General features: G+C 65.0%; 51 protein-coding genes (2 of these 51 cut by a window edge). 24 read left to right on the top strand and 27 right to left on the bottom strand.

Annotated elements, in window-relative coordinates; translation table 11 throughout:
- The 7 genes from B4I46_RS20200 to B4I46_RS20230 all read right to left on the bottom strand — a co-directional run.
- Positions 1-1,301 carry the 5' portion of an LLM class flavin-dependent oxidoreductase gene (locus B4I46_RS20200; RefSeq protein WP_054914522.1) on the bottom strand. 43 nt of this gene lie to the left of the window's left edge, so only the first 1,301 of its 1,344 coding nucleotides appear in the window; its start codon is at positions 1,299-1,301; the stop codon falls past the left edge of the window.
- A 25-nt stretch (positions 1,302-1,326) separates the two neighbouring features.
- Positions 1,327-2,562 (bottom strand): acyl-CoA dehydrogenase family protein, encoded by a 1,236-nt coding sequence (locus B4I46_RS20205; protein ID WP_058540179.1) that lies wholly within the window; start codon positions 2,560-2,562, stop codon positions 1,327-1,329.
- Between the two features lie 25 nt (positions 2,563-2,587).
- Positions 2,588-3,520 carry an ABC transporter permease gene (locus B4I46_RS20210; RefSeq protein WP_043862763.1) on the bottom strand — a complete coding sequence of 311 codons (933 nt, stop codon included), beginning with the start codon at positions 3,518-3,520 and terminating at the stop codon, positions 2,588-2,590.
- Positions 3,517-5,232, bottom strand: a complete 1,716-nt coding sequence (locus B4I46_RS20215) for an ABC transporter substrate-binding protein (protein WP_286901531.1) — start codon at positions 5,230-5,232, stop codon at positions 3,517-3,519. The genes B4I46_RS20210 and B4I46_RS20215 overlap by 4 nt, the downstream gene beginning before the upstream one ends.
- A 55-nt stretch (positions 5,233-5,287) precedes the next feature.
- Positions 5,288-7,417, bottom strand: a complete 2,130-nt coding sequence (locus B4I46_RS20220; protein ID WP_229590261.1) for a TonB-dependent receptor family protein — start codon at positions 7,415-7,417, stop codon at positions 5,288-5,290.
- A gap of 297 nt (positions 7,418-7,714) precedes the next feature.
- Positions 7,715-8,854, bottom strand: a complete 1,140-nt coding sequence (locus tag B4I46_RS20225) for a glycerate kinase (RefSeq protein ID WP_286901532.1) — start codon at positions 8,852-8,854, stop codon at positions 7,715-7,717.
- Positions 8,855-8,988: 134 nt separating this feature from the next.
- The gene (locus B4I46_RS20230) at positions 8,989-10,089 is read right to left on the bottom strand and encodes a sugar diacid recognition domain-containing protein (RefSeq protein WP_043862760.1); all 1,101 of its coding nucleotides are present in this window, start codon (positions 10,087-10,089) and stop codon (positions 8,989-8,991) included.
- A gap of 160 nt (positions 10,090-10,249) precedes the next feature.
- Between B4I46_RS20230 and B4I46_RS20235 the strand changes: the two genes are divergently transcribed.
- Positions 10,250-11,554 carry an MFS transporter gene (locus tag B4I46_RS20235; RefSeq protein ID WP_078480999.1) on the top strand — a complete coding sequence of 435 codons (1,305 nt, stop codon included), beginning with the start codon at positions 10,250-10,252 and terminating at the stop codon, positions 11,552-11,554.
- 135 nt (positions 11,555-11,689) lie between these two features.
- Positions 11,690-12,697 (top strand): aldo/keto reductase, encoded by a 1,008-nt coding sequence (locus tag B4I46_RS20240; RefSeq protein ID WP_043862758.1) that lies wholly within the window; start codon positions 11,690-11,692, stop codon positions 12,695-12,697.
- Here the strand turns inward: B4I46_RS20240 and nahK are convergent.
- From nahK to B4I46_RS20255, 3 genes are all read right to left on the bottom strand, one after another.
- Positions 12,675-15,323 carry a hybrid sensor histidine kinase/response regulator NahK/ErcS' gene (gene nahK / locus B4I46_RS20245; protein ID WP_078481000.1) on the bottom strand — a complete coding sequence of 883 codons (2,649 nt, stop codon included), beginning with the start codon at positions 15,321-15,323 and terminating at the stop codon, positions 12,675-12,677. The genes B4I46_RS20240 and nahK overlap by 23 nt on opposite strands.
- Positions 15,253-16,416 carry a nitric oxide-sensing protein NosP gene (gene nosP, locus B4I46_RS20250; RefSeq protein ID WP_058540175.1) on the bottom strand — a complete coding sequence of 388 codons (1,164 nt, stop codon included), beginning with the start codon at positions 16,414-16,416 and terminating at the stop codon, positions 15,253-15,255. Before nosP ends, nahK begins: the two co-directional genes overlap by 71 nt.
- Before the next feature lie 219 nt (positions 16,417-16,635).
- Positions 16,636-17,817 (bottom strand): porin, encoded by a 1,182-nt coding sequence (locus B4I46_RS20255; RefSeq protein ID WP_043860154.1) that lies wholly within the window; start codon positions 17,815-17,817, stop codon positions 16,636-16,638.
- A gap of 337 nt (positions 17,818-18,154) precedes the next feature.
- Here B4I46_RS20255 and B4I46_RS20260 point away from each other — a divergent pair, with 337 nt between their 5' ends.
- Both B4I46_RS20260 and B4I46_RS20265 read left to right on the top strand, forming a co-directional pair.
- Positions 18,155-19,225 carry an enoyl-CoA hydratase/isomerase family protein gene (locus tag B4I46_RS20260; protein ID WP_043860155.1) on the top strand — a complete coding sequence of 357 codons (1,071 nt, stop codon included), beginning with the start codon at positions 18,155-18,157 and terminating at the stop codon, positions 19,223-19,225.
- Between the two features lie 16 nt (positions 19,226-19,241).
- On the top strand, positions 19,242-20,393 hold the full coding sequence (locus B4I46_RS20265) for an acyl-CoA dehydrogenase family protein (RefSeq protein ID WP_043860156.1): 1,152 nt from the start codon (positions 19,242-19,244) through the stop codon (positions 20,391-20,393).
- A 67-nt stretch (positions 20,394-20,460) separates the two neighbouring features.
- Here B4I46_RS20265 and B4I46_RS20270 read toward each other — a convergent pair whose 3' ends face one another.
- From B4I46_RS20270 to pedF, 3 genes are read right to left on the bottom strand one after another with little or no spacing between them, the layout of a single operon-like run.
- On the bottom strand, positions 20,461-21,387 hold the full coding sequence (locus B4I46_RS20270; protein ID WP_104572447.1) for a quinoprotein relay system zinc metallohydrolase 1: 927 nt from the start codon (positions 21,385-21,387) through the stop codon (positions 20,461-20,463).
- 8 nt (positions 21,388-21,395) lie between these two features.
- Positions 21,396-22,151, bottom strand: a complete 756-nt coding sequence (locus B4I46_RS20275) for a quinoprotein dehydrogenase-associated SoxYZ-like carrier (protein WP_054914531.1) — start codon at positions 22,149-22,151, stop codon at positions 21,396-21,398.
- Between the two features lie 3 nt (positions 22,152-22,154).
- Entirely contained in the window at positions 22,155-22,592 is a 438-nt protein-coding gene (pedF, locus tag B4I46_RS20280; RefSeq protein WP_043860159.1) for a cytochrome c-550 PedF, read from the bottom strand.
- 273 nt (positions 22,593-22,865) lie between these two features.
- Here pedF and exaA point away from each other — a divergent pair, with 273 nt between their 5' ends.
- Both exaA and B4I46_RS20290 read left to right on the top strand, forming a co-directional pair.
- Positions 22,866-24,737 carry a quinoprotein ethanol dehydrogenase gene (exaA, locus tag B4I46_RS20285; RefSeq protein ID WP_043860160.1) on the top strand — a complete coding sequence of 624 codons (1,872 nt, stop codon included), beginning with the start codon at positions 22,866-22,868 and terminating at the stop codon, positions 24,735-24,737.
- Between the two features lie 102 nt (positions 24,738-24,839).
- The gene (locus tag B4I46_RS20290) at positions 24,840-25,490 is read left to right on the top strand and encodes a pentapeptide repeat-containing protein (RefSeq protein ID WP_043860161.1); all 651 of its coding nucleotides are present in this window, start codon (positions 24,840-24,842) and stop codon (positions 25,488-25,490) included.
- Positions 25,491-25,507: 17 nt separating this feature from the next.
- Here the strand turns inward: B4I46_RS20290 and B4I46_RS20295 are convergent, their stop codons facing one another.
- Positions 25,508-26,152 carry a response regulator gene (locus tag B4I46_RS20295; protein ID WP_043860162.1) on the bottom strand — a complete coding sequence of 215 codons (645 nt, stop codon included), beginning with the start codon at positions 26,150-26,152 and terminating at the stop codon, positions 25,508-25,510.
- Between the two features lie 156 nt (positions 26,153-26,308).
- Between B4I46_RS20295 and B4I46_RS20300 the strand changes: the two genes are divergently transcribed.
- Both B4I46_RS20300 and B4I46_RS20305 read left to right on the top strand, forming a co-directional pair.
- The gene (locus B4I46_RS20300) at positions 26,309-26,845 is read left to right on the top strand and encodes a PQQ-dependent catabolism-associated CXXCW motif protein (protein WP_043860163.1); all 537 of its coding nucleotides are present in this window, start codon (positions 26,309-26,311) and stop codon (positions 26,843-26,845) included.
- A 45-nt stretch (positions 26,846-26,890) separates the two neighbouring features.
- Positions 26,891-27,556 (top strand): response regulator transcription factor, encoded by a 666-nt coding sequence (locus B4I46_RS20305; RefSeq protein ID WP_043860164.1) that lies wholly within the window; start codon positions 26,891-26,893, stop codon positions 27,554-27,556.
- Here B4I46_RS20305 and B4I46_RS20310 read toward each other — a convergent pair whose 3' ends face one another.
- Positions 27,557-28,360 carry a hypothetical protein gene (locus tag B4I46_RS20310; protein WP_286901542.1) on the bottom strand — a complete coding sequence of 268 codons (804 nt, stop codon included), beginning with the start codon at positions 28,358-28,360 and terminating at the stop codon, positions 27,557-27,559. It abuts the gene before it with no gap.
- Positions 28,361-28,952: 592 nt separating this feature from the next.
- Here B4I46_RS20310 and B4I46_RS20315 point away from each other — a divergent pair.
- Complete coding sequence (locus B4I46_RS20315; protein ID WP_274096324.1) at positions 28,953-30,026, top strand: 3-deoxy-7-phosphoheptulonate synthase; 1,074 nt, start codon at positions 28,953-28,955, stop codon at positions 30,024-30,026.
- 133 nt (positions 30,027-30,159) lie between these two features.
- On the opposite strand, the gene B4I46_RS20320 is transcribed toward B4I46_RS20315, so the two are convergent.
- From B4I46_RS20320 to B4I46_RS20345, 6 genes are all read right to left on the bottom strand, one after another.
- Positions 30,160-31,314: a hypothetical protein gene (locus B4I46_RS20320; RefSeq protein ID WP_153002429.1), complete on the bottom strand. Its 1,155-nt coding sequence runs from the start codon at positions 31,312-31,314 to the stop codon at positions 30,160-30,162.
- Positions 31,315-31,687: 373 nt separating this feature from the next.
- On the bottom strand, positions 31,688-32,968 hold the full coding sequence (locus B4I46_RS20325; protein ID WP_286901547.1) for a hypothetical protein: 1,281 nt from the start codon (positions 32,966-32,968) through the stop codon (positions 31,688-31,690).
- 11 nt (positions 32,969-32,979) lie between these two features.
- On the bottom strand, positions 32,980-34,209 hold the full coding sequence (locus B4I46_RS20330; protein ID WP_286901549.1) for a hypothetical protein: 1,230 nt from the start codon (positions 34,207-34,209) through the stop codon (positions 32,980-32,982).
- Positions 34,210-34,325: 116 nt separating this feature from the next.
- Complete coding sequence (locus B4I46_RS20335; RefSeq protein WP_286901551.1) at positions 34,326-35,336, bottom strand: hypothetical protein; 1,011 nt, start codon at positions 35,334-35,336, stop codon at positions 34,326-34,328.
- Positions 35,337-35,359: 23 nt separating this feature from the next.
- The gene (locus B4I46_RS20340) at positions 35,360-36,379 is read right to left on the bottom strand and encodes a hypothetical protein (protein ID WP_286901552.1); all 1,020 of its coding nucleotides are present in this window, start codon (positions 36,377-36,379) and stop codon (positions 35,360-35,362) included.
- On the bottom strand, positions 36,355-40,491 hold the full coding sequence (locus tag B4I46_RS20345; RefSeq protein WP_286901554.1) for an RCC1 domain-containing protein: 4,137 nt from the start codon (positions 40,489-40,491) through the stop codon (positions 36,355-36,357). Before B4I46_RS20345 ends, B4I46_RS20340 begins: the two co-directional genes overlap by 25 nt.
- A 76-nt stretch (positions 40,492-40,567) precedes the next feature.
- Here B4I46_RS20345 and B4I46_RS20350 point away from each other — a divergent pair, with 76 nt between their 5' ends.
- From B4I46_RS20350 to B4I46_RS20395, 10 genes are all read left to right on the top strand, one after another.
- The gene (locus tag B4I46_RS20350; RefSeq protein ID WP_043860171.1) at positions 40,568-40,849 is read left to right on the top strand and encodes a peptidylprolyl isomerase; all 282 of its coding nucleotides are present in this window, start codon (positions 40,568-40,570) and stop codon (positions 40,847-40,849) included.
- 69 nt (positions 40,850-40,918) lie between these two features.
- Positions 40,919-42,760, top strand: a complete 1,842-nt coding sequence (locus B4I46_RS20355; protein WP_286901616.1) for an extracellular solute-binding protein — start codon at positions 40,919-40,921, stop codon at positions 42,758-42,760.
- On the top strand, positions 42,757-43,815 hold the full coding sequence (gene yejB / locus B4I46_RS20360) for a microcin C ABC transporter permease YejB (RefSeq protein WP_054914540.1): 1,059 nt from the start codon (positions 42,757-42,759) through the stop codon (positions 43,813-43,815). The genes B4I46_RS20355 and yejB overlap by 4 nt, the downstream gene beginning before the upstream one ends.
- The gene (locus tag B4I46_RS20365; protein WP_104572438.1) at positions 43,815-44,837 is read left to right on the top strand and encodes an ABC transporter permease; all 1,023 of its coding nucleotides are present in this window, start codon (positions 43,815-43,817) and stop codon (positions 44,835-44,837) included. The genes yejB and B4I46_RS20365 overlap by 1 nt, the downstream gene beginning before the upstream one ends.
- A 28-nt stretch (positions 44,838-44,865) precedes the next feature.
- Positions 44,866-46,260, top strand: coding sequence for a sigma-54 interaction domain-containing protein (locus tag B4I46_RS20370; RefSeq protein ID WP_286901558.1), 1,395 nt, complete (start codon positions 44,866-44,868; stop codon positions 46,258-46,260).
- A gap of 278 nt (positions 46,261-46,538) precedes the next feature.
- Positions 46,539-47,930, top strand: coding sequence for a GntP family permease (locus B4I46_RS20375; RefSeq protein WP_058540163.1), 1,392 nt, complete (start codon positions 46,539-46,541; stop codon positions 47,928-47,930).
- 10 nt (positions 47,931-47,940) lie between these two features.
- The gene (gene hbdH, locus B4I46_RS20380) at positions 47,941-48,711 is read left to right on the top strand and encodes a 3-hydroxybutyrate dehydrogenase (RefSeq protein WP_043861492.1); all 771 of its coding nucleotides are present in this window, start codon (positions 47,941-47,943) and stop codon (positions 48,709-48,711) included.
- A 68-nt stretch (positions 48,712-48,779) separates the two neighbouring features.
- Complete coding sequence (eco, locus tag B4I46_RS20385) at positions 48,780-49,259, top strand: serine protease inhibitor ecotin (protein WP_286901559.1); 480 nt, start codon at positions 48,780-48,782, stop codon at positions 49,257-49,259.
- A 91-nt stretch (positions 49,260-49,350) separates the two neighbouring features.
- Complete coding sequence (locus B4I46_RS20390) at positions 49,351-49,626, top strand: peptidylprolyl isomerase (RefSeq protein ID WP_038611202.1); 276 nt, start codon at positions 49,351-49,353, stop codon at positions 49,624-49,626.
- Positions 49,627-49,777: 151 nt separating this feature from the next.
- Complete coding sequence (locus B4I46_RS20395; RefSeq protein ID WP_286901565.1) at positions 49,778-52,228, top strand: autotransporter outer membrane beta-barrel domain-containing protein; 2,451 nt, start codon at positions 49,778-49,780, stop codon at positions 52,226-52,228.
- Between the two features lie 3 nt (positions 52,229-52,231).
- Here the strand turns inward: B4I46_RS20395 and B4I46_RS20400 are convergent, their stop codons facing one another.
- Positions 52,232-52,858 carry a LysE family translocator gene (locus B4I46_RS20400; protein WP_043861489.1) on the bottom strand — a complete coding sequence of 209 codons (627 nt, stop codon included), beginning with the start codon at positions 52,856-52,858 and terminating at the stop codon, positions 52,232-52,234.
- 101 nt (positions 52,859-52,959) lie between these two features.
- Here B4I46_RS20400 and B4I46_RS20405 point away from each other — a divergent pair, with 101 nt between their 5' ends.
- Complete coding sequence (locus tag B4I46_RS20405) at positions 52,960-53,292, top strand: hypothetical protein (protein WP_210015441.1); 333 nt, start codon at positions 52,960-52,962, stop codon at positions 53,290-53,292.
- On the opposite strand, the gene B4I46_RS20410 is transcribed toward B4I46_RS20405, so the two are convergent.
- A complete protein-coding gene (locus tag B4I46_RS20410; protein WP_058540159.1) occupies positions 53,285-53,974 on the bottom strand; it encodes a metallophosphoesterase in 690 nt (229 codons plus the stop codon). The two genes, B4I46_RS20405 and B4I46_RS20410, sit on opposite strands and share 8 nt — an antisense overlap.
- A gap of 84 nt (positions 53,975-54,058) precedes the next feature.
- Between B4I46_RS20410 and B4I46_RS20415 the strand changes: the two genes are divergently transcribed.
- The 4 genes from B4I46_RS20415 to B4I46_RS20430 all read left to right on the top strand — a co-directional run bounded on the left by B4I46_RS20415 (position 54,059) and on the right by B4I46_RS20430 (position 55,360).
- Positions 54,059-54,286: a hypothetical protein gene (locus B4I46_RS20415; protein ID WP_043861486.1), complete on the top strand. Its 228-nt coding sequence runs from the start codon at positions 54,059-54,061 to the stop codon at positions 54,284-54,286.
- Positions 54,287-54,348: 62 nt separating this feature from the next.
- Complete coding sequence (locus tag B4I46_RS20420) at positions 54,349-54,573, top strand: hypothetical protein (protein WP_286901570.1); 225 nt, start codon at positions 54,349-54,351, stop codon at positions 54,571-54,573.
- A gap of 119 nt (positions 54,574-54,692) precedes the next feature.
- On the top strand, positions 54,693-54,905 hold the full coding sequence (locus B4I46_RS20425; RefSeq protein ID WP_043861484.1) for a hypothetical protein: 213 nt from the start codon (positions 54,693-54,695) through the stop codon (positions 54,903-54,905).
- A gap of 203 nt (positions 54,906-55,108) precedes the next feature.
- Positions 55,109-55,360: a hypothetical protein gene (locus tag B4I46_RS20430; RefSeq protein WP_043861483.1), complete on the top strand. Its 252-nt coding sequence runs from the start codon at positions 55,109-55,111 to the stop codon at positions 55,358-55,360.
- A 53-nt stretch (positions 55,361-55,413) separates the two neighbouring features.
- Here the strand turns inward: B4I46_RS20430 and B4I46_RS20435 are convergent, their stop codons facing one another.
- The 4 genes from B4I46_RS20435 to B4I46_RS20450 form a co-directional block, all read right to left on the bottom strand.
- Positions 55,414-55,596 (bottom strand): DUF6021 family protein, encoded by a 183-nt coding sequence (locus B4I46_RS20435; RefSeq protein WP_236176302.1) that lies wholly within the window; start codon positions 55,594-55,596, stop codon positions 55,414-55,416.
- 84 nt (positions 55,597-55,680) lie between these two features.
- Entirely contained in the window at positions 55,681-55,860 is a 180-nt protein-coding gene (locus B4I46_RS20440) for a hypothetical protein (RefSeq protein WP_286901573.1), read from the bottom strand.
- A 104-nt stretch (positions 55,861-55,964) separates the two neighbouring features.
- Positions 55,965-56,138 (bottom strand): hypothetical protein, encoded by a 174-nt coding sequence (locus B4I46_RS20445; protein WP_167400190.1) that lies wholly within the window; start codon positions 56,136-56,138, stop codon positions 55,965-55,967.
- Between the two features lie 121 nt (positions 56,139-56,259).
- Positions 56,260-56,810, bottom strand: partial view of an ABC transporter substrate-binding protein gene (locus B4I46_RS20450; RefSeq protein ID WP_054914548.1) — the 3' portion only. Its footprint extends 493 nt past the window's final position; the window shows 551 of its 1,044 coding nt (coding positions 494-1,044); its start codon lies beyond the right edge, outside the window — the gene reads right to left on this strand; its stop codon occupies positions 56,260-56,262.

A 56,810-nucleotide genomic window follows, 5' to 3' on the forward strand; every position in this document is an offset into this window, starting at 1 on the left:
GGCAGGCCCAGGTGGTCGCGCAGGGTGCTGCCGGTGTATTCACGGCGGAACACCCCGCGCTGCTGCAGCAGCGGCACCACCTGGTCGACGAACACCTCGACCCCCGAGGGGAACATGTCGGGCATGATGTTGAAGCCATCGGCGGCGCCGGCGCGGAACCAGTGCTCCAGGGTGTCGGCGACCTGTTCCGGGGTGCCCACCAGCAGGCGGTGGCCCACCAGGATGCGCCGCGACAGTTCGCGGATGGTCAGGTTCTCGCGCCGTGCCAGGTTCAACTGGGCTTCGAGAAAACCGTGCGAGCCGCGCTCGAATTCGCTGACCGGGCCAATACGCTCCCACGGCAGCGGCGCGTCCAGGTCCAGTTCGTCGGGGGGCAGGCCGATGCGAAACGCCAGTTGCTGCACCAGCCCCGCCTCGCCGCTGTAGGCGTTCAGTTCATCGAAGCGCGCACGGGCTTCGGCCTCGGTGCTGGCGATCACGGTGGACAGCCCCGGCATGATCTTCAGGTGATCGGGGTTGCGGCCCCACTGGCGTGCGCGCTGTTTCATCTCCTGATAGAACGCCTGGCCGTCGGGCAAGGTGGTCTGGGTGGTGAAGATCGCGTCGGCATAGCGCGAGCCCAGGGCCTTGCCGCCCTCGGACGAGCCGGCCTGTACCAGCACCGGCCGGCCTTGCGGCGAGCGCGGCAGGTTGAGCGGCCCCTTGACCGAAAAATGCTCGCCCACGAAATCGATGCTGTGCACCTTGTGCGGGTCGGCGAACTGGCCGCTGGCGGCGTTGCCGATGATCGCGTCGTCCTCCCAGCTGTCCCACAGCTTGAGGGTCACGTCGATGAACTCGTCGGCCCGCGCATAGCGGTCCACATGGCGCGGCGCACCGGCCAGGCCGAAGTTCTGCGCGGCGGCGTCGCCGGCGTTGGTCACCACGTTCCAGGCCGCCCGGCCGCCACTGATGTGGTCCAGCGAGCTGAAGCGCCGCGCCAGGTTGAACGGGTCGTTGTAGCTGCTGGACGCGGTGGCGATCACCCCGATGTGCCGGGTGGCCAGGGCCACGGCCGTCAGCAGCACGGTCGGTTCCAGGCGCCCGGCCGGGTGCTGGGCGATGTCGCCCGCCAGCGCCGGGCCGTCGGCGAGGAAGATCGCGTCCAGGCACCCCCGCTCGGAAATGCGCGCGATGTTGCGGTAGTACTCGACGTCGAGGTAGGCGTTGGCCGGTACTTCGGCCTTGCGCCAGGCGCTGGCATGCGCGCCGAAGCCGAGGATGTTCATGCCGATGCTCATCTGTCTTGCGGTCTGGCTCATGGCTGCTGCTCCTGAATGAAGGCGGTTACACCGCGCTGGCTTCGTCGCGCACGGTGGTGCCGTCCTGGGCATGCAGCGCACGCCAGGCAGCACCGGGGCTGACGCCGTTGAGGTAGTAGTTGCCCAGCGCGCGCTCGCGGTAGATCGCCGGGTTGTGCGAGGCCAGGGTGCGCGCATTGCGCCAGTGCCGGTCCAGGCGCCGGGCCTGGCTGGTGGCCGACGCGCCGCCCACCTCGAACAGCAGGGTGGTGACTTCCAGCACCTGCTCCAGCACGATCTGCTGGGCCTGGAAGGTGCGGATATCGGCCTCGACGTAGTCGGCTTCCTGGGCGCTGTCGTTCAGCTCGGCCTGGTGTACCCGCTCGAGTACCTCGGCGGCAGCCAGCACCAGGGTTTCGCTGGCATAGGCCAGGCTCGACAGGCGTCCGATCACCCGCTGCACCAGCGGGTCGTCCTTGGGGCTGGACTGGCCCGGCACGCCGAAGGCGCGGGTGCGGCCCTGGACGAAGGCGGTGGCATCGCGCAGCGCGGCGCGGGCGATGCCGGCCAGGGTGGCGAGGTGGAACAGCTGGTAGAACGCCGAGATGTACGACTCGGCGCGCAGCTCGCCGGGCTTGAAGCGGCGCAGCACATGCTGCTCGGGCACCGCCACCTGCTCGAAGCGTGTGGTGCCGCTGCCGCTCAGGCGCTGGCCGAAACCGTCCCAGTCGTCTTCACGGGTCACGCCGGGGGCGTCCACTGCCACCACCACGCTGACGAAATCCTTGTCGTGCATGGCCACGGCCGCCACCCAGTCGGCGTAGATAGTGCCGGTGCAGTAGTACTTCTCGCCGTTCAGGCGCCAGCCCTCCTCGGCGGCCTCCAGGCTGACCGAGTTGGTGCTGCTGTCGCTGCGCTCGGCCATTGCCGCGCCCCACAGCTGCCCGGCCACCACCTTGGCGAACCAGTAGTCCTGGGACGCCGGTTCGCGGGCCGACAGCCGCCCTTCGACGAAACCGAAGTGCGCGCGCACGATCTGCGGCAGGTTGGAGTCGGCCTCGGCCAGGTCGATCAGCAGGCCAAACAGCACCGGCAGGCTGATGCCGGCCCCCCCATGCGCCTGGGGCACGCGCAGCGCCGTGAAGCCGGCATCGCGCAGCAACGCCACGGCCTCGAAGGCCAGTTCGCGCTGCTGTTCACGCGCCACCGCGCCCTCGCCGATCTGTGCGAACAGCGGCTTGAAGCGCGCCTGCAGCGCAGTGTAGGAATTGGATTGGGTCATGACAGGTCCTTGCTTGGGGGTGGCATCACACGGCCTTGGCACGCGGGTCCACCCAGTGATTGATCAGGTCGACGAGAAAGTTCACGACCACGTAGATCGCCGCCGCCAGCAGGGTGATGCCCAGCAGCAGCGGCACGTCCTTGGATGTTGCGGCGTCGAGCATCAGCCGGCCGATGCCCTGGCGCGAGAACAGCAGCTCGATCACCACCGCACCGCCGAGCAGGCTGGCGAACACGAAGCCGGACAGGGTCACCAGCGACACCAGCGCATGTCGCAGCGCGTGTTTGAGGCGCACGCCGGTTTCGGACATGCCGCGGGCGCGTGCCATGGCGATGAAGGGTTGTTCGAGAATGTCTTCCAGTTCCTGGCGCAGTACCTGGCTGAGCACCGCCGCCACCGGCAAGGCCAGCGCCACGCTCGGCAGTATCAGCGCCTGCCAGCCGCTGGAGCCGGACGGCGGCAGCAGGTGCCAGCCGAATGCGAACACCAGCAGCAGGCCCAGGCCGATCACGAACGAGGGCGCCGACGACAGCACCAGCTCCGTGCCCGACACCAGCGAGCGCAGCCACGGCGCGCGGTTGGCGGTGAGCACCGCGACCAGCACGGCCAGCAGCACCGCCAGTACCGCCGCGGCCAGCGACAGTTGCACGGTGGCGCCCAGTTGCCCGGCGATGATCTGCCCCACCGGGATGCGCAGGCGGTACGACTCGCCCAGGTCGCCCTGGGCCAGGCGCCCCAGGTAATGGCCGTACTGCACGATCAACGGCTGATCCAGGCCGTATTCGGCGCGCACCTGGGCGATCAGCTCGGCACTGGGCATCGCCTCCGGCCCGCCGAGGATGGCCAGTGCCGGGTCGCCGGCGCTCAGGTTCAAGGCCAGGAAGGTCAGGGTCGCCGCGCCCCAGAGCACGCCGATGCCGGCCAGCAGCCGACGGAGTATCAGGCGCAGGTTGTTCATCGGGCCTCCTGGTCGAGCCATACGCTGGTGAAGAACGGGGTGTTGTGCGAGGTATCGAAGATCACGCCCTTGACCGCCTTGCGGTAGGCCACCAGCACATGGCTCTCGTACACCGGTACGGCCGGCACGGTTTCCACCAGGCGTTGCTGCGCGGTGCGGTACAGCGCGGCCAGCTCCACCGGGTCGGTGGAACGGCGCGCCGCCGACAGCGCCGCATCGAGGGCGTCATCGCGAAAGCGCCCGGCGTTCTGGCCGATGAGCTTGGGCGTGCTGATCGCATTGCTGTGGTAGAGGATGTACAGCCCGTCGGGGGTGTTGGTGTGCCAGTAGCCGCCGGCGATTGCCTGAAAGTTGCTGGCATAACGGCGCTCGGTGACCTGGGCCAGGGGCAGCAGATCGATGGCCAGCTCGAAACCAACCTTCTTGAGGTCGGCCTGGATGGCCACTGCCACGCTACCGGGGAAGGCGCCGGTCTCGTACATCAGCAGGCGCGCCGACAGGCGCTGGCCGTCCTTGACCCGGTAGCCCCTGGCGTCACGTTCACCCCAGCCGGCCTGGTCGAGAATGCGGTTGGCCTCGGCCACGTCATAAGCCAGCACATCCTTGAACGCGGGGTCGTAGTAGCGGGTGTTGGCGGCCAGGAAATCGCCCTTGGGCTGGTACTCGCCAAAGCCGGTGATCCAGGCCAGGCCGTCGCGATCGATGGCCTTGGCCACGGCGCGGCGCACCTGCACGTCCTGGAACGGGAACTGCTCGACGTTGAAGGTCAGGCTGCGAAACGGGTTGGCCTTGCGGATGCGGCTGCTCATCTGCAGGTCGGGGTTGCTGCGAATGGCCCTGGCGTTCTGCGCCGGCGCGTCCACGGTAAAGTCCGACTGGCCGGACTCGAGCGCGCTGAAGCGGATCATCGGCTCGGGCACGATGCTCAGTTCCAGGCGGTCCAGGTAGGCCTCGCCGTTGTGCCGGGTCACCGGGGGCGCCCAGTTGTAGCCCTTGCGCCTGACAAAGGTGGCGCCCTGGTCGCGGGTGTAGCTTTCCAGCACGAAGGGCCCCGAACCGATGGCGTGCTCGGCGATGGACTTGGGCGCCTCGAGGATCTGGCGCGGCGAGATCATGCTCAGCCAGGACTGCGCCAGCACGTCCAGGAACGGCGAATAGGGTTCGCGCAGGTGCGCCTCGAAGGTGTACTCGTCGACGATGCGCCCGTCCACGTAGGGCGCGATGTACGCGGCGGCCAGCGGCGACTTGGTGGCCGGGTCGCGCATGTGCTCCAGGTTGATCTGCACGGCGCGGGCGTTGAATTTCTCGCCGTCGCTGAAGGTCACGTCATCGCGCAGGTGGAAGGTGTAGGTCTTGCCGTCCGGCGAAATGTCCCACGACTTGGCCAGCCACGGCGAGATGTTGCCCTGCTCGTCCTGGTACAGCAGGCAGTCGAACAGGATGCGCCCCAGCCACTGCACGTTGCCGTGGGAAATCGAATGCACGTCCAGGGTGGTGGTGTCGGACGCCGTGGAAATGCGCAGCGTGCCGCCCGGCTTGCCTGGCGCGGCTTCGCGGTAGTCCTCGGCGGCGTAGCTCAGGCTGCCGTCGCGCAGCACGCCGTCTGCGCTCGATACGCTGTTGCGCGGCGCTTCGCTGGCCGGCTTGCAGGCGCCCAGCGCCACCACGCTGGCGAGTACGGCCAGGCGTGCGAGCCTTGTGATCAGGGTCATGTGCTTCCTCCGCCAGCACCGCGTGCAGGTGCACGTCGGCGCTGGCCGCGCTGGCTTAGAAGTTGTAGGTCACGCCGGTGAAGGCGCCGAAGCCGTCGCCCGGGTACAGCGACGCGACGTCCCTGCCCTGGGAGTTGTAGGTCGGCAGCACGGCGGTCACGTAGTCCTGGTCGGTGATGTTCTTCAGGTCCAGGTACACCTGCCAGGTCTTGCCCGGGTCGTCGTAACCCAGGCGCGCGCCCCACAGCGTGTAGGACGGCGCGTAGAAGCTGTTGGCGTAGTCCACCGAAGTCTTGGAGGCGGTGCGCACGTTGACCCCGGCGTAGAAACCGCTGGCCCACTGGTACTGCAGCTCGCCCTGATACACGTGCTTGGGCAGGCCCGGCAGTTCGTTCTTCTTGAACAGCGGGTCGTTCTCGTAGTGGAAGTCGTTGAGGGTGTAGGCCTGGCGCCAGGTCAGGCTGTCACCGTTGGCGCCTTCCCACAGGCGGGTGCTCAGGCCGGCCTCGATGCCCTGGTGGATGGTGGGCGTGGCATTGGAGGTGGACACCACCGCGGCAGAGGTGGCGGTGGCCGGCAGCACTTCGACGTTGAGCAGCTCGTTCTTGACCCAGGATTTGTAGAACGCCAGGCTGCCGTCGAAGATCCCCGACTTGCCCTTGATGCCGAACTCCACGGTGTTGGCCGCTTGCGGCACCAGTGGCTTGGCGTAGTTGCTGGTGACCCCGGAGCCGGAGCTGGACCAGGAGCTTGGCGGGTCGATGGTGCGGCTGGCGTTGGCGAACAGCTGCACGTCCGGGGCGATGTAGTAGCGCAGGCCGATACGCGGGGCCAGCTTCCACTCGTCGTACTTGTAGTGGCTGGGCAGGCCGCTGGTGTTGGGGCGGTCGCTGTAGGTGACGTTGATGTCACGCTTGATCTCGATCGCCGACACGCCGGTGGCCAGGTACAGGTTGTCGGTCAGGCCCAGGTCGTTGCCCAGGGTGAACACATGGTCGAACGAGCCGTCGTACTCGACCTGCTTCTGCAGAATGCCCAGGTCCTTGTCGCCCTTGTAGGTGCGTGCGCCGGAACGGATGTGCTGGGTGCTGCTCCAGCCCGCGGTGGTGGTGCTGGGCAGGCCGAACAGCTGGTCGGTGCGGCTGTACTTGAGCGAGTAGTTGATGTCGCGCCAGTCCCAGTAGTTGGGGTTGACGGTGCTCTTGCGGCTGAGGATCTGCGGGTAGTTGTGGTACACCAGCCCGGCTTCGAGGGTGGCATCGTCATCGAAGGTGTAGGTGGTCTTGCTGCCGACCCAGGTCGAGCCGCGCTTGGTGGAGTCGCCACGGGTGGCGTAGGTGGCGGCGTTGGTCTGTTTGGAGTTCTTTTTGAGCTGCGCCAGGGTCAGGGTGCCCGAGTTCTCGTGGTATTCCTCGCGGTAGCGGATGTACAGACGGGTTTCGAGCTTGGGGTTGAAGCGGTAGCCGAAGTTGCTGACCACCCCCTTGGCCTTGGTGAAGGTGAAGTCCTGGTAGCCGTCGCGGCGAGCGTTGTCGACGCTGACGTAGTAGTCGGCATTGCCGGCCACGCCGCCGGTGCTCAGGGTCTGCTTCTGCCAGCCGAAACTGCCGCCTTCGAGCTTGATGCGGTTGCCCGGTGCGGTCAGCCCGGAGTTGGTCACGAAGTTGATCGCGCCCCCCAGTGAAAGTGCGCCGTATTCGAAGGCGTTGGCACCGCGCAGTACTTCGGTGTAGTTCAGGCCCTGGGTATCCAGAAGTTCATAGGGCGTGCCACCGGCGCCGGTCAGTGCAAGGCCGTCGAAGAGAAACTTGGTGCCTTCGCGGAAATAGCCGGGCGAGGTATTGGCGCCGGAGCCGCGAATGGAAATCTTGATGGCGTCGTTGCCACCGGCAGCTTGTGCGTAGACGCCGGGCTGGTACGCCAGGGTGTCTTCCAGGGTGGCCGAGCGGCCCTTTTCGACTTCAGCCTGGGTGACCAGGCTGGTACCGCCGGCGACCTCGTCGAGTTTGCTCTGCGCCGCCTGCACAGGGCTCTGTTTGGCGGCCTGCACGGTGACCGTACCCAGGCGCTTGTCGCCGCTGGTGTCGGTGTCGGCGGCCGAGGCCAACGGGATGAAGGTTAATAGTGCGCTGCTTACAGCGAACAGGGATGAATGTCGCAATACTGCCGAAGTTGCCCAATGCACGCGTTTCAAGGTCTTGCTCCCCACCTGATTAAAATTAGGCGAGTTTCTATTGGTATAGTCAATCTCACAGGGACTATTGCAGCGAGCGTGCCAACTGGCGAAGTGCCTTGTTTAAAGGGGTTCAGTTATAAAGCGGCAAGTAATCGGGTGTTGTATTCGAGGGCTAGTGTCGGGAGGGTGTTGCCAGGCGAACAGTTGCCAGTTGCTGATCTATGTATATAACCGGCAAGGCCGGCGCCTACAGGTTGGCCGCTGTCTGTAGGCGCCGGCCTTGCCGGCGAAGCAGTAGTGGGCTTGTTACAGACCCTGGTGCAAGGCCCACAGCCGCGCGATGTCCCGCGCCCTGTCGCGCAACAGCGGCGCCGCCTGCTCGCACGCCTTCTGCAGGCTCATCGGCCCGCTGGTCAACGCAAATGCCGCATCGATGCCATGCTCATACAGCGCCTGGTAGCCCTCGCCCAGGGTGCCGGCAATCACCACCACCGGCACGCCGTGACGCCTGGCTATGCGCGCCACACCGAACGGGGTCTTGCCGCGCAGGGTCTGCGCATCGAAGCGCCCCTCCCCGGTGATCACCAGGTCGGCACCGCGTACCGCCGCCTCCAGCCCGGCCAGCTCGGCCACCACTTCGACCCCTGCACGAAACTGCGCGCCCATGAAGGCCTTGGCCGCAAAGCCCATGCCGCCCGCTGCGCCACAGCCCGGAAACGCCCGAACGTCTTCCTCCAGCAGGCCGGCGCAATGGTCGGCAAAGTGCCCCAGTGCATGGTCGAGCAAGGCGACCTGGGCGGGGCTCGCCCCCTTTTGCGGGCCGAAGATCGCCGAGGCACCATTGGCCCCGCACAGCGGGTTGTCGACGTCTGCGGCCACTTCCACCTGCACGTCGAGCAGGCGCGGGTCCAGCCCGCTGCTGTCCAGCCGGGCCAGGTGCGCCAGGGCCAGGCCGCCCGGTGCCAGTTCAGCGCCCTGGGCATCGAACAGCCGCAGCCCCAGCGCTCGCAGCATGCCACTGCCGGCATCGTTGGTGGCACTGCCGCCGATGGCCAGGATGATGCGCTGTGCCCCGGCATCCAGCGCCGCGCCGATCAGCTGCCCGGTGCCATAGGTGCTGCTGCGGCATGCATCGCGCTGCGCGAGGCCGAGCAGTTGCAGGCCGCTGGCCTGGGCCATTTCGATGATGGCGGTGTGGCTGTCGGCCAACCAGCCCCAGTGGGCCAGTACCGGTGAGCCGAGCGGGCCCTGCACCTGCAGGCTGCGCTGTTCGCCGCTGCAGGTCGCCACCAGGGCCTGCAGGGTGCCCTCGCCGCCATCGGCCATCGGGCAACTGACCAGCTCGGCCTGTGGCAAGGCATCGGCCAGCCCCCGGGCGATGGCAGCGGCCACGTCTTCGGCGCTCAGGCTGTCCTTGAACGAGTCGGGGGCGATGACGATTTTCATGCGGTGTGCTCCTTATCCAGATGAGCTGCATGCTGACAGTTGCGCCGGCGGCGGGCGTCGGTCGGATGCACAGGCGGGCGCAGGGTTATTTGTTCAGTTGGACAATGCACCGACCAAGCGGCCCGCACAGGCAATCAACTGTTCACGGGCAACAACTGCAACCCCAGGTACAGGCTCAGCATCCCTTCCAGCCGCATCGGGTCCACCCCGCTCAACTCGGCCACCCGTTCCAGTCGGTAACGCAAGCTGTTGCGGTGAATGCCCAGCGCCTCGGCGCACGCCTGGCTCTGCCCGTCGTGGGCGCACCAGGCCCGCAGGGTGGCCAGCAGCTGCCCGTTGCTGTCCTTGGCACGCAGCCGTTGCAGCGGTTGCAGCAGTTCGTCCAGTGCATCGTCGTTGCGATGACGCCACAACAGCGCCGGCAGCCGATAGCGCGCCAGGGTCAGCAGGCGCTGGCGGGGCAGTACCTCGCGCCCGTAGGCAAGCAGGTCGCGCACCCGACGATAACCGCGGCGCAGGTTGTCCAGCCCTTCGGCCGGGCCAGCCACTGCCAGGCGCTGCACGGTCCAGCCCTGGGCCTGCATCTTGTCCAGCAGGCGCTGTTCGTCCAGCGCCACCGTCGCCGGGCGGCACCACAGCAACGACTGACGTGCCGGGCTCACGCACCAGCTGTCGGGGTAGCGCAGCATCAGCCAGGCCGCCAGCGGCTCGGCGGCCGGGCCCTCCTCCAGCTCGAACAGGCACGGTATACGCGTGAGCTGGGGTTTGAGCCCCAGTTGCCGAGCCTCGTCCACCAGCCGGGTGGCGTCGCCGTTGCCGCCCAGCAGCAAGGCCAGCAGGTCGTCGCAGCGCTGCTTGCGCCATTGCTGCTGCACTTGCAGGTGCCGTTGGGCCAGCAGCATCTCGGCGGTCATGCGCACCAGTTCGGCGTAGGTGCGCACCTGCTGCGGGTCGCCGGTGATGCCGAGCACGCCGATCAGGCGCCCGTCCAGCAGCAGCGGCAGGTTCACACCCGGCTGCACGCCCTTGAGGCACCTGGCGGCCTCTTCGTCGAGCTCGACGATGCGCGCGTTGGCCAGCACCAGTTGCGCGCCTTCGTGGCGGGTGTTGATACGCTGCGCCTCGCCACTGCCCAGGATCAGCCCCTGGCTGTCCATGACATTGACGTTGTAGGGCAGAATGGCCATCGCACGGTCGACGATATCCTGTGCCAGGTCGTGGTCGAGCTCGAACATGGGCGGATCCTTGTGGTCGCAATGGTTGGTCGAGGGCACAGCGGTGCAGCGCAAAGGCTGTGCAAAAGCACAAAGACAGCGTCCTCTGGCTCAAACAGACTCGTCATGACAACTGCCTCGACGCAGTTGCGGCGATAAACATAAAAACAGAGAGAGAATCATGTCATACCGCCCTGCCCCTGACCAAGGCCACGACATCGACCGCAACGCGCTGTACCGGCGCATCACCCTGCGGCTGATCCCGTTCATCTTCATCTGCTACCTGTTCAACTACCTGGACCGCGTCAACGTCGGCTTCGCCAAGTTGCAGATGCTCGACGCGCTGAAGTTCAGCGAAACCATCTACGGCCTGGGTGCCGGCATCTTCTTCATCGGCTACGTGCTGTGCGGCCTGCCCAGCAACCTGGCGCTCAACCGCTTCGGGCCACGGCGCTGGATCGCGCTGATGATGATCGCCTGGGGCACGCTGTCGACCTGCCTGCTGTTCGTCACCACCCCCATGGAGTTCTACGTGCTGCGCCTGTTCACCGGCGCCGCCGAAGCGGGGTTCTTCCCGGGTATCGTGCTGTACCTCTCGCGTTGGTTCCCGGCGCAGCGGCGCGGGCGCATCATGGCGCTGTTCATGTCGGCGATCCCGGTGTCGGGGCTGCTGGGCGGGCCGTTCTCGGGGTGGATTCTCAACCACTTCGCCGCCGGCCAGGGCGGCCTGGCCGGCTGGCAATGGATGTTCCTGATCCAGGGCGTGCCTACCGTGGTGCTCGGCTGTCTGGCGATCGTGCTGCTCAGCGATGGCTACGCCAAGGCCGGCTGGCTGACCCCGGCGCAGCGCCAGGCGGTTGAGGCCGACCTGAACGCTGACGCGGCGGCCAAGCCGAAAACCGCCAGCGACAGCCTGCTGTCGGTGCTGGCCAACCCGTTGATCTGGACCTTCGGCTTCATCTACTTCTGCATCCAGAGCGGCGTGTATGCGATCAACTTCTGGCTGCCATCGATCATCAAGAACATGGGTTTCGACGATGCCCTGCTGATCGGCTGGCTGAGCGCCATCCCGTACCTGCTGGCCGGGCTGTTCATGCTGCTGGTGGGGCGTTCGGCAGACCTGCGCAACGAGCGGCGCTGGCACCTTGTGGTGCCGATGCTGATGGGCGCGGTGGGGCTGCTGATGGCGGTCAACTTCGCCCACAGCCCGGTGATCGCGATTCTGGGCCTGAGCATCGCGACCATGGGCGCGCTCACCGGCCTGCCGATGTTCTGGCCGATGCCCACTGCCCTGCTCACCGCGGGCACTGCGGTGGCGGGCCTGGCGATCATCAACTCGGTGGGCCAGATGGCCGGGTTCCTCAGCCCGTACCTGGTGGGCTGGATCAAGGACCAGACCGGCTCGACCGACGTGGCGTTGTATTCGCTGGCGGGGTTGATCGTGGTGGGCAGCCTGGTGGCGCTGCGGGTGTCGCGTTCCAGCTGACGACCGCTTCGCCGGCAAGGCCGGCTCCTACGGGCCTGAGGGCCGTTCACACGATTGTGCGGGAGCCGGCCTTGCCGACGAAGCTTTCAACCCTGTAAAACAGCTCGACCCCCTCCCGCAAAAGGATGCTCGAGCATGATCTACCGTCCCCTGGGCCGCAGTGGCCTGCAGGTTTCCGCCCTCACCCTGGGCAGCATGATGTTCGGCGAGCAGACCAGCACCGAAGACTCGCTGCGTATCATCGACAAGGCCTGGGACCAGGGCATCAATTTCATCGATACCGCCGACGTGTACAACGCCGGCCGCTCCGAAGAAATCGTCGGCGAAGCCATCGCCCGCCACCGTCACGACTGGGTGCTGGCCTCCAAGGTCGGCTTCGGCCCGGTCGACGGCCTGCCCAACCGCAGCGGCCTGAGCCGCAAGCATATCTTCAATGCCATCGACACCAGCCTCACGCGCCTGGGCACCGATTACCTGGACATCTACTACCTGCACCGCGAAGACCACGCCACCCCGCTGGAGGTCAGCGTGGCAGCCATCGGCGACCTGCTGCGCCAGGGCAAGATCCGTCACTGGGGCGTGTCGAACTTTCGCGGCTGGCGCATCGCCGAGGTGTGCAACCTGGCCGAACGCCTGGGTATCCCCAAGCCTGTGATCAGCCAGCCGCTGTACAACATCGTCAACCGCCAGGCCGAAACCGAGCAGTTCACCGCTGCAGCCTTTCACGGCCTGGGCGTGGTGCCCTACAGCCCGCTGGCGCGTGGGGTGCTCAGCGGCAAGTACGCCCCCGACGCCACCCCGGACGCCAACAGCCGCGCCGGGCGCCAGGACAAGCGCATCCTCGAGACCGAATGGCGCAGCGAGTCACTGGCCATCGCGCAGAAGATCCACGCCTATACCCAGGCCAAGGGCGTGGGCATGGTCGAGTTCGCCATTGCCTGGGTGCTCAACAACCAGCACGTCAGCTCCGCCATCGTCGGCCCGCGCACCGAAGCGCAGTGGGACACCTATGGCGGTGCCCTGCAGGTGAAGATCACCGCCGAAGACGAAGCCTTCATCGATTCGCTGGTTACCCCCGGGCATGCCTCCACCCACGGCTACAACGACGCGGCACACTTCGTCAGCGGGCGCCAGCCACGCTGAGTTCGCAACCGATCAGGTGGCTGATGGCGGCCTTGAGCTTCATCGGCCGCACCGGTTTGTGCAGCAGGCTGTGGCCCAGGTCGCGTACCTGCTGCTTGAGCTCCACGCTGTAGTTGGCAGTGATCATCAGGGCCGGCAACGGCGTGTGCCGCTGCGTATTGATCGACCCGACCGCCTCCAGGCCGTTGCGGTCGTTGTCCAGGTGATAGTCGACGATCAGCAGGTCGGCCCACTCGCTGTCCAGTGCCACCTGGCGGGCCAGGTCCTGCTCGCTCAGGGCGGTGACCACCGAGCAGCCCCACTGCTCCAGCAGGCTGCGCATGCCCGCGCAGATCGCCGCATCGTTGTCCACCACCCAGATACGTGCGCCGTCCAGGCGTTCGGTCAGCGGCTCGACCTGTGACGGTTGCGGCTCGCGCCGGGGCGCACGCTTGCTGCGCGGCACCTCGATGGAGAACACCGAGCCCTTGCCCGGTGTGGAGCGCAGGTGCACGCGGTGGCCGAGAATGCCGGCGATCTTGTCGACGATGGCCAGGCCCAGGCCCAGGCCGCGATCCTGGTCGGGACGCTGCAGGTCGCCGCGCTTGAACTCCTGGAACACCTCGGCGCACTTGTCGGGGGCGATGCCGATGCCGGTGTCCCATACCTCGATGAACACCCGCTGCCCACGCCGCCGGCACCCGAGCATCAGGCGCCCCTGCGGGGTGTAGCGGATGGCATTGCTGAGCAGGTTGCGCAGGATGCGTGCCAGCAGCTGGATGTCGCTGCGCACCCGCAGGCTGCTGCGCACGTAGCTCATGCGCAAGCCTTCGCTGGCGGCGGCATGGGCGTACTCGGCGGCCAGGTTGTCGAGCAGGTCGCTGACCGCGAAGGTCGCGACATCGGCCTTGATCACCCCGGCATCGAGCTTGGAGATGTCGACCAGGGTGCCCAGCAGGCTTTCGACGTCATCCAGCGAATTGCTGACGTTGCGCACCAGCGCCGGGCTCGCACAGTTCTGCTCCTGCAGCGCGCTGGTGAACAGGCGCGCGGCGTTGAGCGGTTGCAGCAGGTCGTGGCTGACCGCGGCAAGGAACTTGGTCTTGGACAGGTTGGCCTGGTCGGCCTCCTGCTTGGCTTCGCGCAGGCGCGCTTCGGCGCGGCGCCGCTCTTCGATTTCGCGCAGCAGTTGCTGGTTGAGCTGGGTGAGTTCGGCGGTGCGCTCGCGCACCCGCAACTCCAGGTTCTGGTAGGCCTGGTGCAGGGCTTCGGCGGTACGCCGGCGTTCGGTGATGTCGCGGATCAGCACGAAGATCCCCACCACTTCGCCGCTGGCCAGCTGGTTGGGCACATAGGAGCGCAGCATGTAGCGTTCCTGGCCGTGGGCGTTGGTTTCGGCGAACTCGAACGTCACGCTCTCGCCCGACAGTGCCCGCTCCACGTAACTCTCCAGGCGCTGGTAATGCTCGGCGCTGTGCACCTCGCGCAGGCTCTGGCCGAGCATTACCCCGCGCGGCCAGCAGTACCACTGCTCGTACACCTTGTTGGTGAACTCGTAGACCAGGTCGGCGTTGAGGTAGGCGATCAGCGCCGGCACGTGGTCGGTGATCAGGCGGATCCAGCGCTCGCTCTCGCTCAGCGCCTCGGCATGCTGATAGCGCTCGGTGATGTCGGTGAAGGTGTTGACGAAACCGCCGGCTGGCAGCGGATGGGTACGGATTTCGAGCATGCGCCCGTCGAACAGGCGCTGCTCCAGCTCATGGATGCTGCGCCCGTTGGCATCGGTGCTGGCCGGGGTGAGCAAGGCCAGCTCGCTGTCGGCGATCACCTCGGCAAAGTCGCGATGGGCGGCAATCGGGGCCAGCCCGCTGAGTTCCAGAAAGCGCCGGTTCCACAACTCCAGCACGCCGTCGGCATTGACCATGGCCACGCCCTGGGACAGGTTGTCGACCGCACGCTGCAGCAGGTGCGACTTCTGCGCCACGGCCTGTTCGCGGCGCTGGGTTTCGCTGAGCTTGATCTGGGTGATGTCGGTGAACAGCATCACGCAGCCGCCGCCCTGGGTCGGCCGCTCGCTGACCTGCAGCCAGCGCCCGCCCTGCAGGCGGTACACCATGTGCTCGGCGCTGGGGCCGCGTTGTTCTTCGCAGAACAGCCCGGTGCTCTGCATCAGCCGCTTGATCTCGGCCAGACGCATGCCGCCGATGATGCGGATGCGGCTGTTGGCCCAGAACGCCTTGAAGCGCTGGTTGAACAGCACGATGCGCTGCTGCGGGTCGAACAGCACGAAGGCGTCGGAAATGCTTTCGATGGCGTCCACCAGGTACTGGTGCGCGGTTTCGGCGCGCAGCCGCGCATCGCTGAGCAGGTGGTTGCTGGCCTTGAGTTCGGCCATGGCCTGGTTCAGCGCATCGGTGCGCTCGCGCACCTGCTCGGCCAGCACCACCGAGTGCTGGAACGCCGCATACGAGTCGTCCGGGCGCGCGGCACCCGATTCCTGGCGTTCGATCAGGGCGGCGTTGATACGGCTGAGCTTGCGGTTTTCATGCTGCAAGCGGGCGATCAGCGCGGCCTGGTCAATGTCCACGGCGTGCACGGGGCTGGCCAATGGCGACGCCGGTGAACGTCTGGTTGATGTGCATGCCATTGAACTGTTCTCCATAGGAGTTGAACCCCACCACAGGCTGCTGCTGCAAAAAGGCGCCGACGGCTTCGAACTCTGCGCTGCCTTCCAGCTCCAGGCGGCGCAGGAAGCAGTCGCAGCCGATGGTCAGCAGCAACGGCCCGAGGCGTTCGCGCAAGCCGTCGAACAACGCGCTCAGGTTGGGCAGCAGGGGCCCGGGGCGCATGGCGGTGAGCACGATGCCGTTCTCCACCGCGCAGTAGAAACTCAGGCTGCCGTCGTCGTGCACCTGCTGGATGGCCCGCACGTAGTAGCGCTCGTTGATGCGCACCGCCAGCGGGTGGGCGGCGAAGGTGCGGTGGTCGAGCTGTTCGGGGGGCACGCCGATCAGCGCGGCGTATTCCTGCGCGGCGGGTTCGGCATTGAGCTCGTAGACCCGGCGCAGGGTACTGTCGGCGCGGGTGACCACGAGCTTTTCCTGACGCGGCTGGATGTGGTGGGTGGTGAACACCTCGAAATCCAGGCAGGTATTGACCAGCAGCACCACGGCAGCGCTGCTGTGGAAGGCGCCGTCGAAGTACACATGGGTGTGGTGCAGGTAGTTGTCGTCGCCGGCCGAGCCGCCGAAATGCGGGATGTCGCCCAGGGCGGCACTGAGGGCGGCAAGCACGGTTTCCTCACGGCTGGACAGCCCGTCGAGCAGGGTCAGGGCGAAGCTGTGGCCCTTGATCGGGGCCAGGGTGTTGCTGCGACAGTCGCCGACCAGGCGCTCGACCATCTGCTGCGCGTCGATCAGGCTGAAGTACTGCATGGGGGCGATGAGTTCGGCGGCAATCGAGAACATCCGGTAATCGAAGCCCAGCGCGGTGATGCAGCCGCGGCCGTAGCCTTCGGGGGTGATTTCGCCGGCGCTGGTGCAGCCTGCCAGGCGGATGCCGCCCAGGCTCTGTTGTAGCGAGTGGGCCAGGGCTGGCAGGTCGTATTCGGCGGAGCAGAAGAACAGCACGAAGCCCAGGTGCGGGTGCAGCAGCTGACGGGCCAGGTCCTGTGCGGCCTCTTCGGCGACACTGGCGCGCGAGACGGCACTGACAATGCCCTCGGCGGGGGGTTGGTGCATGACGGCCTCCGGCGGGGGCTTTAACGGATGGGCCCAGTGTACGAAGGGGCTGGAGGGGGTCGAATGCTACTTGGGTAGTGGGTGGGGGTGGCATTGGTTGTAGGTTTGCAAGGGGGGGGCCCTTTCGCTGGAACGCCGGCGCCCACAGGTTTGCCACTGACATGAAGAACAGTGGCATCGCTGTGGGCGCCGGCTTGCCAGCGAAGGGGGCGACGCGGTTTACCAGGTCAGCACGGCACCCAGGGCCAGCGTATCGGTGTCTTCGTTCTGGCTGCTGCCCTCATGCCCGCGGATTTCGAACTGGTTGTATTCGGCTACCAGAGTGAGGTTGGCATTGATGTCGCGGAACAGCGCGATGCCGCGGGTCTCGTAGTCGGCGCCGGTGTTGACCGCGCCGTTGCCGTCGTCCTTGGTCTTGCCGTACGACAACGCCAGGCGGTTCTTGCCGAACTTGTACGAGCCCTGCATCAGGTAGCCCTTGCTGTCGACCTCGCGCAAGGTGGCTTCCCCGGCGTTGTTGGTGAAGAACGGGTTGATGCCCTTGGCGGTGAAGCCGGAACCGGTCAGCGAGAAGGCGCCCATCTTGGCCTGTACGCCATAGCCCAGGCCCTTGGAGGTCACCGAGTCGACGTTGTGGTCGGTGTTGTCCGAGGTCTGGTAGCCACCGTTGATCCAGCTGTAGATCTTGGCGCCCCCCAGGTCGAACTGGTAGGTGATCTCGCTCTCGGTGCGCGGATTCTTCTGGTAGGCCTTGCCCACCGCGCTGTCATCGTTGGTATCGACCGGGTCCATGATGCCCACGGCGATGCGCAGGCCATCCATCACCGGGGTGCGGTAGGTGATCTGCGCAGTGGGGAACGGGTACGGGTAGCCGGTGCCGATGTTGCCGAACGATACGCCGCCACCGTCCACCAGGCCGAGGGTGTCACTGACCTGGCCATAGCCGGCCAGCAACTCGTCGAGCAGGATGTTGGAACGGGCGAACAGGCCGAAGTCCTTGCCGATCAGTACCTCGCCCCACTCCGAATTGGTCACGGTGCCGTAGAACTGACGCACGTCGATGGCCGTGTCGGTGCCGTTGGTTTCACTGTCGTTGATGGTGACCCAGAACGAAGCGCGCCCGCCCAGCTTGAGGTCGTCGATCTGACGGGTCATGTTGAAACCCAGGTAGTTGGGCAGAAAGCCCATCTTGACCCGGGACTGGCGACGGTCGAACTGCTCGCCGTCACGGTCGACCTTGCTGTTGACGTAGAAGGCGTTGATGTAGCCGTCGGTGGAAAAGGTCGTGTCGTCCTTGTCGTACAGCATGATCTCGGCCTGGGCCAGCGGGGTCAGGCCCAGCGCGGCAAGGCTCGCCACCAAGGGCAGGAAACGTGTATGGGCATTCTTATTGTTGTGCATGACGCTCTCCGCAAACGGGTGGACGGTTGTCGGAGGCGATTATCGAAAAGCGGCGCCGCGCGCCCTACGCTGCCTTGGGGGCAAGGCGCTGCTGCTTTGGCGAGGCGCGAGGTGCCAGGCACCGGGGAACTAATCCTGTGTCCGCCAGTGTCACAAGGCTAAAGTGCCAGCACCCGCTCCGGATGGCCGAGACCACCATGCAAAAATGCAGACAGGCACTGCAGTTTTGTCGATTGTAATGGGCAAAATTGCACTGTTACGATCCGACGATCCTTGAATTCATCTCCACGGCGCGACAAATCATGTGGAAAATCAATAACAAAGCAGGGAGACAGCGATGACCGCGCAAGCGCATTCCCCGGTCGATACCAACGTACTGGCTACCGTACGCAACCATGTAGGCCATCTGACCCTCAACCGCCCCGCCGGCCTCAACGCCCTGACCTTGCCGATGGTGCGTCAGCTGCAGCAGCAGCTCGACGCCTGGGCCGTCGACCCGCAGGTTCACGCAGTGGTTCTGCGTGGCGAAGGCCCCAAGGGTTTCTGCGCCGGCGGCGACATCCGTTCGCTGCATGACAGCTTCAAGGCAGGCGACAGCCTGCACCGCGACTTCTTCGTGGAGGAGTACGCGCTGGACCTGTGCATTCATCACTACCGCAAGCCCATCGTTGCCCTGATGGACGGCTTTACCCTGGGCGGCGGCATGGGCCTGGCCCAGGGCGCGGAGCTGCGTGTGGTCACCGAGCGCAGCCGCCTGGCCATGCCCGAAACCGGCATCGGCTACTTTCCGGACGTGGGCGGCAGCTATTTCCTGTCGCGCATCCCCGGTGAACTGGGCACCTACCTGGGGGTGAGCGGCGTGCAGATCCAGGCGGCCGACGCGCTGTACTGCGGGCTGGCCGACTGGCACGTCGACAGCGCCAGGCTGAGCACCCTGGATGAACGCCTGAACACGCTCAAGTGGAGCGAGCACCCGCTCAAGGACCTGCAGGGCGTGCTGGCCAGGCTGGGCACCCAGGCCCTGGACAACCCTCCCCTGGCTGCGCTGCGCCCGGCCATCGACCACTTCTTCGCGTTGCCCGATGTGGCCAGCATCATCGAGCAACTGCGTGCCGTGACCGTCGGCGACAGCCACGAATGGGCACTCAAGACCGCCGACCTGCTGGCCACGCGCTCGCCCCTGGCGATGGCGGTGACCCTGGAGATGCTGCGTCGCGGGCGCCACCTGAGCCTGGAGGACTGCTTTGCGATGGAGCTGCACCTGGACCGGCAATGGTTCGAGCACGGCGACCTGATCGAAGGTGTACGCGCGCTGATCATCGACAAGGACAAGCAGCCTCGCTGGAACCCCGCCACCGTCGCCGAGCTTTCACGCTCGCGGGTGGATCAATTCTTCGAAGGCCTGTGAGGGCCGGAGTACGCACATGCAAGACCTGGAACTGACTGAAGAACAGATCATGATCCGCGACATGGCGCGCGACTTCGCCCGTAACGAGATCGCCCCGCATGCTCAGGCCTGGGAAAAGGCCGGCTGGATCGACGATGGCGTGGTGGCCAGGATGGGTGAGCTGGGCTTGCTGGGCATGGTGGTGCCCGAGCAATGGGGCGGCAGCTACACCGACTACGTGGCCTATGCACTGGCGGTGGAAGAGATTGCCGCCGGCGATGGCGCCACCGGGGCGTTGATGAGCATCCACAACTCGGTTGGCTGCGGCCCCCTGCTCGCCTATGGCAGCGACCTGCAGCAGCAGACCTGGCTGGAGCGTCTGGCCACCGGCCAGGTGATCGGCTGCTTCTGCCTTACCGAACCCCAGGCCGGCTCCGAGGCGCACAACCTGCGCACCCGTGCCGAGCGCGTGGGTGATGAGTGGGTGATCAACGGGTCCAAGCAGTTCGTCAGCAATGCGCGGCGCGCGGGCCTGGCGATCGTGTTTGCGGTGACCGACCCGGAGCTGGGCAAGAAAGGGTTGTCGGCGTTTCTGGTGCCGACCGACAACGAAGGTTTCGTGGTCGATCGCAGCGAACACAAGATGGGCATTCGCGCCTCCGACACCTGTGCGGTGACCTTGAACAACTGCCGTGTGCCGGCAGCCAACCTGCTGGGCGAGCGTGGCAAGGGCCTGGCGATCGCGCTGTCCAACCTTGAGGGCGGGCGTATCGGCATTGCGGCTCAGGCGCTGGGCATTGCGCGTGCGGCGTTCGAGGCGGCGCTGGTGTATTCGCGTGACCGCATCCAGTTCGGCAAGCCGATCAACGAGCACCAGAGTGTGGCCAACCTGCTGGCCGACATGCAGGTGCAACTCAATGCGGCGCGGTTGTTGATACTGCATGCGGCGCGTTTGCGCAGTGCGGGCAAGCCGTGTTTGAGCGAGGCTTCGCAGGCCAAGCTGTTTGCTTCGGAGATGGCCGAACGGGTGTGTTCCAAGGCCATCCAGGTACATGGTGGGTATGGTTACCTGGAAGACTACCCCGTGGAGCGATACTACCGCGATGCGCGGATCACCCAGATCTATGAGGGCTCGAGCGAGATTCAGCGCATGCTGATTGCGCGGGAGTTGAAGCACTATCCGTTGTAAAGGCGCGGTTTGATGTGAGGCCGGGCCACCATGGCCTGTCAGCCTTGTTGGCCCGGCCCCAGACCTTCTAGCGGTCCACCCGCTTGAGCACCTGCCGCTCATACTGCGGGTACAGATGGCTCACGCTGCGAATCAGCTCGTACTGACTCAGCGCTATGCCCGCAAACCGCTGGGGTATCGGCGTGGCAATCACCTCGGTCATGTCCAGCCCCTGCGCCGCACTCTCACGCATCACCTTGTCCAGCCACCCCAGGTAATCAACCATCTGCGCAAACGGCGCACGGTCCGTGGCCAGCGGGCCGTGCCCCGGTACCAGCACCTTCCACGGCAGCGCCTCGAGCCGCTGCAGATCCTGTAGCCACACCGCCAGGCCAGGGGTGTTGGGCGTGGTCAGCGCACGCTGGTAGAACAACAGATCGCCGGCAAACAACACTCCGGTCTTCTCGTCGAACACCGCCAGGTCGGCACCGCTATGACCGGTCAAGGCCAGCAGCCGCAGCCGGTGCGAACCGAATGCACGCTCACCCGCCGCCACCGGCTGGTCGGGCAGGCGTACCTGGGTGCCACGCATCCAGTCACCCACCATGCGGTACATGTTCTCGGCCAGGCCATCACCCTGCTCCTCCAGCAACTGCGTGGTGCCAGGCAGTGCACCGACAGACACACCGGCAAAGGCCTGGCTGCCCAGCGCATGATCGGGGTGGTGATGGGTCAGCAGCACCTGCACCACCGGCTGGTCGGTGACGCTTTCGATGGCTTTGCGCAAGGCCTGCCCATAGCGCAGCGACGGACCGCTGTCGATCACCACCACGCCAGCCTCGGTGACGATGAAACCGGTGTTGACGATGTTGCCGCCGTTGGTACGGGAGAAGTGCTCGGTGCTGCCCTCCAGCACATAGGTGCCGGCCGCGATCTGGCGCGGCGCCAGGCGATAGTCCAGGTCGGCCAGGCTCGGCAGGCTGACACACGCCAGCAACAGCAACAGTACTCGCATCACGGTCCTCACTCGATGGCAGCGTCGAACTGGTTGCCGTTGTTGTCACGCAGCACCAGGCGGGTAGCCCCCTGGTTGAGCAGGTCGAAGCCCAGGCTGGGGTTCTCGCTCACGGCAGGAAACAGTTCGAGGGTGGCCAGCGACTGGCCCTTGGCATCGAACAGCTCGGCGTGTTCGATGAAGAATTCGGGGATGCCGCCAGTCAGGCCGTTATCCATCGGGTGCGACACGTCCAGGCGCACGCGGCTGAAGGCTTCGCGCGGGTAGCGTGCACCCAGTACCTGGCCCAGACGCTCTTCCCAGCCGGGCTGGCTGCGTACCACGCTGGGCGCCGTGCAGCCACCGCCGGCGGCATCGATCAGGCCCGAACCGATGTGCCAGGTACCGTCATCGGTCAACACGGCCGCACGCAGCGGGGTGGCCTGCTCGATGCGTATGCGCACAGCCAGCCACGGCAGAACCTGCGGGCCGGGATGGAAATCGACGACCCGCGGTATCGGGTTGAGTTCGGCCCACACGAGTATGCGCTGCACCTTGCCCGGCAACGCCCGGGCATCGACCTGCAACGGCACCTGTCGGGCGTCCTCGGCGAATGGCGGGGCAATCACCCGCACGCGCTCATCAAAGACGTAGGGCTCATCCTGGAGCCACTGTTTGCGATAGAACTCCCACATCACCGATGGCACCGGATCGGCACCCGGCTGTATTGCACAGGCCGGGCCGGCCAGCAGCAACGCGGCCAACAGCAACGGTACCCGGCGCATGGCCTATTCCTCGATGTGCACGCTGTCAAGGTAGGTACGCACCGCCCACAACGCTTCCTGGCTCAGGTAGTCGGCCATCTTGGGCATGTACACGCGCCCGTCACGCACCGCGCCGTTGCGTACCCGCTCCACGAACCATTCATCGCCCGCCTCGCCCTCGTCCAGCAGGCGCAGGTCGGGGGCGATGCCACCGGACTTGGCTTCCAGGCCGTGGCAGGCCGCGCAGTTCTGGTTGTAGGCCGAGGCGCCGATGGACACTGCCTCGTCATGGTTGGGGCCGTTGCGGTAGGGGTTGGTTTCACGCCACTCGTCACCGAGTTTTTCCAGGGTGCCGGTGTTGACCGCCGACGGGGTCACGTTGCCATGGGCGAACACCGCCCCGGTACTCATCAGGCCGGCCATCAGCACGGCGCTCATCCAGGCGTTTTTCACTGTTGTCATTGTTCTGCCCTCGACTGCTTTGTCTGTACGGTTTGCACGCAGGCACCTCGCGATACCGGGGTGCTGCCGGGCATCTTAGAAAGCGCACTCCAGCGCCCCCATGCTGCTTTGGTGGTCGCGTGCTACTCCCTTGGTAGTAGGGCTTGTGGGGCAGTGCCAAATCATGCGCCGACTGGGACATTTTCCCGCTCAGGGCGGGAGTTTTTCCGTATCTGCGCAGGCGGCGACGATCCAGTCTAGGCAGGCACAAAACCTCCATTGGGAACACCCACTATGACAATAAGATCGTTACCCGCCGCGCTTTCCCCACTGTCCATGGCTGTGCAGGCCGTCCTGCTGGTCTCGAGCCTGGCCCTGGCACCGGCGGCCAACGCCAAGCCGGTGACCTGGGAAGACATCGCCAACGACCACCTCAACACCCAGAACGTGCTGCAGTACGGCATGGGCACCAATGCCCAGCGCTGGAGCCCGCTGGCCATGGTCAACGACAAGAACGTGTTCAAGCTGACCCCGGCCTGGTCGTACTCCTTCGGTGACGAAAAGCAACGCGGCCAGGAATCCCAGGCGATCATCAACGACGGCGTGATCTACGTCACCGGCTCCTATTCGCGGGTGTTCGCCCTGGATGCCAAGACCGGCAAGCGTCTGTGGACCTACAACCATCGCCTGCCGGACAACATTCGTCCGTGCTGTGACGTGGTCAACCGTGGCGCTGCCATCTTCGGCGACAAGATCTACTTCGGCACCCTCGATGCCCGCGTGATCGCGCTGAACAAAGACACCGGCAAGGTGGTATGGAACAAGAAATTCGGCGATCACAGCGCCGGCTACACCATGACCGGCGCCCCGACCCTGATCAAGGATCAGAAGAGCGGCAAGGTGCTGCTGATTCACGGCAGCTCCGGTGACGAATTCGGCGTGGTCGGCCAACTGTATGCCCGCGACCCGGAAACCGGTGAAGAAGTGTGGATGCGTCCGTTCGTCGAAGGCCACATGGGCCGCCTGAACGGCAAGGACAGCACCCCTACCGGCGACGTCAAGGCGCCGTCCTGGCCGGACGATCCGACCACCGAGACCGGCAAGGTCGAATCCTGGAGCCACGGTGGCGGCGCCCCATGGCAAAGCGCAAGCTTCGACCCCGAAACCAACACCATCATCGTCGGCGCCGGCAACCCTGGCCCGTGGAACACCTGGGCACGTACCTCCAAGGACGGCAACCCGCACGACTTCGACAGCCTGTACACCTCGGGCCAGGTCGGCGTCGACCCGACCACCGGTGAGGTCAAGTGGTTCTACCAGCACACCCCGAACGATGCCTGGGACTTCTCGGGCAACAACGAACTGGTGCTGTTCGACTACAAGGACAAGGACGGCAAGCAGTACAAGGCCACCGCGCACGCTGACCGCAACGGCTTCTTCTATGTGGTGGACCGCACCAACGGCAAGCTGAAAAACGCCTTCCCGTTCGTGGACAACATCACCTGGGCCAGCCACATCGATCTCAAGACCGGTCGCCCGGTCGAAAACGAAGGCCAGCGCCCTGCCAAGCCATTGCCAGGCGAAACCAAGGGCAAGCCGGTGGAAGTCTCGCCACCGTTCCTGGGCGGCAAGAACTGGAACCCGATGGCCTACAGCCAGGACACCGGCCTGTTCTACGTACCGGCCAACCATTGGAAAGAGGAATACTGGACCGAAGAGGTCAACTACAAGAAAGGGTCGGCCTACCTGGGCATGGGCTTCCGCATCAAGCGCATGTACGAGGACCACGTAGGTTCGCTGCGTGCGATGGACCCGACCACCGGCAAGGTGGTGTGGGAGCACAACGAGCGCCTGCCGCTGTGGGCCGGCGTGCTGGCCACCAAGGGCAACCTGGTGTTCACCGGTACCGGCGACGGCTACTTCAAGGCCTTCAACGCCAAGACCGGCGAAGAGCTGTGGAAATTCCAGACCGGCAGCGGCATCGTTTCGCCACCGATCACCTGGGAACAGGATGGCGAGCAGTACATCGGCGTGACCGTCGGCTACGGCGGTGCAGTACCGCTGTGGGGTGGCGACATGGCCGAGCTGACCAAGCCGGTGGCACAGGGTGGATCGTTCTGGGTGTTCAAGATCCCGGCCTGGGATACCAAGACCGCCAAGCGTTGATCTGAGCGTTTTCGCGGGTCAAGTTCGCCACCACAAGGGATCACCAAACCTGTGGGAGCGGGCTTGACCCGCGTCTGCTTTCAAACTGCCAAGGAGATTCCCATGAAGTATCTGCCCCTAGTGCTCGCCGTCGCCCTGTCCCCGGCTTTTGCTGCCGACGACGAACTGGAACCACAGCCGCTGAAGATCAACGGCTGCATAATCCAGCCTGAAAGCCAGTGCCCCGGCGCCAACCTGCAGAACGCCGACCTGAACAACCAGGACATGCGCAAGATGAACCTGGCCGGTGCCGACCTGCGTGGCGCCAACCTGCGTCACGCCAAGCTCGACCTGGCCAACCTGGAGAAAGCCAACCTGCAAGGCGCCAACCTCACCCGTGCCAGCCTGCAGCAAACCAACCTGCGCGTGGCCAACTTCACCGATGCCACGCTGATCGCGGTCCAGGCCTGGGGCATGTACGCCCAGGGCGCCAACTTCAATGGTGCCAACCTCAGCGCCGCCTACCTGGAGTTTGCCCGCCTGTCCGGCGCCAAGCTGCACAATACCAACCTGCAAGCCGCCGACCTGGAAATGACCTGGCTGAGCAGGGCCGACCTTGTGGGTGCGAACCTGGCCGATGCCAACCTGCAGGAAGCCAAGTTCGGTGAAAGCAACCTGGAGAAAGCCGACCTGCGCGGCACTCGCCAGCACTACGCCAACTTCCAGGACAGCAACATGGAAGGCTGCCAGGGTTGCCCGAGCACCTGGGACTAGGTGCCTGCGTACACAGCCTACGCCGCTATACGCAGCAGGCCGGCTTCGATTGCCAGGTGCACCAGTTCGGCATGGGAGCTGACCTGCAGCTTGCTCTTGAGCAAGGTCAGGTAGTTGGAGACGGTCTTGGCGCTGATGCACAGCTGCTGGGCTATCAACCGGGTCGGCGTGCCCTTGGCCAGCATCAGGAAGATTTCGATCTCGCGCTGGGTCAGCCCCTGCAGGCGAGCATTGCCGCCACCCTGCCCCGGGTGCGGCTGACAGGCCAGCTGGGTGGCCAGCGGTTGCTCGATGTAGGCATGCCCCGCCAGTACCCGGCGCACGGCTTCAAGCACCACCGCCGGCGCTGCCGCTTTGGACAGAAACCCGCAGGCCCCCGCGTCCAGTGCCTGGCGAACCAGGCCCAGCTCGGTGTGTTCGCTGAAAAACAGCACGCGCAATTGCGGCAGGCGCTGACGCAGGCGCCGGGTGGTTTCCAGGCCGCTGATGCCGGGCAGGTCGAAGTCCATGATTACCAGGCCGGGCAGTTCCTCCTGCACCTGCTGCAGGGCCTCCTCGCCGCTGCCGGCCTCGCGAACTGGCAGGCCATTGAGCCCTTCGCCCAGAAAGTGGGCCAGGCCCAGGCGGATCATCGGGTGGTCGTCGACCAGCAAGATGCCCATCGCGCAGTACTCCTGTAGTGGCTATACCCCATGCTAGAGCCGCTGGCGAGCACGGCCGCTACTACTTTGGTACTGCCCGCGCTGTCGATGGTCGCATTCACAAAGCGCCAGTACTGGCCTGTAATACCAGGCATAACAAAAACGAGACTGCCGACCATGCTGCTGCGTGCCTTGTTCGCTTCTGCCTGCCTGACCCTGGCGGTGCCCGCCAGCGCCGACACGGCGCTGTTCACTGCCGACGGCTACCGCGCCACCCTGTACCGCAGCCCTACCCCCGATAAGGCGCCGCCGGCGCAGACCCTCGATACCGCGCAGCTGCAGGCTCTGCTGCAACAGCAGCCCCCGCCGTTGCTGATCGACGTGTACAAGCGCCCCTGGCTGCATGGCCGGTTCATCGACAGCGAGCCGCATGCCAACCTCCCCCACAGCCACTGGCTGGCCAACACCGGCGATGGCCAGCTGGACAACGCCTGGGCCCGCTATTTCAGCCGCCACCTGCAACGCCTGAGCCATGGCGACAAGCAGCGCGCCATCGTCTTCTACTGTCGCTCCGATTGCTGGCTGAGCTGGAATGCGGTCAAGCGCGCCGATGCACTGGGCTACACGCGGCTGTACTGGTACCGTGATGGCCTGGATGCCTGGGAGAATGCCGGGCTGCCGGTACACCCCGCGACACCCGAAGCGTTCCCCTGACTACTGTCTGCCTAGCGGTCAACCACAACAATAAGGTGCAAAGCCATGTACAAGATTCTGATCGCCGACGACCACCCGCTGTTTCGCGAAGCGATCCACAACGTCATCACTGACGGCTTCCCTGGCAGCGAGGTCATGGAAACCGCCGACCTGGACAGCGCCCTGAGCCTGACCGGCCAGCATGACGACCTGGACCTGATCCTGCTGGACCTGAACATGCCCGGCATGCATGGCCTTGGCGGGCTGATCAACCTGCGCAACGAGGCGCCGACGATCCCGGTGGTGATCGTCTCGGCCGAGCAGGACAAACAGGTGGTGCTGCAGGCAATCACCTATGGCGCGGTGGGGTTCATCACCAAGTCGTCGCCGCGCTCGCAGATGACCGATGCCATCGAGCAGATCCTCAACGGCAACGTGTACCTGCCGCCCGACATCATCCGCACGCAAAAAAGCACCGGCCGGCGCAACCAGAGCGAGCATGCAGGCTTTGCCCCGGAGCTGCTGCAGGCGCTCACCCGCAAGCAGTTGCTGGTGCTCGAGCGCATGACCAAGGGGGAGTCGAACAAGCAGATCGCCTACAACCTGGATATCGCCGAGACCACGGTCAAGGCCCATGTCTCGGCGATTCTGCGCAAGCTCAACGTGCACAACCGGGTGCAGGCGATTCTCAGTGCCGGCGATATCGACTTTACCGCCTATCTGCGGCGCTGATCAGCCGGCGCCGGGCAGCGCGAGGGTCTTGCCGCTGCCCACCGGCCCCATCGTCAACAGGGTTTCGGCCAGGGTCATGGGAACGATCATGTCCTTGGCGTTCTGCGCCTTGTAGTTGATGTCGGCATCGATGTGCTGTTGCACCTGCGCCGCATAGTCAGCCGGATACTGAGCCTTCTCGATTGCCGGCAGGCTGTTGTAGTGAGCCTGCACTTGCTTGAAGAAGTCCGTCATGCGGCCGGTGGTGTTGTATTCCTGCTGCGCCTTGTCGCTGATCTCGCGACGCCACGCCTGCTCCTGGCGGGTGGACTCCTCGAACGCGGCGCGCCGTTCGTTGACCGTGAAGGTGCCGCTGTCATCGTAGGTGATCAGCGCCAGCTGCTCGCGCGACAGGCCGGCGAACGGGTTTTCAACGGTCTTGCTGCCCACGGTCAGCGTCGCGTTCACGAACGCAGTGGCCTGTTCGGCCCGGGCCAGCAGCTCGGGGTCATCGGTGGCCGGTACTTCCTTGTCGTGGGCGGCCTTGTTGGCCGAATACGCAGCGCCGGTAATCTTGTCGAGCAGCGACCTGGCCAACGCACCGAGTGCCGAATGGCTCAGGCCGGTATCGCGCTCGCTGGCACGGGTGGCACTTGCGGCCAGTTGACGGGCCAGGTTGGAGACACTGCTGGTATCCTGCCCGGCGTAGGCATTCAGGGCCCTGGCGCTGCTGCTGTTGCCATGGTTGATGCCAAGGCTGGTAGGGAGGGGGCTTGCACCGGTGGTGCGGGTGGTAATGGCCGATGTGTAGTCGTTCACATGCATCGGGAGACTCCATGTGGTGGTATGCACGTCTGTGCGGCGTGCGCTGACAACGCTCCGGCGCCAGCAATCGGGCGCAAGCCTAACGCCATTTGCCGGTTGCATCCAGTTGCGCGCCTGAAGTAAGCTCGGGCAATCAACTGGAGCACAGCATGTCGTCTATTTCCCTCACTCAAGCACTGCACACAGGTCGCGTATCGCACCTGGCGGCTGTGCCTGCGTGCGCGGCACTGCCTGCCAGCGGCTTTTATTTTGGGTATTGGTTTAGCCACAGGCGCCGCTGATACCCACACCGGCGCCCACTCCCAGGGCCGCCGAACACGAGAATACTCAACCCCCGGTCGGCCCTGCCCACCGGGGGTTTTGTTTTGGGCGCCGTACACCACCGACATCGATGAGGATTGCAGCATGAACCACAGCACCTATTACCGTTACCAAAGCCTTGCCTGGCGATTTAGCCACTGCCGTTCGGGCCAGCCAGCCGCCTCCGACCGGTCGAGTACAGGTGGCACGCAAACACCGACACGAAATCGAACATCTCGCTAGGGCCGAAGGCGCGGGACCGAACCCGCCTTCCGCCCAAGGAAAACCGACCATGCAAGCGTCCACCCAAGCCCTGAACCTGTCCCAACCCCAGGCTGTCGCAGCCAACAGTAGCCTCAACCTGCGCCTGCCCAGCCCGTTTCAGCTCAAGCAGCAACTGCCCTTGTCCAGCGCCCTTGGCGGCCAGGTCGAGCGCCACCGCCAGGCGGTGAAGGCGATTCTCGACGGCGAGGATGATCGCCTGCTGGTGATTGTCGGCCCCTGCTCGCTGCACGACCCCCACGCCGCCCTCGAATACGCCGAACGCCTGGCTGCCCTCTCCCGCCAGGTCGATGACCAGTTGTTGCTGGTGATGCGTGCCTATGTCGAAAAGCCCCGCACCACGGTGGGCTGGAAAGGCCTGGCATACGACCCGCACCTGGATGGCAGCGATGACATGCAGGGTGGCCTTGCACTGTCTCGCCAGCTGATGCTGGGCATGCTCGAACGGGGCCTGCCGGTGGCTACCGAACTGCTGCAGCCGATGGCAGCAGGCTACTTCGATGACCTGCTGAGCTGGGCGGCCATCGGGGCACGCACCACCGAATCGCAGATTCACCGCGAGATGGTCAGCGGCCTGGGGCTGCCGGTCGGATTCAAGAATGGCACCGACGGCGGCGTGGGTATCGCCTGCGACGCCATCCGCAGTGCCGCGCATGCCCACCGCCACTTCGGGCTGGATGCCCAGGGGCATCCAGCGATCGTCGAGACCCTTGGCAATCCTGATACCCACCTGGTGCTGCGCGGCGGCCACCAGGGCCCCAACTACGATGCCGCCAGCCTGGAGCAGGCACGCCAGGGCCTGCACAAGGCCGGCATCCGCCCACGCCTGATGGTGGACTGCAGCCATGCCAACAGCGGCAAGGACCCACTGCGCCAACCTCAAGTGTTCAATCAGGTGCTGCAGCAACGCTTGCAGGGTGACCGCTCGATCATCGGCATGATGCTCGAAAGCCATTTGTTCGAGGGTTGCCAGGCACTGGGCAAGGCCCCCCTGCGCTACGGTGTATCGATCACCGATGGCTGCCTGGGCTGGGGGGCCACAGAAGCCTTGTTGAGCGAAGCGGCCATTAGCCAACGCGGGTAGACACCTGCCGCCCCGACGAGGGCGCTTCGGCCCCCCTCACATAGGCAGAATGTTAAGGGGCAGGCAGGTCAGACGTTCTGGTCCTGCCGGCCCAGCTTGACCAGGGGCAGTGGGTTGGCCGCTGTCGCGTCGATTACCGAAGGGCCTGATCGTTCGGGTCGTAGATGAACAGGCGTCCATCTGTGGGCATCGGGCGCAACTGAAGCAACGGCAAGGTACGGCCCGTATCGGCGAAGTAGTCGGTCTGGAACCGCTTGCCACCTGCCAGGCCATTGCCCGTCACGTAAGAGACCGTGCTGTAGAGCAGCGCCTCAAGCGGCAATCCAAGCGGCGCACCGGCGGGCCAGGCCGCGACCATCAATTCATTCCAGCCATGAAATTCGGTGAGCTGTTGGCGGATCTCGTTGGCCACCCGAAATTCTTGCGCCGTCGGGGAGAACCAACAACTTGTGTACGGGCTGCCACGGTAGCGCGCCAACCATGCCGCTGCCGAATCGACCCCCACTGAGGCGCAGGAAGGCCGGAAGTTGCACATATCGGCCCGCCCGCTAGTGCCACCATCGAAGGGGAACACGCACCGTAGAGACAAGGGTATGGTCGCTGGCGCCGCTTCTTCGCGTATCACCAGCCCCTGCGGCTTGTAGGTACGCAGCACCTTGCTGTCGGCGCGAAAATAACTGAAGGACACGCCATTGCCGCGTACCGAACCGGGGCTCGGATCCCACGCACGGAAGCTGCCGACATCGGTCGTGCGCAGCAGTACACCACGGCAGTAGAAGGCGCCCCGATTGCCCCGGCAGGTGTCGTCGCCATTGCCGGTGTCGAGGTAGCGTGTGTTGAGCCGTGCCGCCACCCGGTAGCCATTGTCCAGTTGGTCTTGCTGACTGAAGCCGAAGACCTGCCCCTGCGGTTCGCCAAGCTGCAAGCGCAGTAGCGGCAGCCATGTACCGGTGGCCTGGAAGTAATCGCGTTGGCTGCTCTGGGCGCGCAACAGACTGCCGGCTTGCCCGGGGTCATAGAACACGCCCTGGATCGCGAGTTGCCCCGGCGCCTGCGCATTCCAGCCGTTCACCACCACCTCGCCCAGGTTGGCCGCTGGCTGGGTGGCCTGGTACGGCTTGCCGTGGGCCAGCGCCGTAAAGCGATCAAACAGCAAGAACCCCGCGCCCGAGCCCAATGTCGTCGGCACATGGTCTTTGCGCACAAAGATGAAGCGCATGTCGGTGCCTTCGGCGGCGTCAGGCACCCAGAACTTCTCGGCCTGGTTGGGCATCAGCGTGCGCAGCACGATGCCGCTGCAGGCAAAGGCAGGTGCGCGCCCCACGCACTGGGACGCGGTACTGGCGTAGCGCGCATTCAGCAGCGCGGCGGTTTGTGCACCCCCAAGGGCATACGCTGCACTCTGTACAAGGCACAAGGTGCAGCCCAGGCACAGTGAACGCATCAGGTTCCTCATCGTCGACTCCTTGGCAGCGTGGCTGCGATCAGTGGATATCAGCTTGGATAGCCTGGTTCGTACTCGCCCGCCCGCCCCGAGAAGGCAGTGCCAGCAGAGGGTTTCAGGTACGATTGCTCACCTCACTCCGTAGCTCGCCGTGCTGCCACGCTTGTCGGTCGCAGTGAAGCCCCCTGGTTAGCTCCATGCCCTATGCCTTGCGTTGTCACAGGTTCTGGTCCAGGGGGTCGAAGGCGAACACCTGGCCGTTGGCCGCCGTCAGATCGACCCGTAGCACAGGAATGACCTTGCCGGCCTGTTGGTAGTAATCGCGCTGGATGTACCGGGCACCGTTCAGCCCGCCACTGCCACGGATAAGGAATGCAGCCTCGAGTGTGAGCTGCGGGCCGATGTTCTGCGGCCAGGGCGCGATGATGATTTCGTTCCAGGCGCCGCCATGGGCACGCACTTCGATGTTCAACTCGAAGGCCTCAGCACTGGGGTCGAAGGCGCAACTGCTGACGGGGCTGGCGCCATAGCGGCTGCGCCAGGCGCTGACACTGTTGATGTTCTGCGAGGCGCAGCTGGCCCGGCAGCTGTTGGGGATGGCGCTGCTACTGGCATTGGCCGGGTAGGCACAGCGCAGTACCAGTGTCTGGCGTGCGGGTGCTGCAAGCTCGCGGTAGATGAGCCCTTCGGTACCGGCCAGGCGCTGCGTGCCGACATCGGCACGTATGTAGGAGAACGACACGCCGTTGCGTGTCACGGAGTTGCTGCTGGGGTTCCATGCGTGAAAACCGGAGGCGCCATTCACTGCGCGGATCAGCACCCCGCGACAGTAGGCGGCTGCCTGCTTGTCGCGGCACCCGCTCAAGGCATCCCGATAGCGGTGCTCAAGGCGCTCGGCCACGCGCCTGCCATTGTAGAGCTGCTCTTGCTGTGCGAAGCCGAACACCTGTGCCTGCGGATCGCCAGGCGCAATCCGCAGGATCGGCAGCCAGAGACCGGTGGCCTGGTAATAGGCCAACTGATTGCGCTGAGCACAGCGCAGGCCCCCGGCCTGCGCGCTGTCATGGAACAGTGCCTGGATGGCAAGCTGCGCCGGCGCCTGTGCCTGCCAGCCAGACACCAGGACCGCCCCGGGCGATACCGGGTCTTGCACAGCCTGAAAAGCCTTGCCGAGCGCTGCTGCGCTCAGACCATCGAACAGCAGGTAGCCGCACCCGAGCGCCAGGCCCGCCATGCTGCGGTCGTTGCGCAGGAAGACAAAGCGCAGGTCGCTGCCGGCAACGTCCTTGAGCGTCCAGAAATCTGCGTTCGCACTCTGCGGTACGCTGCGCACCAGTACGCCGCTGCAGACGAAGGCAGGACTTCTGCCCACGCACTGTTCCGGCGTGTTGGTGAAGCGTGCATTGAGCCACTGCGCCGTGCGGGTGCCTTCCTGCGCGTGCACCGGCGCAAGGCAGGCGCACAGCGCCAGCACACCGCACAGTCTCAAGATGCCCATGTGTGTGCACCTCACTTGAGCTGCTGCACAGCGGGGTCATAGGTGAAGGGCTGCCGATTGGCGGCCTGCACGTCCAGTTTGACCAGCGGTAGCCAGCGGCTGGTCTCCTTGAAGTAGTCCTGCTGGAACGACTGCCCCCCGGCCAGGCCGTTGGTACCCCCCACCTGCCCCAGGTAATGCGCAGTGGCGCTGAAGAAGAACGCTTCGATCGGCAATTGCGCTGCAATGTCCTGCGGCCAGGTAGGGACCATGATTTCATTCCAACCGGTTAGCCCCGGGACTTTCTGGCGAATCTCGACCATCAGTTGCAAGGCCGTGGCGTCGGCGCGGAACGCACAGCTTCTGAACCGATTCCCAGCAGTGGAGGCGGACCAGGTGGCGACGCTGTTCACGGGCGGTTGTTTTTCGTCGCACCAGCCACGAAAGGTGCAGGTGTTGGTTGACACCGCATCGTGCGTGGCGCCGTCGGCGACGTACAGGCATGCGGCAGGCAGAGTGTGTACTACAGGGGCGGCGGTTTCGCGAATCAGATAGCCTTGCGGCCACACCACCACCTTGATGGCCATGTCACTGCGCAGGTAGCTGAAGGACACACCGCCGTTCTTCAGCGCACGGGGGGCCGGATTCCAGGCCTTGAAATTGCCCGTGCCTGTCGAGCGCAACAGCACCCCGTTGCAATCGAACCCGGAGCGGCCGCTGATACAGCCAGGCCGGGTGTCGGCGTAACGCTGGTTGAGGCGCCGGGTGACCCTGTAGCCATTGTCCAGCTGATCCTGCTGGCTGAAACCGAACACCAGACCATTGCCATCGCCCAGGTGCAGGCGCACCACCGGCAACCACTGGGCCGTGGCGTCGAAGTAGGCGCGCTGGCTGCGTTGGGCTGCCGCCAGGGCACCGGCCCGGGTGACGTCGTAGAAGATGGCCTGGATGGGCAATTGCGCGGGCACCTGGGCATTCCAGGTACTGACCACCACGCCACCGGCACTGCTGTCGGCCTGATACGGCCTGCCCAGGCCCACGGCCGTCAGCCGGTCGAACAGCACGAACCCCGAAGGTGCTGCCAGCCCGTCAAGGGCGCGGTCCTTGCGCAGAAAAACCAGTTGCGCGGCATCGTCTTTCTTCCAGAACGTTTCGACGTCGCTGGCTGGCACTGCGCGCAGCAACACGCCGCTGCAGGCAAAGGCCGGTGCGCGTCCTACGCACTGTGCCGGTGTGCTGCTGTAGCGCGCATTCAACTGCATCGCTACCTGCGGGCTCCCGACGGCATGGGCGCTGCCCAGCAAAACGCACAATGCGATGCCACAAATCAGTTTGCTCGCAACGTTCATACAGGTCGCCTCCCATGGCGCGCCGCTGTTCAACGAATGCCGGCCGGGTAGCCCAGCTCATACTCTGTCGTGACTTCGGAACTGACCAGGTTGTCGTAGAGGTCCAGGTACACGGCCGTCTGTGCGCCCAGCCCTTTGCCCCACACCCGGTACGGAGCCAGGTTCAGTGCCTCGGCGAGGCTGTTGGCCGGCGATGGGTAGAGGCGTGCCAGCGCCTCGAAATCCTCGTTGCTCGGCAGGGTGTAGCCCTCGTCGCGGGCCTTGGCCTGCGCTTGTGCCCAGGTGGATCGATACGCCGAGCTGAGCAGGCGCAGCTCACGCACGCCGCGCACACTGAGCACGTAGCGGGAACTGCCCCCTGCCGCGTTCTGCGCAGTGACGGTGATGTCGCCATTGCCCCATACCGAGACCTGTCCATCGGGATCGACCCTGGCAATGTCCGTGTTGTCCACGCTATAGCCGGTGGCCCCTGGCTGTGCACGGGTGTAGCGGGCATAGTCGGGAATGGTCGGTGGCGTCCTGGCCAGGTTGTGCTCGTCGAAGAACACGACATAGCGTCGGCTGGCCAGGTTGAGTGCCTGTGCAGCAGTGAAGCCTTCCTTGATCAGCAGGGTGACCACGCCCGATCTGCGCGGCGCCGAGCGCGGCGCCTGCGCGGTGTAGTAGACCTGCAGGGTCTTGCCGACATTGGCCTCGACATAGCGCTTTTCGATCGGCAAGGTGACGGGTTTGCCGGCATTGCGCGCCGAGATCGGCCAACTGATCGTGGTGATCGCCTGGCCTTGCGCATCGGCAAGGTAGATCGTCAAGGTGGTCTGGAACGCCAGTACTACCGCGTTATCGTTATCAACCCCCTGGACAGTGATGTTCAGCCCCGTGGCCGGTACCTTTTCAGGGTCCAGCTCGGCGCCCTGCAAGGCTGCCACTTCGGGCAGGCGAAGGGTTGGGTCCGAAGGTTGGGTAGTGTATGCATGCGCATTGAACATGCTCGCGCAAACGCATAACACCAGTGCCGCATAGGTACGTCTGATTGCGTCCATCAACGGTTGCTCCTGCCATGGAGTCAGTGGGGCTGGCTGATGCCTATCGCGTAGCCTTTCTGGCTTGGGCTGGCGCTGCTTACCTGCAGCGTTGCCAGGTCCAGGTAGGTGGGCGAGCCGCTCGTATCAGTAACAACACCCAGAAAGCCTTTTTCCGTCATGTCCGGCAGGCCCAGGTTCTGCGCGTTCAGATAGCCCGCGAGGTCGTCTTTTGCCGCCGCGTACACAGCGCTGAAGCGACTGAAGTCGTCGGCTGTCGGCACGTCCAGGCCATAGCTGGTGGCGGCTAGTGCGGCGCCTGGGGCCTGCAGCTCGTGGTCGTAGCTCAACAGGTACAACCCCCTGACCCCTCGGACCGTCAGTGTGTAGCTGCCGATCGAGGCACCGGCAGCGTCCAGTGCGGTAATGGTGACCGGCGGATCCTCTGCATTGCCCAGCAGGCTGACCTTGCCGCTGCTGTCGACACGGGCAACGTCGGTGTTGCTGCTTTTGTAGTTGACGGCCTGTGCGGTGGTGCGGGTGAACTGTGCATAGTCAGGCACTTCTGGCGGCGGGCTGGGTACCTCGGCGGCGGTGCGGAACACGATGTAGTTGCGGCCGCTGAGGTCGACTGTCAGAGGCGCAGCGAAGTTCGCCTTGATGGTGAATGTCAGTACCTGCGACTTCACCCCGTCGACCTCGTAATACACGCGCAGTTGTTGGCCCTCACGGCCAAGCAATATGCTTTTCGCAATATTTTCCCACACCGCCAGTCGGTCGTTGTTCGGGGTGGGCCTTACCTCGTCGTAGAGCACCTTGTTCTGCTCGTCAAGCACAAACAGCCTCAGCACTTTCTGATACCAGCTGGCACTTCTTTGTACCTCTGCACGGGTGAATTCACCCACTGTACCGAGGTCGAGTGCCCCTTCGCTGACATCGTTCATCTTTGGCACGGTGTAGTCGGTCATGTCGTAAACTCCCGCAGGTGGGCAACCGGCGCCAGGTAGCGCCGATTGCAGGGTCATATCGCTCAAAAGCCTCAGGCGCGTGGCGCGCCAGCCCATTCGCCGTCGGCCTCGGCATTGACATCTACCCGGTGGCCGGTGGTCACCTTGTTGCGCAGCGCCGCCTGCACCACCGAACTGTCGCCACCGCCCTGCGGTTGGCCCCACGTCACCACGCGCCCGTCTGACGTCAATGCGGCGAAGCCGTTGGAGTTGGCGTACACCGCACGCACATGCTTCAGTTGGTCGGACACCCGGCTGATATCGCCGCCGGCTTCAGAGCGCCCCCAGACCGCCACGGTACCGTCGCTGCACAGGGCGGCGAACGCCCATGCGCTGCCGGTGACCTGAATGACATTGCGCAGGTCGGCCACAGCCTTTGGCATGTTGCCGCCGTTGTTCGCGTTGCCCCAGGCCACCACCGCACCGTTCCTGCGCCGGGCACAGAAGGCATGCCAGGTGCTGGTGACCTCCACGATGTCAGTCAGCGCTGCAATTTCTTGCGGCACCGAGCCGCCATGGCTGCCAGCCCCCCAGGCCACTACCTGGCCGGTGGCACGCAAGGCGCTGAATGCCTGGGCCGTGGCCCCCTCCAGGGTGACGATATCGGTGTAATCGGCGATTGCAGCCGGTAACGTGCCGCCATATCCGGCATTGCCCCAGGCAACGACACTATTGTTGGTGCGCCGTGCGGCAAAGGCGGCAAAGTTGCCCTTGACGTAGTAGATGTCCTTGAGGTCGGCGATATTCTTGGGCAAGTTGCCGCCGTTGGCGGCACTGCCCCAGGCTACCAGCGAACCGTCGGCACGCTGCGCTGCAAAAGCGCTGCCGGCACCGTAGACAGCGGTGAAATCCGTCAGGTTGAGGATCCCCGGCGGAATGGTCGCACCCTCGGGCCCCACACCCCAGCCAATGAGGCGACCGTCGGCTTTGCGTCCGACAAACGCCCTGGCATTGCTGCGCACTTCGACGAAGTTTCCGGTTTCACCTTGAGGCATGGTACCGCCCTCGAACGCCTGGCCCCAGCACAGCACAGTGCCATCGGTCGTGCGTGCGGCATACGCGCTGCGCGTGCAACTGACTTCAGCGATGTCGCCGCGGCCCACCAATGTCGGCGGAATAGTTGCCCCGTAGGCAATACTGCCCCAGCCGACGATATCGCGCTCCCCTGAGCGTTCGTTGCGCAGGGCGACAAACGCTGCACTGCCATTGACCGCGGCGTCGATTCCGTTGCCGATGATGTTGGCCGGGTTGAGCTGCACCTCATCGGTTTGCGTGCGCACGCGCAGCGCCTTCCAGGGCTGCTTGTCCATCCAGGTAGTGCCTGCGGTCCAGGTGGGCTCGTCCAGGTAACGCCATTCGGCGAGGATCGGCTGCAGGCTTTGCGCATTGAATGCGCTCAGAATTCGCGAGGTACTGGAGGCGCGGTAGGTGCTCGCGCCGTAGCGGGCGCCGAAAATACGCAGGTTGCCGCTGCCTATCACACGGTTGACGAAATAGCTGTTGGACGGCGAACGTTCCTCCGGGCCGCCGCTGCTACGCTGCAGCGTGTACTCGAGCTTGATCGTGGTGCGATTGCTGGCGTTGATCGTGGCATAGGGTACCGACACGTCGAGGGCCTTGCCCTCGTCGCCCGCCGTGACCACGATCGTGCGGTTGAAGTTGCCTGCCGGCAGCTCGCTCTGCACCAGTACGGTCACCCTGTCACCGCGCAGCAATCTGGCCACGGTGTCGATCCGATACGTTGCACCATTGCGCACATCGTCCGGGTTCAGCTGGTTGTTGGCGGTCGCCTGCACGAATATCGGCAGCGGCAACGCCGCACGCTGTACCCGCAGCGTGACGGTGCCGGAAGTCTGCTCGCGGCCATCGAAGCGGTACACCACGTACTTGACCCGTACATTGGCATCGATGTTGGCCAGCACGTACCTTGCTTCGATAGGGGGCATCTGAAGTTTATCGTTTTGATCTGCCAGAATTGGCCTGGTGACGCTCGTCGAGCCTTGCGGGGCATCGCCATCCCAGAACAGTTCCACTTCATCGCCATGTTTGAGCTGGGCCTCGGCTGGGATCGTGACCACTGCATCGCCCACAGGGCGCAGCGTGCCATTGACCGCGCCCTCCACCACCGGGTCGGGCAGCAGTAACTGGCGCTCTTTGCGACGCAACGAAAGCATGGCAGACACGCGAGTCGGCTGGCCGGCTTCGTAGACCTGGTAGTACACATCGGCTGCCACTGTCAGGTAGTTGCTCCACTCGGCGTGCTCGAAGGTGAACATCACTTTCTTGTCAAGATTGTTCTGGGTCACCGTCATCAGATCGTCGAAGAAGGTACCGCCCGCGTCGGACCACACCACCCTGATGGTCTGGTTGAGTTTCATTCCGGTGTACGGCTCGATGATCACATCGACGCTGGCGGGGACATCAGGATCCAGTTCACCGTCTTGTGCCTGCGGGCAACTGGGTGCCGGCAGTTCCAACTGCGCCACGCCCACTTGCAGCGTGAGAGCCTGTGATTCCAGAGGGCGCCCCAGGCCCTGCCGGCTTACGGTGTAGCTGACTTCGAGCGAACCGCCGCTGAGCGGCTGAATGTTCTGCGGCCCGTTCACGGCAAACGAGATGTCTTTTCCTGCGCTGGCGCTGGTGACCGTTTTGGTGTCCTTGTAGAGCAACATGCTGCCATCGGAACCGGTGCCTCGCCAGGTGATCTCGATGAAGTCGTCCTTCTCCAGCTGGGCCGCTGCCGGTACCACCACGGTCGCCGTTGCCAGTGTGGCCTCCAGCACGCCGTCGACCGCTTCGGTCACTTGCGGGCTTGGCAACTTGACGGCAGCGCCGATAAAGCTTGTGCCCACCCGCCGGGAGGTCTGTACTACGTCGCTTTTATCAGGCTTTCTGGTGAACCAGGTCCTGCCAAAACCCCGCGCCAGCATCTGCACGTGGGCATAAGGAATCTTGAATACCAATATCCGGGGGCTGATCAACTTTTGCGGGTAATTCAGGGCAATGATCTGGCCTTGCGCCGTGGTGCCTACCCAGTACAGGGTAATCACATCCCTTGCCTTGAAGCCGAACACCGGCAGCGCCGCCACTTGTACTTCCAGGCCGTCTTGCGCCACCAGCGCCACATCGATCGGGTCGCCCTCCACGGCTTGCGGGTCTGGGTTGACGATGATGGGCGGCAACATTTTGTTGGGGTCGATCGATACCTCGATGTAAGCGCGCAATGACCAGTCGCTTGCGGCATTGAACACTTCGTCCCAGATCCAGTACACAAGTACCAGCTTTTCGCTGTCGCCGGCCTCGTAGATGAGCTCGGCATCCACCTCGATGACGAGGTCGTTGCCCACCTCGTCAGGTTGCACGATGTACTCGACGATCGAGCCGCCCCAGCTCAGGCGAATGGTGTCGTACTGGCGCATGTTCGTGTACTTCGGTACGCTGACTTCCACGCCATACAGCTCGCCATCAAGGAGGTCCTTGATGTCTTCTTCACCCACCACGCCACCGATGGGAGGGCTGGTCAGAAACGGTGGCAGCAGGTTGTAGTGCCCGGGGTAATCGGGTTGAGGGTCGTTTCCGCCGGGGAACTTGAGGCGTACCAGCACCTTGAGCACCAGCGAGGACTCCTTGTTGGTGGAGCCTGCACGCGTGACCACATAGTAGAGGTCGTGCACGCCCTCCAGCACATTTTTGGCCGGGATGGTGGTTTTGATGTTCTTGCCGACGTCCCCCTCGCTGACATTGACCCTTACCGCCGCGATCTTGCTGGTGCCATAGAACACCTCGATCAGATCCCCCGCCAGCATGTTCTGATACGGCTGCACGTATGCCTGCATTCCGAGCACCGAATTGACGACCCCCTTGTTCACGCCAACCTGGGCGCCTTCGGTGTATACCGGGGTGATGTAACCTGGAATGTAGATACGCCGCAGGGCCTGGGTGCCGGCTGCAAATCCTCCGAATGCCGGCGTTTCTCCCACTATGGCATTGAACAGGTCGATGTCCGTTTGCAAGCCCGATGGGGTCCGGGGGGCAGTCAAGTTGTTCGTCATGAAGTTTTCTCCAATCCAGGAAGCCCGAAAGGTATGAACGGGGGAATGGGCTGGAAATGATTCAAAGGCAAAATGTACGAGGCGCACAACTGACACAAATACCAGGTGCCCGGCCAAGGCACGTGCACACCGGGGGAGGAAATCGCGCGCCGATTGCGCTAGGCTGCACCTTTACTCACCAGGAGCATTCTCCATGGCAAAAGCCACCGCCCGTCACATCCTTGTCGCCAGCGAAGACAAGTGCAACGAACTCAAGGCACAGATCGAAGCCGGCGCCGACTTCGCCGAAATCGCCAAGGCCAACTCCACCTGCCCCTCCAGCCGCCAGGGCGGTGACCTGGGCTCGTTCGGCCCCGGCCAGATGGTCAAGGAGTTCGACACCGTGGTGTTCAGCGCACCGGTGAACACTGTTCAAGGCCCGGTGAAGACCCAGTTCGGCTATCACCTGCTGGAAGTGACCAGCCGCCAGGACTGATCGGTCTTGGCCGCATCTGCCGGCCGTGCCGAGGGTCGGCCCGCTCCTGTGAGAGCGGGCTTGACCCGCATTGTGCTGTTGGCCCTTGCCCCGCTGCTGTTTCTGCTGCCTCCCTGGCAAACCCTGATCGCCGCCCCCAGCCACGCCCTCACCGTCTATGGTGAAGCCCCCCGCTACCGCGCCTCGTTCAGCCATTTCGACTACGTCAACCCGCAAGCCCCGAAAGGTGGAAGCCTGCGTCGCTCGGCGCTGGAAATCGGCGGCTTCGACCATGTGCTGCCCTACATCGACAAGGGCACCGGGGTCAGCGAGGTGGACGGCTGGCTGTATGCACCGCTGGCCATTCGGTCACTGGACGAGCCCTATACCGTGTACGGCCTGATCGCGCAAAAGCTCGAGCGCAGCGCCGATGGGCTGTGGCTGCGCTTCTACATCGACCCGCGTGCGCGTTTTGCCGATGGCCGGCCAGTGCGTGCCGAGGATGTGCGCTTCACCTACCAACTGCTGCTGCGTGAAGGCAATCTCAAGTACCGCACGCAGTTTGCCGACGTGGCTGCTGTGGTGGTCGAGACGCCCCTGCAGGTACGCTTCGACTTCAAGAACAATCAGAACCGTACCCTGGCCCTGGACCTGGCGTCGCTGCCGGTATTGCCCGAGCACGCGCTCGACCAGGATGCATTCACCAACGGCGGCGGCTTCCAGGCGCTGGTGGGTAGCGGCCCGTACCGCATCGCACGGGTCGACAACGGGCGCAGCATCACCTTCGAGCGCAACCGCGACTGGTGGGCACGGGACCTGCCGGTCAATCGTGGGCGCTACAACTTCGACCAGCTGAAGATCGAGTATTTCGGCGACACCGACGTGGCACGCCAGGTGCTGCGCGGTGGCGGTTACGATTACAACCGCGAGTTCTCCGCCACCGGCTATTCGATCGGCTACAACGGCCCGGCCCTGGACGACGGGCGCCTGCAACGTGCGCACCTGGCCCGAGGGGCGCCGCAGAACGCCCAGGGCTATGTGTACAACCTGCAGCGCCCGGTGTTCCAGGACCGGCGCGTGCGCCAGGCACTGGGCCTGCTGTGGGATTTCGAATGGAGCAACCGGCAGATGATGCGCAACCTGTACATCCGCCAGCAGAGCTTCTTCGCCAACAGTGCACTGGCCGCCCGCGCCCTGCCCGACCGCGCAGAGCTCGCCTTGCTCGAACCCCTGCGTGCCCAGGTGCCGGCCGAGGTATTCGACCGGGTGTTCGAGGCGCCGCGCACCGACGGCTCGGGGCTGATCCGTGACAAGCAGCTGCAAGCCCTCGCTCTGCTGCAGCAGGCCGGCTGGCGCCCGCAGGGCGATCAGCTGGTCAATGCCCGGGGCGAGCCGCTGAGCTTTACCTTCCTCAATGGCCAGTCGGGCCTGGAGCGCCTGCTGCTGCCGTGGAAACGCAACCTGGCGCAGATCGGCATCACCCTGGACATACGCCGCATCGACGCGGCCCAGTACGTCAACCGGCTGATGGCCCGTGACTACGACATGATCGTCACCGGCTACCCGGTGTCGCCCTCGCCGGGGCTGGAGCTTTACAGCTACTTCGGCTCGGCGGCGGCTACCGACCCTGGCTCGAACAACTACATGGCCCTGCAGGACCCGGCGGTGGACAGCCTGATCGACGGCCTGGTCAAGGCCGCGAGCCCGGCCGACATGCTGCGCCATGCCCATGCGCTGGACCGGGTGCTGCAATGGAACTACTACTGGATCCCCAATTACTACCCGCCCGGCGCCTCCACGGTGTGGTGGAACCGCTTCGGCATCCCCAGGGTGCAAGCCAGCAATGACCCGGCGCTGGACACCTGGTGGGAGGTCAGCCCCACCCCGCTGACCACAGCGCAGATGGCCGAGCGCCTGGAGGCTGCGCCATGACCGCGTACATCCTGCGCCGGCTGCTGCTGATACTGCCCACCCTGCTGATCATTCTGCTGGTGAACTTCGTGATCATCCAGGCGGCACCGGGCGGCCCGGTAGAACAGGCCGTGGCGCGCCTGCAGGGTATCGGCGGCGGTGCGCCGGGGGCCGGCAGCGACACGCTGCACAGCGACTCGCGGGCCAGCCGCGGGCTGGACCCCAAACTGCTGGAGACCATCAGACGCCAGTATGGCTTCGACAAGCCGGCCCACGAGCGGCTGTGGCTGATGCTCACTCGCTACGCCCAGCTGGATTTGGGCAGCAGCTTCTTTCGCGGTGCCAAGGTCACCGACCTGATCCTGGACAAGTTGCCGGTCACCCTCTCACTGGGCCTATGGGCCACCCTGATCACCTACCTGGTGTCGATCCCGCTGGGCATCCGCAAGGCCATCCGCCACGGCAGCGCTTTCGATGCCTGGAGCAGTGCGCTGATCGTGATCGGCTATGCGCTGCCAGCGTTTCTGTTCGCACTGTTGCTGATCGTGCTGTTTGCCGGTGGGACCTCGCTCAACTGGTTTCCGGTGCGCGGGCTGGTGTCGGAAAACTTTGCCGAGCTGAGCCTGGCCGGCAAGCTGGCCGACTATTTCTGGCACCTGGTGCTGCCGGTGGGCTCGCTGGTGATCGGCGGTTTCGCCACCCTCACCCTGCTGACCAAGAACGCCTTCCTCAACGAGATCACCCGCCAGTACGTGGTCACCGCGCGGGCCAAGGGCCTGAGCGAGCGTCGGGTGCTGTACGGGCATGTGTTTCGCAACGCGATGCTGCTGGTGGTGGCGGGCATTCCCCAGGCGCTGATCACGGTGTTCTTCGCAGGCTCGCTGCTGATCGAAGTGATCTTCTCGCTCGACGGCCTGGGCCGCATGAGCTACGAGGCGGCGGTGTCGCGGGATTACCCGGTGGTGTTCGGTTCGCTGTTCATCTTCACCCTGTTCGGCCTGTTGATCCGTCTGCTGGGCGACCTGTGCTACACCCTGGTCGACCCGCGTATCGACTTTGCCACGAGGCAGCACTGATGCGGCGCCTGTCGCCGTTGTCCAGGCGCCGGCTGGCGAATTTTCGGCGCAATCGCCGCGGCTGGTTCTCGCTGTGGGCGTTCGGGCTGCTGTTGCTGCTCAGCCTGGGGGCGGAGCTGGTGGCCAACGACAAGCCGCTGCTGCTGGGCTACCAGGGCAGCCTGTACTTCCCCGCCTTCAAGCGCTACACCGAACAGCAGTTCGGCGGCCAGTTGCCGTTCCAGCCCGACTACCGCAGCCAGTACGTGCGCCAGCTGATCGAGGGCCAGGGTGGCTGGATGCTGTTTGCCCCGATCCCCTTCAGCGCCGACACCCCCAACTACGACCTGCAGGTACCCACCCCCAGCCCACCCACCACCACCAACTGGCTGGGCACCGACGACCAGGCGCGCGACGTGCTGGCGCGGGTGCTGTACGGCACCCGCGTGTCGATACTGTTCGCCCTGCTGCTGACCGCCATCAGCACCGTGATCGGCGTGGCCGCCGGCGCCCTGCAGGGCTACCACGGCGGCTGGGTGGACCTGATCGGCCAGCGCCTGCTGGAGGTGTGGTCGGGGCTGCCGGTGCTGTACCTGCTGATCATTCTCAGTGGTTTTGTGGAACCCGGCTTCTGGTGGCTGCTGGGAATCATGGCGCTGTTTTCATGGCTGGCGCTGGTGGACGTGGTGCGCGCGGAGTTCCTGCGCGGGCGCAACCTGGAATACGTGCAGGCCGCCAGGGCGCTGGGCCTGCCCGATCGGCTGGTGATCGTGCGGCACATTCTGCCCAATGCGATGAACGCCACGCTCACCTACCTTCCGTTCATTCTCACCGGGGCCATCTCGACCCTCACTGCACTGGATTTTCTCGGTTTCGGCATGCCCGCCGGCAGCGCCTCCCTGGGCGAGCTGGTGAACCAGGGCAAACAGAACCTGCAGGCACCATGGCTGGGGTTTACCGCATTCTTCGCCCTGGCGTTGATCCTTTCGCTGCTGGTGTTCATCGGCGACGCATTGCGCGAGGCGTTCGATCCACGGGCATAATCGCAGCCTCATTACGGCGGAGCGGCCCATGCAAGACAGTGACAGCCTCAAGGACTACCAGCGCGTGCGCCAACTGGCGATCCGCTCGCTGTTCGAGATCATCGAGCAATCCAGCGAGGGAACGATCATCGTCGATCGCGATGCACGAATCGTGTGGATGAACCAGCGCTACGCACGGCGCTTTGGCCTGGAGGACGCCAGTGCCGCCATTGGTCAGCCGTGCGAAAGAGTGATCCCCGGCAGCCAGATGCGCGACGTGATCACCCAGGGCCGGCCGATTCTGCTGGACATGCTCGACACGCCCAAGGAGCCGCTGGTGGTGATGCGCCTGCCGATCCACGATGCCGAGGGCGCGGTGATGGGCGCCATCGGCTTTGCCCTGTTCGATGAGCTGCACAGCCTTTCGCCGCTGCTCAAGCGCTATGCCAGCATGCAGCAGGAACTGGCCTCGACCCGCTCGCTGCTGCGTGCGCGCCAGGCCAAGTACAGCTTTGCGCAGTTCATCGGTACCAGCGCCGCAAGCCTTGAGGTCAAACGCCGCGCGCGGCGTGGGGCCAGCAGCGATTCGCCGGTGCTGCTGCTGGGTGAGACCGGCACGGGCAAGGAGTTGCTCGCCCATGCCATCCACGCCGCCTCGCCCCGCGCCCACAAGCCGTTTGTCAGCATCAACAGCGCCGCCATCCCGCACGATCTGCTGGAGGCCGAATTCTTCGGCACCGCGCCGGGTGCGTTCACTGGCGCCGACCGCAAGGGCCGGCCGGGCAAGCTGCAGGTGGCCGAAGGCGGCACGCTGTTTCTCGATGAGATCGGCGACATGCCGCTGGCGCTGCAGAGCAAACTGCTGCGCGTGCTGCAGGAAAAGGAATACGAGCCGGTGGGTTCCAACCAGATGCTGCAGAGCGATGTGCGGGTGATTGCTGCCACTTCGCGCGACCTTTCGGCAGCGATGGCCCGCGGGGAGTTTCGCGCCGACCTGTATTACCGCCTGAACGTGCTGCCGATCGAGGTGCCGCCATTGCGTGCCCGGCTCGATGACCTCCCGGCGTTGAGCGAGGCGATTCTGGAGGAGCTGGGCAGCCGCCATGAGCTGCAGGCACCGGCACAGGCGCTGCTGGCTCGACATGCCTGGCCGGGCAACATTCGCGAGCTGCGCAACGTGTTGGAGCGGGCCACGCTGATGGCTGACCAGCAGCAACTGACTGCCGCCCAGGTGCAATCGGCATTGGGCCCGTTGACGCCCCTTACAGTCGACACCGACCCCATAACCGACTACAGGCAGGCGTGCGAAGCATTCGAGCGCCAGTTGCTGGAAAACGCCCTTGCCCGCTGCGCCGGAAATGTGCCGCAGGCCGCGCGTGAGCTGGGGTTGGGGCGTTCGACGCTGTACAAGAAGCTGGCGGCTCTGGGGATAAAGTCTCAATAGAGAGACTGGCATCTCAACCTGGAGACGGCCTTGCTGATGAATCGGCACAACGCGGTCATAGACCTGTTTGCGCGGTGTGTCAGGCAGACCCCGTGGGCAGATCCTCCTGCGCTGCAAGCGCACGCACGGCACACCCAGTCTCAAACCAGAGACAATCATTCGATAAATTCCACTGGAATTAGTATTTATCCATATAAATCAATAGCTTATTAACATGGCACGGTCTTCGCTAAGGGCTGCATCCCAACAAAAACAAGATGCACCCAAGGAGACACTCGATGAGTGTGATCATTGCCCTGGCAGCCCTGGCGCTGCTGATGCTGGCGGCCTACCGTGGCTACAGCGTGATTCTTTTTGCCCCCATCGCCGCCCTCGGCGCGGTGCTGCTTACCGACCCTTCCGCCGTCGCGCCCGCCTTCACCGGGGTGTTCATGGAAAAGATGGTCGGGTTCATCAAGCTCTATTTCCCGGTGTTCCTGCTCGGCGCCGTGTTCGGCAAGCTGATCGAGCTCTCGGGTTTCTCGCGCTCGATCGTGGCTGCCGCCATTCGCCTGCTGGGCACACGCCAGGCCATGCTGGTGATCGTGCTGGTGTGCGCGCTGCTCACCTATGGCGGGGTGTCGCTGTTCGTGGTGGTGTTCGCGGTGTACCCGTTCGCCGCCGAGATGTTTCGCCAGAGCGATATCCCCAAACGTCTGATACCAGCCACCATTGCCCTGGGTGCGTTCTCGTTCACCATGGACGCCCTGCCGGGCACCCCGCAGATCCAGAACATCATCCCCAGCACCTTCTTCAACACCACCGCCTGGGCCGCGCCTTGGCTTGGCGTGATCGGTACGCTGTTCGTGTTCTGCACCGGGATGCTGTACCTGCAGCGCCAGCGCAACAAGGCGCAGCGCGCCGGTGAAGGCTACGGCAGCGACTTGCGCAACGAGCCCGAAACCGCCGCCGACCTGACCCTGCCGCACCCGCTGCTGGCGTTGTCGCCACTGCTGCTGGTGGGGGTGATGAACCTGCTGTTCACCCACTGGATTCCGGCGTGGTACGGCAAGACCCACAGCCTGAGCCTGCCCGGCATGAGCGCCCCGGTACAGACCGAGATCGCCAAGCTGACGGCCATCTGGGCGGTCGAGGCCGCCCTGCTGCTGGGCATCCTGCTGGTGCTGGTCAGCGCCTTCGGCGCCATCCGCACACGCCTGGCAGAGGGCAGCAAGAGCGCGGTCAATGGTGCCCTGCTGGCGGCGATGAACACGGCGTCGGAATACGGTTTCGGCGCGGTGATCGCGTCGCTGCCAGGCTTTCTGGTATTGGCCGATGCGCTGCGCAACATTCCCAACCCGCTGGTCAACGAAGCCATCACCGTGACCCTGCTGGCCGGCATCACCGGCTCGGCATCCGGCGGCATGAGCATTGCGCTGGCGGCCATGGCCGACAGTTTCATCAGTGCGGCGCACGCGGCGAACATTCCGCTGGAGGTGCTGCACCGAGTGGCCGCGATGGCCAGCGGCGGCATGGACACCCTGCCGCACAACGGCGCGGTGATCACCCTGCTGGCGGTGACCGGCCTGACCCACCGCGAAGCCTACAAGGACATCTTCGGCATCACCCTGATCAAGACCCTGGCAGTCTTCGTGGTGATCGCTACCTTCTACGCTACAGGCATTGTCTAAGGAGACTTCCATGAGCCTTGCAGGAAAAGTCGCACTGGTTACCGGTTCCACCAGCGGCATCGGCCTGGGTATCGCCCAGGCATTGGCCGGCGCTGGCGCCGATGTGATTCTCAACGGCTTCGGCGACGCCAGTGCAGCGCTTGCCGAGGTGGGCCGGCATGGCACCCGGGTGGGGCACCACGCGGCAGACCTTGGCAGCGTGGAGCAACTGAACGACCTGTTTGCCTATGCCGAACGCGAGTTCGGCGGGGTCGATATCCTGGTCAACAATGCCGGCATCCAGCATGTCGCCCCGGTGGAGGCGTTCCCGGTGGAACGCTGGGACGCGATCATCGCGCTCAACCTTTCGGCGGTGTTTCACAGCACCCGCCTGGCACTGCCCGGCATGCGCCAGCGCAACTGGGGGCGGGTGATCAACATCGCCTCGGTGCACGGGCAGGTCGGCTCGGTAGGCAAGGCCGCCTATGTGGCGGCCAAGCACGGGGTGGTCGGGCTGACCAAGGTGGTGGGCCTGGAGACCGCCACCAGCAACGTGACCTGCAACGCCATCTGCCCCGGCTGGGTGCTCACCCCGCTGGTACAGAAGCAGATCGACGATCGCATCGCCAGCGGGGTCGACCCGCAGCAGGCCCAGCAGGACCTGCTGGCCGAAAAGCAGCCCTCGCACGCCTTCGTCACACCGCAACACCTGGGCGAGCTGGTATTGTTTCTGTGTAGCGAAGCCGGCAGCCAGGTACGCGGCGCCGCCTGGAACATCGATGGCGGCTGGCTGGCCCAGTAGCCATCGGCCTGGGGCGCAGGTACCGCTGGCCGGCTACGACTGTCATTTTCAAACCGCAAGGAGCTTTTATGCGACCGCTTTCCCTGACCGCCCTGTTCATGCTGCCCCTGGCTTTCAGCGCCCCTGTTCTCGCAGCCAGCCTCAAGGATGTGGCCCCTTATCCCGAAGCCGAAAACGGCTTTGTGCGCCAGGTGATCCACTTGCCCGAGCAGAAAGACGAGTCGGCATTCAAGGTCGAGGTACTGGCCGGCAAGACCCTCAAGGTGGACTGCAACCTGCAGCGCCTGGGTGGCAACCTCGAAGAAAAGACCCTCGAAGGCTGGGGCTATAGCTACTACCGGCTGGACAAGGTGATGGGCCCTGTCTCTACCCTGATGGGCTGCCCCGACAACAAGAAGACCGACGCCTTCGTGCCGGTAGTCGGCGATGGCTTCCTGCTGCGCTACAACAGCAAGTTGCCGGTGGTGGTCTACACCCCCAAGGACGTGGAAGTGCGCTATCGCATCTGGTCGGCTTCCAGCGAGGTGAAACGCGCCACGGTGGAGTAACCCGCCAAGGCGTGGGTTCGGGGCACGGCGCGCCAAGCCGCCCTGCCCCGAATCAGGCATAATCGCCGGTTTTACCCGTAACAGAGGCAACATGAAAGCACAGGCCCGTCACATCCTGGTCAAGACCGCCGAAGAAGCCGAACAGCTCAAGCAGCGCATCGCCAAGGGCGAAGCCTTCGATGTGCTGGCGAAAAAGTACTCCACCTGCCCGTCGGGCAAACGCGGCGGCGACCTGGGCGAAGTACGCCCGGGACAGATGGTGGGCGCCATCGACCAGGTGATTTTCAAGAAGCCGTTGCGGGTGGTACACGGCCCGATCAAGAGCAAATTCGGTTACCACCTGGTGCAGGTGTTCTACCGCGATTGAGCCCTCTGCCCTGATCGACAGGCGCGCCATCGGTCAGGCGTTTTTTGCGCCAATGTGCACTTTTTCGATGACCACCTATCATTTCTGCCAGTTGCGACCGCCGTCGCAGCCCTGTATCGCTTGGGCCGATCGCTAGCCCAAGGAGGACGAAATGAGCCCGCCCAGCCGCGTTGCCCTGGCGTGCCTGCCGTTGCTGGGCCCGTGGGCCCTGACAAGTCAGGCGGACTGCACCTTCGCCCCTACCGGCGGCAACGATCGTTATGTCTGCGACAGCGGCATTGGCACCTCCCTTGTCGACCCTGGCGGTGACAACACGCTGATACTGCCGGCCGGGGGCAGCGGCACCCTCGCCGGCAGCGTGACCTTCGGCCCCGGCGCCGACCGCGTCGAGATGGCGTCGGGCATCATCACTGGCGTGCTCGATCAGGGCGCGGGCATCGACACCTTCATCATGACCGGCGGGCAGTTGCAGGCCTTGCAGCAGGGCAACGGCCGCGACCTGTTCCAGATGAGCGGCGGACGCATCATCGGCGCTTTCGAAGATGGCGATGTGGCCTACATGAGCGGCGGGCGCATCGGGCGCGTCGACATGAAGCTGGACCGCAACCTGTTCGACATGTCCGGCGGCATCATCGACGCCAACCTGGTCACAGGCTTTGACCGCGACACGGTCATCGTCAGTGGCGGACGCATCGGCGGCAACATCAGCGTCAGCGGCGGCGACGACAGCGTGACCATCAGCGGTGGCGAGGTGGTGGGCAATGTACTGCTCAGCTTCGACGACGACAGCTTCACCTGGCGCGACGACGGCATCGTGCGCGGTGCGGTGCTGATGGGCGACGGCAGCGACCAGGCGCTGCTGGCCAACCTCGACGAAAGCCGCCTGGGGCTGGTGCGCCAGGTGGACGGCGGCCTGGGCAGCGACAGCCTGGTACTGGACCATACCCGCAGCAGCCTGGGCGCGCGCTATACCGGTTGGGAGCGCATGGCCCTGACCAACGCCTCGGTCTTCAACCTGGATGACCACCTGGTTCTTGGAGACCAGGGCACGGGTACCGGCACCTTGCTGATCGATGCCACCAGCCAGCTGGTGGCGCGCACCGGCCAGGTGACGGCGTTTGCCGGCGGCACACCGGTGAGCGTGAACAACGCCGGGCTCATCGACCTCAGCAGCGGCGCCAATGCACTGGGCCGCCTGACCCTCGACGGCAACTACGCAGGCAGCAACGGCGTGCTCAAGGTCGACAGCGTGCTCGAAGGCGACGGCGCCGCCTCCGACCGGCTGGTGGTCAACCAGGGCTCGCTGGCCGGCAGCACTGCCCTTCAGGTGAACAACCTGGGCGGCAGCGGCGCGCTGACAGCGGCCGATGGCATCCAGGTGGTCGAGGCCGGCCCTGGCACCACCAGCACCAGCACGGCGTTCAGCCTTGGCCAGCCCTTGTCGGCCGGGGCCTACCAGTACTACCTGTTCAAGGGCGGGGTCAGCGCTGGCAGCGAGAACAGCTGGTACCTGCGCTCGAGCGTGGTCGCGCCCCCGGTATCGGCGCCGCCCCTGCCCGGCCAGCCACCGCCACCGGTGGTGCCGGTGCCCGTGGCCGCCCCGGGCACCCCGCCACTGCCCACCCCGGTCGCCGGGCAGGCCATCGTGCTATACCGCGCCGAAGTGCCGGTGTACGCGGTGGCCAGCCGCGCCGCGGCCATCATCAGCCTGTCGACCCTGGGCACCTTCCACCAGCGCCAGGGCGAGCAACGCCTGCTCGACGAACAAGGCCCGGTGGCCGCCGGGTGGGCCCGCACCTTTGGCGAGCACCTGCGCCAGCAGTGGTCCGGCACGGTGTCGCCAAGCCTGGACGGCAACCTGAGCGGTTTCGAGGTGGGTCATGACCTGTATGCGATGCACACCGACGGCGGTTATCGCCAGCACGCCGGGGTGTATGTCAGCCATAGCCGGCTCGATGGCGATGTCAAAGGCTTCGCGCTGGGTTTCGAAGACAATGCGGTGGGCGATGTCCGCCTCGATGGCGACAGTGTCGGCGCCTACTGGACGCTGATCGGCCCCGGGCAGTGGTACGTGGACACGGTGCTGCAGTACACCGATCTGGACGGCCGCGCCCGTTCCGATCGCGGCGTGAAGCTCGATCTGGATGGGCATGCCCTGGCGGCCTCCGTGGAGGCCGGCTATCCGCTGGCATTGAGCGCGCGCTGGGTGGTCGAGCCCCAGGTGCAGGTGATCGCCCGCAAGGTCGACTTCGATACACGCAGCGATGGCATTTCAACGGTCACCCAGGACAGCCAGACCAACTGGACCGGGCGCGTTGGCGCACGAATCAAGGGCAGCTATCTGGCCGGCAGCGTGCCGCTCGAGCCCTACCTGCGCAGCAATGTATGGCGCAGCAGTGGCGGGCGCGACACCCTGCGGTTCGACGGGGGCGAGCCGATCAGGACTGATCAGGCCGCCACCTGGATGGACGTGGGCGCCGGCCTGAGCGCCCGGCTGAGCCCCGCCGTGGCGGTGTACGGCGCAGTGACCTACAGCGCCAACCTTGACAGCCGCCAGCAGGAATCGATTGGCGGCACCCTGGGGCTGCGCATCCGCTGGTAGGGCTCAGGCCCGGCGTGCGGCGAGCAGGCCGAACCCCGCCAGGCCCAGCAACGATGCGCTGACCCGGTTGAACAGCCGACGCGGTGCAGGCTGGTTGAACCAGCGCTGCATGTACGCCCCCAGCCAGCCGTAGATGGCGATGGCCAGCCACTCAAGTACCAGGAACATCGCCCCCAGCACGGCGAACTGCTCGGCCACCGGCGTGGCGCTTGTCACACTGACGAACTGGGGCAGGAACGCGGTGAAGATCAGGATGGCCTTGGGGTTGCCGGCTGCCACCAGGAACTCCTGACGCGCCAGGCGCAGGGTGCCCACGCCGCGTGCACCGACCTGCGCGGCCTCGCCGACCGGTGCGCGCCACAACTGCCAGGCGATGTAGAACAGGTAGCCGGCGCCCAGCACCTTGACCAGCAGGAACAGGTATTCACTGGTATGCAGCACCACCGCCAGGCCCATGGCGGCCAGTACGATCATGCCGGCAAACGCCAGCAGGCGGCCGGCGCCAGCCAGGCAGGCCGTGCGCAGGCCGTAGCGGCTGGCGTTGTTCAGCGACAGCAGGTTGTTGGGGCCAGGGGCCATGTTCAGGGCGAAACAGGCCGGGATGAATAACGCGAGGGTGGTCAGGTCCATGAGGGGCTCCGGTGGCTGGGGCAACGAGTTTCAAATGCCCTGCCGGCCAGCGTCAAGTCATGTATGATCGCGCGCTTCTCGAAATCTGCCAGGAGGCGACCATGCGCCAGAACAGGGTAGGCCGCGGCCATATGATGGTCTTGCTGACGGCTGGCTTCCTGTTGATTCTGGGTGCCCTGGCGATGGCCCTGCTGAACCTGCAAGACCTGCAGGCGGGCAGCGTGACCAGCATGGTCAGCAACCGTATCCGGCCAGTCCACCACGTGACCCATACGCTGCGTGACAACCCCGACGCGTTTCATGCCGCGATCCTGTTCAAGATGGTGTTCAGTGGCCTGATGCTGCTGGTTGGCATCGCGTTGGCATGGGTATCGATACGCCAGCTCAGGCGAACCCCCACCAAGCCCAACGGTGACCCGTGGTGGTTCATCTAGGCGTCTGCAGTAACTCAAGGCTGGCAAGATCAAGCAGGCTGAAGTGTCCGCTTGCCCAGCCGCCGGTATCGAGGTGCCAGACATTGCCCAGCACCTTCACCTCGCGCAGCGTGGTGTGCCCGACGATCAGCGCACGCAAGCCCTGAACCTCGCCAGTGTCGCCCTGCTGCAAGCGTCGCCGCGACCATTGGCACACCTCCTGAACATCGGCTGAAGGTTCGCCTGCCAGGTGCTCGCACAGTGTCTGCCAATGCGCGAACGGGCAGTCGGCGTGCAGCAGGCCGACCAGGCCTTCAGGGGTTTGCAGCTCCAGCGCCAGGGGCATCTGTTCGAAGGCGGCCACAAAGCGGGCCTGGGCCTGCGCATCCAGGTCAAGAAACCAGCCGCCACCACTGGCGCGGTACATCGCCTGGTCCAGCCAGTGGCCCCGCACGTGGGCAATGGCCAACGCTTCATGATTGCCTTGCACCGCGTGAAACCAGGGTTGATCGAGCCATGCCAGCGCCTGTTCGCTGTCGGGCCCACGGTCGACCAGGTCGCCCACGCTGAAAAGCCGATCGATGGCCGGATCGAACCCGACGGCATCCAGTGCCTGCTGCAGGCGCTGGAAGTGCCCATGGACATCGCCCACCGCGATATCGCGACCACGACGGTTGGCCCGTACCTGCACCCTGGCGCTCATGCTGTGCCTCCCCTCTTCTGTTGCCGATGGTGTCGCCTGCTAGAATGCACCCATTTGAACGCAATCAGCCCATCCGAGGTATCCATGGGTATCAAGAAGTCCTCCGCAGAACTCAAACGTGACCTGAAGCTGGTCGCCACCGACCTGGAGCGTACCGCCGGTGAAATCAGCAAGCTGGCCGAGCGCATCAAGGACGTCGACGTGGTGGCGGTGCTGCACCTGATGAACCGCCTGTACCGGGACTCGGACAAGCTCAAGGCCTATGCCGACGAGGTCAAGGACGGGCGCATCGTGCGCGGCAAACCCGATTGAGGCTGGGGGGGCCAACTGCCGGCGCACTGCTACACTTAATTCGCCGAAGGGAGGAATGCGCCATGTCCGACAAAGAGATCACCACCCTGCTGACCCTGATCAACCACCGTCAGGACCGCCTGGCCGTGGCCTGCAAGGAGATCGCCGACTGGATCGACCGCCAGGGCGATGTACCGGTGGCGGGCAAGATCCGCGACACCCTCAAGGCCATCGAAGCCGACGAGGTGCTGGTGAAGAAGACCCTGACCTCCCTCACCCTGGACCGACCGCTGCCGCGTTTTCGCTAGCCGCTGACAGGCAGGCGCAGTGCCCGTTCCGATGGAATTGTTGTCGCAATATCAATATGATAGCGGCCTGTCGCACGCCGTTCGTGCGACAGTGGACAATGACTCGGGAAGGATTACTCGTGAAAGATTTTGTTATCAGCGTCAACAACGTGGTGCTGTACGTGGCACTGGCCGTCATCTGGATTTCCGGCCTGTTCATGTTCAGCCAGAGCTTCCTGGCTGGCCTGGGCACATTGATTGTCGGTACGCTGACCTGGTGCATCGTTTCCGGCTTCTGGTTCGTCCAGTCGGCCACCTACGAAGAACTGCGCAAGCTCAACAACAAGCCCTGACGCCCCGGCGTAGCGCTTGACCCACTGCCCCGCGGCGTTGCCCGGGGCAGTTCTGTTTCAGGGCCCTGCTGCCCGCCCCCACCCCGCAACCTGCTGTAACGCAACCGGTCGCCCCCTCGCGACATCCGGTGGAATCCCTGCCGCCCTGGCCTGTCGGAAGCTGTGCAACGCCCTTCATACCCATGAACACTGCGAGGCAGGCAATGACCAATCAAACACTGCAAAACGAAGTACTCACCCGGCTGTACCACGCCCACCCGAACGGGTTGGGCAAGGAAGTGCTGGACAACTTCGAAGGCGAAAAGGCGGTGGCCGAGACGCTCAAGCAACTGCAGGACAAGGGGTTGATCCAGGACGGTGCGGTCACCGTTGGGGCCGACGATGAACCGTCAGTGCGTTACCCGATCAAGCTCAGTGCGGCGGGTGTGACCGCGGCCAAGGCAGCCGGCGGCTGATTGCACGGCTGATTGCAAAAAGGCCCGGCATTGCGCCGGGCCCTTGTTTGCGGCTACTCGCCAAGAAGCGGTGGCTTGCGTGGTTCTGGCCCGCCCTTGGGCGCCTTGGCCGCGCCTACCGGATCCACCTGCGGGTCATCCAGGTCTGGCGAATCGGGATCAAAGTCCAGCGTGTCCCGTTCAGAGGCGTGCTCGGATGAATGCGGTCCTTCTGGTTTGTGCTGATTACCGGTCATCAATACCTCCACGTCGTCGAATGGGGCCAGGCATCCGGGTGTCTGCCAGCGATCCCCCCAGCCCCCTGGCAGACGCCCCTGCGCTCAATCATTGGGCAGCGGCATGTCTTCGTCATCGGGCACGCCATCACCGCTGGCCGGGTCTTTCCAGTCCTCGGGACGCTCTGGCGTGAACACCGGTGGGCGTGCCAGCGGATCGACGTCTTCGGGAGCCGTCGTCGGTTGGGTGGGGTCTTGGGCTTGGGCAGTCACTTGGTCAGTCATGGAACACCTCGCCAGCAAAGGCCCGGAACATCCGGGCCCTGTCAGTTGGAGGTCAGGCCGGGGCCAGGGTGCAGCACACGCGACGAATGGTGAAGCCGGCAGGGCTACGGGTCTTCGGGCTGGTCATCGTCATCGTCGAGCAGACCCCAGGCATCATCGTCCTCGTCATCCTCATCCATACCGCCCGCCTCTGGCTCGGGGGCAATGTATTGATCGTGAAATTCGTGGTCGAGCAGGTGGTCGTGCTCGGGTTCGTGGATATCGTCGTCATCGTGCATGGAACGGGCTCGCCGGCGGTTCTGGTAAGCGCGTATTTAACCAGACTTTGAAGGGGCGCCGCGCGCCCCTTCACAGCTGAGCCCGCTCCTGCAGAACGGTGCAGGAGACGGGCTGCAACGGCTACTTGGTAGCCCAGGCGTTGAACCGCTCCTCCAGTTCGTCACCATGATCGACCCAGAACTCGACGTTCATCGACAGCGCCCCTTGAAGGTTCTGCGGCGAGGTCGGCACCCAGCTGGCCAGCGACGGGTCCAGCTTTGCCGCGGCCTGGGTGTTGGTCGGGCCGTAGGGAATCTGCTGTACATAGCGCACCTGCGCTGCCGGGTCGTTGGTGTAGGCGATCAGCCGCTTGGCCTGGTCGACATGTTTGGAGCCCTTGATGATGGCCCAGTAGTCCATGCCGTACAGGCTGCCGGGCCATACCACCGCCAACGGCGCACCGGCCTGCGCGGCACTGGCGATGCGCCCGCTGTAGGTGGAGGTCATCACCACGTCACCCGCCGTCAGCCACTGCGCCGGCTGCGCGCCAGCCTCCCACCACTGGATGTTGGGCTTGAGCTCGCTCAGCTTGGCAAAGGCGCGGTCCACGCCCTCGGGGGTGGCCAGTACTTTGTAGACGTCCTCGACCTTGACGCCGTCGGCCAGCAGTGCGAACTCCAGGTTGTACACCG

Source organism: Pseudomonas sp. UBA7500 (assembly GCF_002478435.1).
In the GTDB taxonomy this organism is placed as follows: Bacteria; Pseudomonadota; Gammaproteobacteria; order Pseudomonadales; family Pseudomonadaceae; genus Aquipseudomonas; species Aquipseudomonas palmensis.

Bases quoted from the DNA above. Each gene is read 5' to 3' on its own strand.
- B4I46_RS20395 (WP_286901565.1), top strand. From the start codon at position 49,778: ATGAGCCCGCCCAGCCGCGTTGCCCTGGCGTGCCTGCCGTTGCTGGGC.
- eco (WP_286901559.1), top strand. From the start codon at position 48,780: ATGCGACCGCTTTCCCTGACCGCCCTGTTCATGCTGCCCCTGGCTTTC.
- nosP (WP_058540175.1), bottom strand. From the start codon at position 16,416: ATGCACCAACCCCCCGCCGAGGGCATTGTCAGTGCCGTCTCGCGCGCC.
- B4I46_RS20240 (WP_043862758.1), top strand. From the start codon at position 11,690: ATGATCTACCGTCCCCTGGGCCGCAGTGGCCTGCAGGTTTCCGCCCTC.
- B4I46_RS20410 (WP_058540159.1), bottom strand. From the start codon at position 53,974: ATGAGCGCCAGGGTGCAGGTACGGGCCAACCGTCGTGGTCGCGATATC.
- B4I46_RS20235 (WP_078480999.1), top strand. From the start codon at position 10,250: ATGTCATACCGCCCTGCCCCTGACCAAGGCCACGACATCGACCGCAAC.
- B4I46_RS20370 (WP_286901558.1), top strand. From the start codon at position 44,866: ATGCAAGACAGTGACAGCCTCAAGGACTACCAGCGCGTGCGCCAACTG.
- B4I46_RS20290 (WP_043860161.1), top strand. From the start codon at position 24,840: ATGAAGTATCTGCCCCTAGTGCTCGCCGTCGCCCTGTCCCCGGCTTTT.
- B4I46_RS20265 (WP_043860156.1), top strand. From the start codon at position 19,242: ATGCAAGACCTGGAACTGACTGAAGAACAGATCATGATCCGCGACATG.
- yejB (WP_054914540.1), top strand. From the start codon at position 42,757: ATGACCGCGTACATCCTGCGCCGGCTGCTGCTGATACTGCCCACCCTG.
- nahK (WP_078481000.1), bottom strand. From the start codon at position 15,323: ATGGCATGCACATCAACCAGACGTTCACCGGCGTCGCCATTGGCCAGC.
- B4I46_RS20365 (WP_104572438.1), top strand. From the start codon at position 43,815: ATGCGGCGCCTGTCGCCGTTGTCCAGGCGCCGGCTGGCGAATTTTCGG.
- B4I46_RS20390 (WP_038611202.1), top strand. From the start codon at position 49,351: ATGAAAGCACAGGCCCGTCACATCCTGGTCAAGACCGCCGAAGAAGCC.
- B4I46_RS20210 (WP_043862763.1), bottom strand. From the start codon at position 3,520: ATGAACAACCTGCGCCTGATACTCCGTCGGCTGCTGGCCGGCATCGGC.
- B4I46_RS20400 (WP_043861489.1), bottom strand. From the start codon at position 52,858: ATGGACCTGACCACCCTCGCGTTATTCATCCCGGCCTGTTTCGCCCTG.
- B4I46_RS20405 (WP_210015441.1), top strand. From the start codon at position 52,960: ATGCGCCAGAACAGGGTAGGCCGCGGCCATATGATGGTCTTGCTGACG.
- B4I46_RS20335 (WP_286901551.1), bottom strand. From the start codon at position 35,336: ATGGACGCAATCAGACGTACCTATGCGGCACTGGTGTTATGCGTTTGC.
- B4I46_RS20230 (WP_043862760.1), bottom strand. From the start codon at position 10,089: ATGTTCGAGCTCGACCACGACCTGGCACAGGATATCGTCGACCGTGCG.
- B4I46_RS20420 (WP_286901570.1), top strand. From the start codon at position 54,349: ATGTCCGACAAAGAGATCACCACCCTGCTGACCCTGATCAACCACCGT.
- B4I46_RS20325 (WP_286901547.1), bottom strand. From the start codon at position 32,968: ATGGGCATCTTGAGACTGTGCGGTGTGCTGGCGCTGTGCGCCTGCCTT.
- B4I46_RS20270 (WP_104572447.1), bottom strand. From the start codon at position 21,387: ATGCGAGTACTGTTGCTGTTGCTGGCGTGTGTCAGCCTGCCGAGCCTG.
- B4I46_RS20435 (WP_236176302.1), bottom strand. From the start codon at position 55,596: ATGACCGGTAATCAGCACAAACCAGAAGGACCGCATTCATCCGAGCAC.
- B4I46_RS20330 (WP_286901549.1), bottom strand. From the start codon at position 34,209: ATGCAGTTGAATGCGCGCTACAGCAGCACACCGGCACAGTGCGTAGGA.
- B4I46_RS20340 (WP_286901552.1), bottom strand. From the start codon at position 36,379: ATGGGCTGGCGCGCCACGCGCCTGAGGCTTTTGAGCGATATGACCCTG.
- B4I46_RS20430 (WP_043861483.1), top strand. From the start codon at position 55,109: ATGACCAATCAAACACTGCAAAACGAAGTACTCACCCGGCTGTACCAC.
- pedF (WP_043860159.1), bottom strand. From the start codon at position 22,592: ATGACAACAGTGAAAAACGCCTGGATGAGCGCCGTGCTGATGGCCGGC.
- B4I46_RS20315 (WP_274096324.1), top strand. From the start codon at position 28,953: ATGCAAGCGTCCACCCAAGCCCTGAACCTGTCCCAACCCCAGGCTGTC.
- exaA (WP_043860160.1), top strand. From the start codon at position 22,866: ATGACAATAAGATCGTTACCCGCCGCGCTTTCCCCACTGTCCATGGCT.
- B4I46_RS20255 (WP_043860154.1), bottom strand. From the start codon at position 17,817: ATGCACAACAATAAGAATGCCCATACACGTTTCCTGCCCTTGGTGGCG.
- B4I46_RS20205 (WP_058540179.1), bottom strand. From the start codon at position 2,562: ATGACCCAATCCAATTCCTACACTGCGCTGCAGGCGCGCTTCAAGCCG.
- B4I46_RS20375 (WP_058540163.1), top strand. From the start codon at position 46,539: ATGAGTGTGATCATTGCCCTGGCAGCCCTGGCGCTGCTGATGCTGGCG.
- B4I46_RS20440 (WP_286901573.1), bottom strand. From the start codon at position 55,860: ATGACTGACCAAGTGACTGCCCAAGCCCAAGACCCCACCCAACCGACG.
- B4I46_RS20215 (WP_286901531.1), bottom strand. From the start codon at position 5,232: ATGACCCTGATCACAAGGCTCGCACGCCTGGCCGTACTCGCCAGCGTG.
- B4I46_RS20305 (WP_043860164.1), top strand. From the start codon at position 26,891: ATGTACAAGATTCTGATCGCCGACGACCACCCGCTGTTTCGCGAAGCG.
- B4I46_RS20295 (WP_043860162.1), bottom strand. From the start codon at position 26,152: ATGGGCATCTTGCTGGTCGACGACCACCCGATGATCCGCCTGGGCCTG.
- B4I46_RS20350 (WP_043860171.1), top strand. From the start codon at position 40,568: ATGGCAAAAGCCACCGCCCGTCACATCCTTGTCGCCAGCGAAGACAAG.
- hbdH (WP_043861492.1), top strand. From the start codon at position 47,941: ATGAGCCTTGCAGGAAAAGTCGCACTGGTTACCGGTTCCACCAGCGGC.
- B4I46_RS20310 (WP_286901542.1), bottom strand. From the start codon at position 28,360: ATGCATGTGAACGACTACACATCGGCCATTACCACCCGCACCACCGGT.
- B4I46_RS20260 (WP_043860155.1), top strand. From the start codon at position 18,155: ATGACCGCGCAAGCGCATTCCCCGGTCGATACCAACGTACTGGCTACC.
- B4I46_RS20225 (WP_286901532.1), bottom strand. From the start codon at position 8,854: ATGAAAATCGTCATCGCCCCCGACTCGTTCAAGGACAGCCTGAGCGCC.
- B4I46_RS20275 (WP_054914531.1), bottom strand. From the start codon at position 22,151: ATGCGCCGGGTACCGTTGCTGTTGGCCGCGTTGCTGCTGGCCGGCCCG.
- B4I46_RS20445 (WP_167400190.1), bottom strand. From the start codon at position 56,138: ATGCACGATGACGACGATATCCACGAACCCGAGCACGACCACCTGCTC.
- B4I46_RS20300 (WP_043860163.1), top strand. From the start codon at position 26,309: ATGCTGCTGCGTGCCTTGTTCGCTTCTGCCTGCCTGACCCTGGCGGTG.
- B4I46_RS20415 (WP_043861486.1), top strand. From the start codon at position 54,059: ATGGGTATCAAGAAGTCCTCCGCAGAACTCAAACGTGACCTGAAGCTG.